Source organism: Escherichia sp. MOD1-EC6021 (assembly GCF_002965245.1).
Lineage (GTDB): Bacteria > Pseudomonadota > Gammaproteobacteria > Enterobacterales > Enterobacteriaceae > Escherichia > Escherichia coli_F.
In genome coordinates, this window is the sequence record NZ_PTRU01000009.1 from 114891 (window position 1) to 172561 (window position 57671).

General features: G+C 52.2%; 56 protein-coding genes (2 of these 56 cut by a window edge). 23 read left to right on the top strand and 33 right to left on the bottom strand.

From position 1 onward, the window contains the following. Positions 1-1651 carry the 5' portion of a gamma-glutamyltransferase gene (gene ggt / locus BEB54_RS12670; RefSeq protein ID WP_000595123.1) on the bottom strand. Its footprint begins 95 nt before the window's first position, so only the first 1651 of its 1746 coding nucleotides appear in the window; its start codon is at positions 1649-1651; its stop codon lies beyond the left edge, outside the window. 119 nt (positions 1652-1770) lie between these two features. On the opposite strand from ggt, the gene BEB54_RS12675 reads away from it, so the two are divergent. Continuing rightward, entirely contained in the window at positions 1771-2211 is a 441-nt protein-coding gene (locus BEB54_RS12675) for a DUF2756 family protein (protein WP_000826138.1), read from the top strand. Here the strand turns inward: BEB54_RS12675 and ugpQ are convergent. The 11 genes from ugpQ to livK form a co-directional block, all read right to left on the bottom strand. Next, positions 2198-2941 (bottom strand): glycerophosphodiester phosphodiesterase, encoded by a 744-nt coding sequence (gene ugpQ, locus BEB54_RS12680; RefSeq protein ID WP_105277438.1) that lies wholly within the window; start codon positions 2939-2941, stop codon positions 2198-2200. The two genes, BEB54_RS12675 and ugpQ, sit on opposite strands and share 14 nt — an antisense overlap. Beyond that, on the bottom strand, positions 2938-4008 hold the full coding sequence (gene ugpC, locus BEB54_RS12685; RefSeq protein ID WP_000907803.1) for a sn-glycerol 3-phosphate ABC transporter ATP binding protein UgpC: 1071 nt from the start codon (positions 4006-4008) through the stop codon (positions 2938-2940). Before ugpC ends, ugpQ begins: the two co-directional genes overlap by 4 nt. A gap of 1 nt (position 4009) precedes the next feature. Continuing rightward, positions 4010-4855 carry a sn-glycerol-3-phosphate ABC transporter permease UgpE gene (gene ugpE / locus BEB54_RS12690; protein ID WP_105277437.1) on the bottom strand — a complete coding sequence of 282 codons (846 nt, stop codon included), beginning with the start codon at positions 4853-4855 and terminating at the stop codon, positions 4010-4012. Further along, positions 4852-5739, bottom strand: coding sequence for a sn-glycerol-3-phosphate ABC transporter permease UgpA (gene ugpA / locus BEB54_RS12695; protein ID WP_000099289.1), 888 nt, complete (start codon positions 5737-5739; stop codon positions 4852-4854). The genes ugpE and ugpA overlap by 4 nt, the downstream gene beginning before the upstream one ends. A gap of 97 nt (positions 5740-5836) precedes the next feature. After that, complete coding sequence (gene ugpB, locus BEB54_RS12700; RefSeq protein WP_000803190.1) at positions 5837-7153, bottom strand: sn-glycerol-3-phosphate ABC transporter substrate-binding protein UgpB; 1317 nt, start codon at positions 7151-7153, stop codon at positions 5837-5839. Between the two features lie 359 nt (positions 7154-7512). Next, the gene (locus BEB54_RS12705; protein WP_105277436.1) at positions 7513-8259 is read right to left on the bottom strand and encodes a tetratricopeptide repeat protein; all 747 of its coding nucleotides are present in this window, start codon (positions 8257-8259) and stop codon (positions 7513-7515) included. A gap of 118 nt (positions 8260-8377) precedes the next feature. Further along, positions 8378-9091 (bottom strand): high-affinity branched-chain amino acid ABC transporter ATP-binding protein LivF, encoded by a 714-nt coding sequence (gene livF, locus BEB54_RS12710; RefSeq protein WP_000416895.1) that lies wholly within the window; start codon positions 9089-9091, stop codon positions 8378-8380. Position 9092: 1 nt separating this feature from the next. Further along, on the bottom strand, positions 9093-9860 hold the full coding sequence (livG, locus tag BEB54_RS12715) for a high-affinity branched-chain amino acid ABC transporter ATP-binding protein LivG (protein WP_105277435.1): 768 nt from the start codon (positions 9858-9860) through the stop codon (positions 9093-9095). Then, positions 9857-11134, bottom strand: coding sequence for a branched chain amino acid ABC transporter permease LivM (gene livM, locus BEB54_RS12720; protein ID WP_001539986.1), 1278 nt, complete (start codon positions 11132-11134; stop codon positions 9857-9859). Before livM ends, livG begins: the two co-directional genes overlap by 4 nt. Continuing rightward, a complete protein-coding gene (gene livH, locus BEB54_RS12725) occupies positions 11131-12057 on the bottom strand; it encodes a high-affinity branched-chain amino acid ABC transporter permease LivH (RefSeq protein WP_001295097.1) in 927 nt (308 codons plus the stop codon). Before livH ends, livM begins: the two co-directional genes overlap by 4 nt. A gap of 47 nt (positions 12058-12104) precedes the next feature. Continuing rightward, positions 12105-13214, bottom strand: coding sequence for a high-affinity branched-chain amino acid ABC transporter substrate-binding protein LivK (livK, locus tag BEB54_RS12730; RefSeq protein ID WP_088542095.1), 1110 nt, complete (start codon positions 13212-13214; stop codon positions 12105-12107). 423 nt (positions 13215-13637) lie between these two features. Between livK and panM the strand changes: the two genes are divergently transcribed. Further along, on the top strand, positions 13638-14021 hold the full coding sequence (gene panM, locus BEB54_RS12735) for an aspartate 1-decarboxylase autocleavage activator PanM (protein ID WP_000778764.1): 384 nt from the start codon (positions 13638-13640) through the stop codon (positions 14019-14021). Positions 14022-14221: 200 nt separating this feature from the next. Here panM and livJ read toward each other — a convergent pair whose 3' ends face one another. The 5 genes from livJ to ftsY all read right to left on the bottom strand — a co-directional run bounded on the left by livJ (position 14222) and on the right by ftsY (position 19956). After that, positions 14222-15325 carry a branched chain amino acid ABC transporter substrate-binding protein LivJ gene (gene livJ / locus BEB54_RS12740; protein WP_001021996.1) on the bottom strand — a complete coding sequence of 368 codons (1104 nt, stop codon included), beginning with the start codon at positions 15323-15325 and terminating at the stop codon, positions 14222-14224. Positions 15326-15596: 271 nt separating this feature from the next. Continuing rightward, positions 15597-16451, bottom strand: coding sequence for an RNA polymerase sigma factor RpoH (gene rpoH / locus BEB54_RS12750; protein ID WP_000130217.1), 855 nt, complete (start codon positions 16449-16451; stop codon positions 15597-15599). A 244-nt stretch (positions 16452-16695) separates the two neighbouring features. Further along, entirely contained in the window at positions 16696-17754 is a 1059-nt protein-coding gene (gene ftsX / locus BEB54_RS12755; RefSeq protein ID WP_001042007.1) for a permease-like cell division protein FtsX, read from the bottom strand. After that, a complete protein-coding gene (gene ftsE / locus BEB54_RS12760; RefSeq protein ID WP_000617723.1) occupies positions 17747-18415 on the bottom strand; it encodes a cell division ATP-binding protein FtsE in 669 nt (222 codons plus the stop codon). Before ftsE ends, ftsX begins: the two co-directional genes overlap by 8 nt. 2 nt (positions 18416-18417) lie before the next feature. Next, complete coding sequence (ftsY, locus tag BEB54_RS12765; RefSeq protein ID WP_001040621.1) at positions 18418-19956, bottom strand: signal recognition particle-docking protein FtsY; 1539 nt, start codon at positions 19954-19956, stop codon at positions 18418-18420. A 149-nt stretch (positions 19957-20105) separates the two neighbouring features. Here ftsY and rsmD point away from each other — a divergent pair, with 149 nt between their 5' ends. Next, positions 20106-20702 (top strand): 16S rRNA (guanine(966)-N(2))-methyltransferase, encoded by a 597-nt coding sequence (rsmD, locus tag BEB54_RS12770; RefSeq protein WP_000743195.1) that lies wholly within the window; start codon positions 20106-20108, stop codon positions 20700-20702. Further along, positions 20692-20961 carry a DUF1145 family protein gene (locus BEB54_RS12775; protein WP_001353621.1) on the top strand — a complete coding sequence of 90 codons (270 nt, stop codon included), beginning with the start codon at positions 20692-20694 and terminating at the stop codon, positions 20959-20961. The genes rsmD and BEB54_RS12775 overlap by 11 nt, the downstream gene beginning before the upstream one ends. A 2-nt stretch (positions 20962-20963) precedes the next feature. Here the strand turns inward: BEB54_RS12775 and BEB54_RS12780 are convergent, their stop codons facing one another. Continuing rightward, entirely contained in the window at positions 20964-21323 is a 360-nt protein-coding gene (locus tag BEB54_RS12780) for a DUF2500 domain-containing protein (protein ID WP_000042869.1), read from the bottom strand. A 140-nt stretch (positions 21324-21463) separates the two neighbouring features. Here BEB54_RS12780 and BEB54_RS12785 point away from each other — a divergent pair, with 140 nt between their 5' ends. Together BEB54_RS12785 and zntA are read left to right on the top strand one after the other, a co-directional pair. Then, positions 21464-22090 carry a lysoplasmalogenase gene (locus BEB54_RS12785; protein WP_000964718.1) on the top strand — a complete coding sequence of 209 codons (627 nt, stop codon included), beginning with the start codon at positions 21464-21466 and terminating at the stop codon, positions 22088-22090. A 73-nt stretch (positions 22091-22163) separates the two neighbouring features. Continuing rightward, complete coding sequence (zntA, locus tag BEB54_RS12790; RefSeq protein ID WP_105282206.1) at positions 22164-24362, top strand: Zn(II)/Cd(II)/Pb(II) translocating P-type ATPase ZntA; 2199 nt, start codon at positions 22164-22166, stop codon at positions 24360-24362. Between the two features lie 32 nt (positions 24363-24394). Here zntA and BEB54_RS12795 read toward each other — a convergent pair whose 3' ends face one another. Both BEB54_RS12795 and tusA read right to left on the bottom strand, forming a co-directional pair. Further along, on the bottom strand, positions 24395-24703 hold the full coding sequence (locus BEB54_RS12795) for a hypothetical protein (protein ID WP_000385055.1): 309 nt from the start codon (positions 24701-24703) through the stop codon (positions 24395-24397). 314 nt (positions 24704-25017) lie between these two features. After that, positions 25018-25263, bottom strand: a complete 246-nt coding sequence (gene tusA, locus BEB54_RS12800) for a sulfurtransferase TusA (RefSeq protein ID WP_000130623.1) — start codon at positions 25261-25263, stop codon at positions 25018-25020. 220 nt (positions 25264-25483) lie between these two features. Between tusA and BEB54_RS12805 the strand changes: the two genes are divergently transcribed. Then, entirely contained in the window at positions 25484-26149 is a 666-nt protein-coding gene (locus tag BEB54_RS12805; protein ID WP_001100467.1) for a 7-cyano-7-deazaguanine/7-aminomethyl-7-deazaguanine transporter, read from the top strand. 72 nt (positions 26150-26221) lie between these two features. After that, entirely contained in the window at positions 26222-26779 is a 558-nt protein-coding gene (gene dcrB / locus BEB54_RS12810) for a phage sensitivity protein DcrB (RefSeq protein WP_001245295.1), read from the top strand. A 3-nt stretch (positions 26780-26782) separates the two neighbouring features. Here the strand turns inward: dcrB and BEB54_RS12815 are convergent, their stop codons facing one another. Further along, complete coding sequence (locus tag BEB54_RS12815) at positions 26783-28033, bottom strand: MFS transporter (protein WP_123057336.1); 1251 nt, start codon at positions 28031-28033, stop codon at positions 26783-26785. A gap of 98 nt (positions 28034-28131) precedes the next feature. Between BEB54_RS12815 and BEB54_RS12820 the strand changes: the two genes are divergently transcribed. The 8 genes from BEB54_RS12820 (at position 28132) to nikR (ending at position 35255) form a co-directional block, all read left to right on the top strand. Further along, positions 28132-29181 carry an AI-2E family transporter gene (locus BEB54_RS12820; RefSeq protein ID WP_001353619.1) on the top strand — a complete coding sequence of 350 codons (1050 nt, stop codon included), beginning with the start codon at positions 28132-28134 and terminating at the stop codon, positions 29179-29181. A gap of 54 nt (positions 29182-29235) precedes the next feature. Further along, positions 29236-29823, top strand: coding sequence for a 4'-phosphopantetheinyl transferase AcpT (gene acpT / locus BEB54_RS12825; protein ID WP_032185350.1), 588 nt, complete (start codon positions 29236-29238; stop codon positions 29821-29823). Positions 29824-29933: 110 nt separating this feature from the next. Then, positions 29934-31508 carry a nickel ABC transporter substrate-binding protein gene (nikA, locus tag BEB54_RS12830; RefSeq protein WP_105277432.1) on the top strand — a complete coding sequence of 525 codons (1575 nt, stop codon included), beginning with the start codon at positions 29934-29936 and terminating at the stop codon, positions 31506-31508. Then, positions 31508-32452, top strand: a complete 945-nt coding sequence (gene nikB, locus BEB54_RS12835; RefSeq protein WP_000947080.1) for a nickel ABC transporter permease subunit NikB — start codon at positions 31508-31510, stop codon at positions 32450-32452. The genes nikA and nikB overlap by 1 nt, the downstream gene beginning before the upstream one ends. Beyond that, positions 32449-33282: a nickel ABC transporter permease subunit NikC gene (gene nikC / locus BEB54_RS12840; protein ID WP_001008971.1), complete on the top strand. Its 834-nt coding sequence runs from the start codon at positions 32449-32451 to the stop codon at positions 33280-33282. The genes nikB and nikC overlap by 4 nt, the downstream gene beginning before the upstream one ends. Next, entirely contained in the window at positions 33282-34046 is a 765-nt protein-coding gene (gene nikD / locus BEB54_RS12845; RefSeq protein WP_103253587.1) for a nickel import ATP-binding protein NikD, read from the top strand. Before nikC ends, nikD begins: the two co-directional genes overlap by 1 nt. Then, positions 34043-34849: a nickel import ATP-binding protein NikE gene (gene nikE, locus BEB54_RS12850; protein WP_032303969.1), complete on the top strand. Its 807-nt coding sequence runs from the start codon at positions 34043-34045 to the stop codon at positions 34847-34849. The genes nikD and nikE overlap by 4 nt, the downstream gene beginning before the upstream one ends. 4 nt (positions 34850-34853) lie before the next feature. Then, entirely contained in the window at positions 34854-35255 is a 402-nt protein-coding gene (gene nikR, locus BEB54_RS12855) for a nickel-responsive transcriptional regulator NikR (RefSeq protein ID WP_001190062.1), read from the top strand. Between the two features lie 8 nt (positions 35256-35263). Here the strand turns inward: nikR and BEB54_RS12860 are convergent, their stop codons facing one another. From BEB54_RS12860 to BEB54_RS12880, 6 genes are all read right to left on the bottom strand, one after another. After that, positions 35264-36388, bottom strand: a complete 1125-nt coding sequence (locus BEB54_RS12860; protein ID WP_105277431.1) for an ABC transporter permease — start codon at positions 36386-36388, stop codon at positions 35264-35266. Beyond that, positions 36388-39123 (bottom strand): ribosome-associated ATPase/putative transporter RbbA, encoded by a 2736-nt coding sequence (gene rbbA / locus BEB54_RS12865; protein WP_105277430.1) that lies wholly within the window; start codon positions 39121-39123, stop codon positions 36388-36390. The genes BEB54_RS12860 and rbbA overlap by 1 nt, the downstream gene beginning before the upstream one ends. Next, positions 39120-40187, bottom strand: a complete 1068-nt coding sequence (locus BEB54_RS12870; protein ID WP_032303972.1) for an HlyD family secretion protein — start codon at positions 40185-40187, stop codon at positions 39120-39122. The genes rbbA and BEB54_RS12870 overlap by 4 nt, the downstream gene beginning before the upstream one ends. Before the next feature lie 71 nt (positions 40188-40258). Next, on the bottom strand, positions 40259-40363 hold the full coding sequence (yhiY, locus tag BEB54_RS29315; RefSeq protein ID WP_213089463.1) for a protein YhiY: 105 nt from the start codon (positions 40361-40363) through the stop codon (positions 40259-40261). Between the two features lie 189 nt (positions 40364-40552). Then, positions 40553-42175: a DUF4049 domain-containing protein gene (locus BEB54_RS12875; protein WP_105282207.1), complete on the bottom strand. Its 1623-nt coding sequence runs from the start codon at positions 42173-42175 to the stop codon at positions 40553-40555. Positions 42176-42436: 261 nt separating this feature from the next. Further along, positions 42437-44044 carry a DUF4049 domain-containing protein gene (locus BEB54_RS12880; protein WP_105277428.1) on the bottom strand — a complete coding sequence of 536 codons (1608 nt, stop codon included), beginning with the start codon at positions 44042-44044 and terminating at the stop codon, positions 42437-42439. A gap of 382 nt (positions 44045-44426) precedes the next feature. On the opposite strand from BEB54_RS12880, the gene BEB54_RS12890 reads away from it, so the two are divergent. Then, entirely contained in the window at positions 44427-45479 is a 1053-nt protein-coding gene (locus tag BEB54_RS12890) for a DUF2776 domain-containing protein (RefSeq protein ID WP_105282208.1), read from the top strand. 311 nt (positions 45480-45790) lie between these two features. Here the strand turns inward: BEB54_RS12890 and BEB54_RS12895 are convergent, their stop codons facing one another. Continuing rightward, positions 45791-46993: an NAD(P)/FAD-dependent oxidoreductase gene (locus tag BEB54_RS12895; RefSeq protein ID WP_000439186.1), complete on the bottom strand. Its 1203-nt coding sequence runs from the start codon at positions 46991-46993 to the stop codon at positions 45791-45793. A gap of 231 nt (positions 46994-47224) precedes the next feature. Here BEB54_RS12895 and pitA point away from each other — a divergent pair, with 231 nt between their 5' ends. Then, on the top strand, positions 47225-48724 hold the full coding sequence (gene pitA, locus BEB54_RS12900; protein WP_000902780.1) for an inorganic phosphate transporter PitA: 1500 nt from the start codon (positions 47225-47227) through the stop codon (positions 48722-48724). 244 nt (positions 48725-48968) lie between these two features. On the opposite strand, the gene uspB is transcribed toward pitA, so the two are convergent. Next, positions 48969-49304 (bottom strand): universal stress protein UspB, encoded by a 336-nt coding sequence (uspB, locus tag BEB54_RS12905; RefSeq protein ID WP_000626187.1) that lies wholly within the window; start codon positions 49302-49304, stop codon positions 48969-48971. Between the two features lie 390 nt (positions 49305-49694). Here uspB and uspA point away from each other — a divergent pair, with 390 nt between their 5' ends. Then, positions 49695-50129, top strand: a complete 435-nt coding sequence (gene uspA, locus BEB54_RS12910; protein WP_000323571.1) for a universal stress protein UspA — start codon at positions 49695-49697, stop codon at positions 50127-50129. A 98-nt stretch (positions 50130-50227) separates the two neighbouring features. On the opposite strand, the gene BEB54_RS29320 is transcribed toward uspA, so the two are convergent. Beyond that, positions 50228-50281 carry a hypothetical protein gene (locus BEB54_RS29320; RefSeq protein WP_212591402.1) on the bottom strand — a complete coding sequence of 18 codons (54 nt, stop codon included), beginning with the start codon at positions 50279-50281 and terminating at the stop codon, positions 50228-50230. Positions 50282-50446: 165 nt separating this feature from the next. Between BEB54_RS29320 and dtpB the strand changes: the two genes are divergently transcribed. Next, positions 50447-51916 (top strand): dipeptide/tripeptide permease DtpB, encoded by a 1470-nt coding sequence (dtpB, locus tag BEB54_RS12920; protein ID WP_105277426.1) that lies wholly within the window; start codon positions 50447-50449, stop codon positions 51914-51916. A gap of 48 nt (positions 51917-51964) precedes the next feature. Here dtpB and rsmJ read toward each other — a convergent pair whose 3' ends face one another. Continuing rightward, a complete protein-coding gene (gene rsmJ / locus BEB54_RS12925; RefSeq protein WP_032303981.1) occupies positions 51965-52717 on the bottom strand; it encodes a 16S rRNA (guanine(1516)-N(2))-methyltransferase RsmJ in 753 nt (250 codons plus the stop codon). Between the two features lie 7 nt (positions 52718-52724). Then, complete coding sequence (prlC, locus tag BEB54_RS12930) at positions 52725-54767, bottom strand: oligopeptidase A (RefSeq protein ID WP_032185368.1); 2043 nt, start codon at positions 54765-54767, stop codon at positions 52725-52727. 202 nt (positions 54768-54969) lie between these two features. On the opposite strand from prlC, the gene rlmJ reads away from it, so the two are divergent. Beyond that, entirely contained in the window at positions 54970-55812 is an 843-nt protein-coding gene (rlmJ, locus tag BEB54_RS12935; RefSeq protein WP_001353598.1) for a 23S rRNA (adenine(2030)-N(6))-methyltransferase, read from the top strand. A 71-nt stretch (positions 55813-55883) separates the two neighbouring features. Then, positions 55884-57236, top strand: coding sequence for a glutathione-disulfide reductase (gene gorA / locus BEB54_RS12940; RefSeq protein ID WP_000160799.1), 1353 nt, complete (start codon positions 55884-55886; stop codon positions 57234-57236). A 53-nt stretch (positions 57237-57289) separates the two neighbouring features. On the opposite strand, the gene dinQ is transcribed toward gorA, so the two are convergent. Next, entirely contained in the window at positions 57290-57373 is an 84-nt protein-coding gene (gene dinQ, locus BEB54_RS12945) for a damage-inducible type I toxin DinQ (protein ID WP_001295215.1), read from the bottom strand. A 157-nt stretch (positions 57374-57530) separates the two neighbouring features. Here dinQ and BEB54_RS28840 point away from each other — a divergent pair, with 157 nt between their 5' ends. Then, a protein-coding gene (locus BEB54_RS28840) for a hypothetical protein (protein WP_162754263.1) crosses the window boundary here: on the top strand, positions 57531-57671 show its 5' end (the start). 198 nt of this gene lie beyond the right edge of the window; only the first 141 of its 339 coding nucleotides appear in the window; the start codon lies at positions 57531-57533; the stop codon falls past the right edge of the window.

Genomic DNA, 57671 nt, shown 5'->3' on the forward strand with positions numbered 1-57671 from the left:
TCGCCTCTTTTAGCGCCACTTTCTGACCTTTTGCTTCCAGCAGCTTGAGCGTATCCGGGCTAAATCCTTTCTCGACACGCAGCTCGTCCGGCAACCACTGATGGTGGAAACGCGGCGCATTGGTCGCTTCGGCGACATTCATGCCATAATCGATGCTGTTCACCACCATTTGCAGCACAGTGGTGATAATCCGGCTACCGCCTGGGCTTCCGGTGACCAGCCAGGTTTTACCATCCTTGACCACAATGGTTGGTGACATCGACGACAGCGGGCGTTTATTCGGCCCGACGGCGTTGGCATCGCCGCCCACCAGCCCGTAAACGTTCGGTACGCCCGGTTTTGCGGAGAAATCATCCATCTGATTATTAAGCAGAATACCGCTCTCGCCCGCGACAATACCCGTACCGAAGGTGGTGTTCAGCGTATAGGTCACCGCCACCGCGTTACCGTCTTTATCCACTACAGAGTAATGGGTAGTTTGATTACTCTCATAAGGCGCAAGCTTGCCGGGGCGAATTTCGCTGGATGGCTTCGCTTTATTGATATCGATTTGATCGGCAATAGATTTGGCATAGGCTTTATTGGTCAGCGCCTGCCACGGTACTTTGACAAAATCCGGGTCGCCAAGATATTCCGAGCGATCGGCGTAGGCATGTTTCTCCGCTTCTGCCATGATTTGCATCGCGTCGGCGCTGCCAAAGCCGTATTTCTGCATATCGAAGTTTTCCAGAATATTGAGGATCTGTACGATATGGATCCCGCCGGAGGATGGCGGTGGCATGGAGTAAACCTGATACCCGCGATAATCGCCACTTATTGGTGTACGTTCGACCGCTTTATAGGCCGCTAAATCTTCTTTAGTGATCAAGCCACCGTTTTTCTGCATCTCCAGGGCGATCTGTTCCGCTATCGTGCCTTTGTAGAATTCATCCGGGCCGTTTTCGGCAATCATCTCCAGGCTCTTTGCCAGATTCGTCTGTACCAGCTTGTCGCCCTTTTTCAGCGGTTCGCCCTCTTTCCAGAAGATAGCTTTGCTGTTTTCGTGATTTGGTAGCACTTCACTGCCGTAGGTTTTGAGATCGTCTGCCAGCGCATCGTTAACGATAAAACCATCGCGTGCCAGTTTAAACGCAGGCTGCACAACTTTGTTCAGCGGCATGGTGCCGTATTTCTCCAGCGCCAACGAGAAGCCCGCTACCGTACCGGGTGTGCCAGAAGCAAGATGCGAAGTGAGAGATTTTTTGCTGTCCGGGTTGCCCTGATCATCAAGGAACATATCGCGGGTCGCTTTGGCGGGTGCCATTTCGCGGAAATCGATGGCGGTGGTATTGCCATCTTTAGTGCGGATCAGCATAAAACCGCCGCCGCCCAGATTCCCTGCCTGCGGATGCGTTACCGCCAGCGCGTAGCCCACTGCCACGGCAGCATCAACGGCATTCCCGCCCTGCTTAAGGATATCTACCCCCACCTGAGTGGCAGTGGCGTCCACAGATGCTACCATCCCCTGCTTCGCGCGTACCGGATGGAAGACATCCTCCTCCACGCCATACGAGACTGGCGGCGGCGCAGGTGGCGCGGCGACAGCACTAAAACAACTTCCTGTGAGCAGAGCAGCAATAGCCACCCGGCGTAAAAACGTCGGTTTTATCATCGTTATACTCCAGAGATTAAGGGGCAACCCCAGCTAAGCCTGGTATATAACTCTGAATTAATCCTGATGATTGCAGGAAAGGAGTAAACTTAAAGAATATCTTCAGAGGAGGATACGCGATGAAACGACTTCTGCTTTTGACGGCACTCCTGCCGTTTGTCGGCTTTGCACAGCCCATTAATACTCTGAATAACCCCAACCAACCGGGATATCAGATCCCCAGCCAGCAGCGAATGCAAACTCAAATGCAAACGCAGCAAATCCAGCAAAAAGGGATGCTGAATCAGCAACTGAAAACGCAAACGCAGTTGCAACAGCAGCATTTAGAAAATCAGCTTAATAGCAACTCGCAGCGGGTATTGCAGTCACAGCCGGGGGAGCTAAATCCCGCCCGGCAGCAAATGCTGCCCAACACCAACGGCGGGATGTTAAACAGCAACCGTAATCCGGATAGTTCGTTGAATCAGCAGCATATGTTGCCGGAGAGGAGAAACGGCGACATGCTGAATCAGCCCAGCACGCCGCAGCCTGATATTCCGTTGAAAACTATTGGGCCGTAAAGTTCGGGCCAATAACATCAATCGCATCGGTACAGATGCAATCCACGCCCCAGCGCAGCAACTCTGCCGCGCGCTGGGGTTTGTTGACGGTATAAACCAGAATCCGTAATCCAGCGTCTTTCAACTGCATCACTCGCGCTTTATCGAGCAACTTATGATTGAGATGAATAGAGACGCAGCCCAGCCGCGTGGTCAGTTCGCGCCAGTCGTCGCGCCACTCATCCAGCAACAAACCGCGCGGCAGTTCCGGTGCAGCCTGTTGCGCGGCTTCTAAAGCATCAATCTCAAACGATGACAGCAGCGGCGGCGTCATACCAGCCCACAGTTCGCTTGCCGCCAGCGATACCATTTTACCCGTTAATGGACCAGTGCCAGTGGTGGGTTTGATTTCAATATTTGCCATCATCCCATGTTCACGGCAGCGTTCCGCCACCTGCGAAAGCAACGGCAGCGGCTCACCTTTAAACGCTTTGCTGTACCAACTGCCCGCATCCACGCGCAGTAAATCCTGCCAGTTCAGTTCGCCCGCGACGCCCCAACCATTGCTGGTACGCTCAAGATTGTCGTCATGCAGCAGGAAGATCTCGCCATCTTTCGATAACTTCGCGTCAAATTCGATCATCTTATGACCGTATTTTGCCCCAACGTCGATTGCCGCCAGGGTGTTTTCCGGGGCCAGCTTACCGCCGCCACGGTGGGCGACAATGCGGGGATAAGGCCAGTTACTCATACTCGTTGTCCTGTTTCACCATCAAAAAGATGTAGCTGATTTTCCGGCAGATGCAGCCACAGCGTGCTGCCTGCCGTCGGGCGCTCCTGATGCGCCAGTCGCACCACCAGCTTCTGTTCGCCCCAGCGTCCGTGCGCCAGGTTATCTGCGCCGAGGATCTCCAGCGTGTCCATCACCAGCGGTATGCCGCCTTCTGCCTGCGAGCTTAACGCAATATGTTCCGGGCGAATGCCAAGAGTCATTTTACGCCCGGCATACTGACGGTAGCCACCGTTTAGCGGTAGCGCGATACCGCCATCCAGTTCGAAATGCGTGCCTTCGTTATTCACGCGGCCTGTCAGCAGGTTCATCGCCGGACTGCCGATAAAACTCGCCACAAACAGAGTGGCGGGCTTTTCGTAGACTTCAACTGGCGTGCCAATCTGTTCGGCAACGCCGCCGTTCATCACCATAACCCGCTGAGCGAGCGTCATCGCCTCAACCTGATCGTGAGTAACGTAGAGTGAAGTCGTTTTCAGGCGACGGTGCAGTTGTTGCAGCTCAAGGCGCATCTGCACGCGCAGCTTGGCATCGAGGTTAGAGAGCGGCTCATCAAACAGGAACACCGCCGGATCGCGCACAATCGCGCGGCCCATCGCTACACGCTGACGCTGACCGCCAGAAAGCTCACGCGGACGACGCTTGAGCAGGCCATCCAGCTCCAGAATACGCGCCGCTTCTTTAACACGTTCGGCAATTTGTTGCTTGCCCATGCCGCGAATTTTCAGCCCCCACGCCATGTTTTCTTCGACACTCATATGCGGATAAAGAGCGTAGTTCTGGAACACCATCGCAATCCCGCGATCTTTCGGCTCCATTTCGGTCACGCGTTGGTCGTTAATCCAGATATCGCCTTCGGTGACCCGCTCCAGCCCGGCAACCATGCGCAGCAGCGTGGATTTCCCGCAGCCAGACGGCCCGACCATCACTATAAATTCGCCATCCGCCACATCAAGGGTCAGCGGTTTAATGACCTGGGTTTTGCCATCCCAGCTTTTGGTTACTGCCTGTAATTTCAGTCCTGCCATCTTATTTCTCACTATCGACCAGGCCACGCACGAAGGCACGCTGCATCACTAAAACAATCACTACTGGTGGGATCAGGGTTAACAACATCGCCGCCATCACCGAGTTCCATTCCGTTGTGCCTTCGCCTGTGGCGATCATCCCTTTAATCCCTGCCACGGTGGTGCCGAGATCAACATCGGTAATAATCAACAACGGCCACAAATACTGGTTCCAGCCGTAAATAAAGGTGATCACAAACAGCGCCGCCAGATTAGTTTTGGACAGCGGAAAAACGATGTCGCAAAAGAAACGCATTGGCGACGCGCCGTCGATCCGCGCGGCTTCCACCAGTTCATCCGGTAGGGTCATAAAGAACTGGCGAAACAGAAACGTGGCGGTCGCCGAGGCCATCAGCGGCAGCGTTAAACCTGCGTAGCTGTCGAACATGTTCAGGTTGGCGATGACTTCTACCGTCGGGAAGATACGCACTTCAACCGGCAGCATCAGGGTGATAAAAATCATCCAGAAGAAGAGGTTACGCAGCGGAAAACGAAACCAGACAATGGCAAAGGCCGAGAGCATCGAGACGGTAATTTTGCCGAGCGTAATGCTGAACGCCATCACAAAGCTGTTAAGCAACATCCGCCAGAACGGCGCGCTATTCGTGCCTACCCCGTTCACCCAGATGTTGTGGATGTTTTCCAGCAGATGCGTGCCGGGGATGAGCGTCATCGGCGCGGCGTAGACGGCTTGTTTATCCAGCGTCGCCGCGACAAACGCCACGTACAGCGGGAAGAGGATCACCGCGATCCCGAGGATCAGCATGGTATGGCTGAATATTGTCAGCCACGTACGGTTCTCAATCATTGGTAACGCACCTTGCTTTCAACATAGCGGAACTGCACCACCGTCAGCACGATGACGAGGAACATCAACACCACCGACTGCGCGGCAGACGAAGCCAGATCCAGCCCGGTAAAGCCTTCGCGGTAGATCTTATAAATCAGCGTCGTGGTGGCCTGTACTGGTCCGCCGGACGTGGCGGCGTCGATCACCGGGAAGGTATCGAAGAAGGCGTACACCAGGTTCACCACCAGCAGGAAGAAACTCACCGGCGCAATCAGCGGCAGCGCAATCTTAAAGAAGCGGCGAATCGGGCCTGCACCGTCGATGGCTGCGGCTTCAATCAACGAACGGGGAATGGATTGCAGCGCGGCATAGAAGAACAGAAAGTTGTAGCTGATTTGCTTCCATACTGAGGCAAACACCACCAGGAACATTGCCTGACCGCTGTTTTGCGCATGGTTCCAGTCATAGCCGAACTCAGCGAGAAAATGAGTGATCAGCCCGCGACCAGGGTTAAACAGGAAGATCCACAATACGGCGGCAACGGCGGGAGCCACGGCATACGGCAGCAGCATTAAGGTTTGATAGAAACGGCTGCCGCGCACGATGTACTCCACCAGCGCCGCGAAGAACAGCGACACCAGCAAACCGCTGACGGTGACAAAGGTGCTGAATTTTATCGTCGTCCAGAAGGAGTCGAGATAGTAGCTGTCATGAAACAGCGTGACGAAGTTATCCAGGCCGACAAACTGGCTGGAAAAGCCAAATGGATCGACGCTTTGTAGCGAGTACCACAACGCTTCGCCCGCAGGCCAGATAAAAAAGATAACGGTGATGATAAGCTGCGGCGCGACCAGCAAATAAGGCAGCCAGCGCGAGCGGAACACCGGACGGGATGATGACATTACAGTTAATTCCTGAACTGTGCCGGATGCGCTTCGCTTATCCGGCCTACACGCGATGCCAGGTCAGATAAGCGAAACGCATCCGACATTTCACTGATTAAGACTTCGTAGATTTCTCAAAGCGGCGCAGTAACTGGTTCCCACGCTCAACAGCGGTATCCAGCGCCTGCTGTGGCGTCTTCTTACCAGTCCACACGCTTTCCAGCTCTTCATCCACAATCACGCGGATCTGCGGCATATTGCCCAGACGCAGCCCTTTGGTGAACGGCAACGGCGGCTTGTTCAGCATCTGACGCGTCGCAGTATCCGCCCCTGGGTTTTTCTCATAAAAGCCCTGCTCACGGGTCAGGTCATACGCCGCTTTGGTAATTGGCAGATAACCGGTTTTCTGATGCCACTCGGCAGCGTTTTCTGGCTTCGCGAGGAAGTCGAGAAACTTCGCCACGCCGGTGTAAGTTTCTTTATCTTTGCCCTGCATCACCCACAGGCTGGCCCCGCCGATAATGGCGTTTTGTGGCGCATCTTTCGCATCGGCGTCGTACGGCATCATGCCTACGCCGTAGTTGAATTTGGCGTACTCGCGAATGTTGGCAAGAGAACCCGAAGAGGCGGTCGTCATCGCGCAATCACCGTTATAGAACTTCTCGGTGGATTCATCCTTACGCCCGACGTAACTGAAATCGCCCTTCTTGTTCATCTCTTCGAGCATGGCGATGTGTTTCACCTGCTCCGGCTTGTTGAACTCAAGCACCGCGTCCGTGCCGTCAAAGCCGTTGTTTTTGCTGGCAAACGGCAGACCGTTCCAGGCGCTAAAGTTTTCCAGTTGGATCCAGCCCTGCCAGCCGCTGGCGTAGCCGCACTTCATACCGGAGGCTTTCAGTTTCGCGGCATAGTCTGCCAGATCCTGCCAGGTTTTCGGCGGCTGTTCCGGGTCTAATCCCGCTTTCTTGAAGGCGTCTTTGTTGTAATAGAGAACGGGAGTCGAGCTGTTGAACGGCTGGGAGAGTAAGTGGCCGGTTTTGCTGTCGGAGTAGTAGCCTGAAACCGTCGGCACAAACTGCGACTCATCGAATTGAATCCCCGCCTCTTTAAACACGTCATATACCGGTTTAATGGCTTTCGACGCCATCATGGTGGCGGTGCCAACTTCATAAACCTGCAAAATAGCCGGCGCGTTGCCGGTACGAAATGCGGCAATCCCCGCACTTAAATTCTGTTCGTAGTTGCCTTTATAGGTCGGTACAATTTTGTAATCCGGGTTTTCGGCGTTAAAACGTTGAGCCAGAGAATCCACCTCTTTACCCAGTTCCCCTTCCATAGAATGCCAGAACGGAATGGTCGTCACTGCCTGTGCATTCCCCATTAACGCCAGTCCGAGCGCCAGTGCTGAAGCTGTATAATGTAACGGTTTCATCGTTTATCTCTCTTGTTGTACCGAATGCGCGAATTCACGCGTTTTATGCTCGCGGGGTAACATGACATGCTCGAATTACAGAAAAATAACTTTTTTGTTACATTTTTAAGATAGTAAGGTGTCAGAAAGATGACAAGGCAGTGACGGCGTGGGTGAGGGAAATTGGGAGATGGGGCACGGATATCCCGAGAATGCACTGAAAAGAGGCGATTAACGGCCAGCTAATCGCCAGAACCCCTTACCATGAAGAGCAAAAATGGCAGCAAATTCTGCGTCCAGTTTTGCTGCCCGATGAGAGCTACATTTTTCAATTTTAACAAAAGATTGCCGCGACACTGGTCTAACGGCAAAGAAGATTTTCATTGCACCACACTCTGCTTCAGCCGTTCATTGGCGGTCTTAATCCATTCCCGGTGGTGTTTTCTATAATGAGGTCTTGAGCGTTTAGCCGTATCAACTACAGCAACATACTGCTCGTTGGCTTCACGTAACCGACTCATTTTCGCCAACATTTCCGCATAGTAAATACGTGCCTGCGGGCCGGGGTAATAAGAAACAAGCACCTCAAACTCGCTTTCCGCATCAGCGTATTTTTCTTGTGCGGCTAACGCTCTGGCAAATAACAAATGCCCGTCTGCCGACTGAAAATCGGGGTTATAACGCATCACATCTTCCAGCGTCTGCTGACAGGCGGTGAACTCCTGAATAGCAAATTGCGCCTGCGCCAGGCTTAACATCATTACCGCTTCATGGGCGAAAATTCCGCTTAACGCCTGCTGATAATGGGGAACGGCTTCGTGATAACGCCCAAGGCGCGCCAGTTCGTTAGCTAACGCATAATGGTTTTGATTGGTCTCGGCAATCGCCAGCTCTTCGGTTAATTTGTGCAGGTGGCGTTCCGGGCTGATTTTGTCCTGCAGGCGCATCAGCAAAGTACGCCCGTGACGGTCAGCGCCCGTTTCAGGCAGCATAACCATGACGAAATACGCCACGCAGCCAATCACCGGAAAACAGAAGATAATAAAAATCCAGTATCGCTCTTGTCCGGAGCGATAAGCGTGAATACAGCAAAGCAGTTCAAGCATGACGACAACGGCATAATGCATGGGAGGGAACCTTTCCGTGGCAAATAAGTGGTCTGGTTTTAATCCTCCCGGTCAGTTGAAACAAGTCTGTATACGGACGAAGAACCCGGCAGAAGCTGGCTGCCGGGTATTCGATAATTTACCCGCCTAAATACGCACTTCTCACCGCTTCGTTTGCCAGCAGCGCATCGCCGGTATCGGAGAGCACCACATGACCGTTTTCCAGCACGTAGCCGCGATCAGCGAGCTTCAGCGCCTGGTTGGCGTTCTGCTCGACGAGGAAGATGGTCATCCCCTGCTCGCGCAGCTGCTCGATGGTGTCGAAAATTTGCTGGATGATAATCGGCGCAAGACCGAGCGATGGCTCATCAAGCAGTAGCAAACGCGGGTTACTCATCAAAGCGCGACCAATCGCCAGCATCTGCTGTTCACCGCCAGACATAGTGCCCGCTCGCTGAACACGGCGCTCATGCAGACGTGGAAACAGTTCATACACCCACTTTATGCGTTCCTGGAACTGGTCACGTTCAGCAAAAAAACCGCCCATCGCCAGGTTCTCTTCCACCGTCATCCGCGAGAAGACGCGGCGTCCTTCCGGGACAATCGCCACCGCTTCGCGCATGATTTTCGCCGTCTGCCAGTCGGTAATGTCTTTATCATCAAACACAATTCGCCCGCTGGTGGCACGCGGGTCGCCGCATAATGTGCCGAGCAAGGTGGTTTTCCCCGCCCCGTTAGCGCCAATGAGGGTGACAATCTCGCCCTGATTGATATGCAGGCTCACCTCATGCAGCGCCTGGATTTTGCCGTAGTGGGCGCTGACTTTGTCAAAGGACAACATGACTTTTTCCATCTTATGCCTCACCTAAATAGGCACGGATCACGTCCGGGTTATTACGGATTTGCTCCGGTGTACCGTTTGCCAGCGGCGTCCCCTGATTGACCACGTAAATTCTGTCTGAAATCCCCATCACCAGCTTCATATCGTGTTCAATCAACAAGATAGTGGTGTTGTGATGGTTACGCAGTTCGGCAATCAGCTCATCCAGCTCTTTCGTCTCTTTCGGGTTAAGACCTGCTGCCGGTTCGTCGAGCATTAAAATCTCCGGTTGCGTCACCATACAGCGGGCAATCTCCAGACGGCGCTGGTCACCATAGGCCAGGTTACTCGCCTGACGGTTGGCATGTTCCAACAAACCAATGCGCTCAAGCCAGGTAGCGGCGCGGTCGAGCGCTTCGCTCTGGGCGCGACGGAAAGAGGGTGTTTTCAACAGGCCGGAGAACAGCCCGGTTTTCAGTTGCTGATGCTGTGCCACCAGCAGGTTTTCAATCACCGTCATTTCACGGAACAGACGTACATGCTGGAAGGTGCGCACCACGCCCATGCGGGCGATATGCTGGCCGGGCAAACCTTCCAGATGCTGATCGCGCAGTAAAATAGTGCCGCCGGTGGGTTTGTAGAAACCGGTCAGGCAGTTAAAAACCGTGGTTTTTCCGGCACCGTTAGGGCCGATTAACGAGACGATCTCCTGCGGGTACAGTTCAAGATTGACGTTATTCACCGCCAGCAGGCCGCCGAAGCGCATCATCAGGCCGTTAACAGATAATAATGGCTGACTCATGCCTGCTCTCCTTTCGCTGCGCCGTTTTTCAGCTTGAGTTGCGGGCGCGTCATGGGCAGCAAGCCCTGCGGACGCCAGATCATCATCAGCACCATCAAACCACCGAGCATTAACATGCTGTATTCGTTGAAATCACGCATCAACTCGCGCGATACCACCAGCAAAACAGCCGCCAGAATCACTGCAAATTGCGAGCCCATACCGCCGAGCACCACTATCGCCAGCACAAACGCCGATTCGGCAAAGGTGAAAGATTCCGGGCTGACAAATCCCTGACGCGCCGCGAACAGCGTTCCGGCAAAACCGGCAAACGCGGCACTGATGGTAAAAGCGGTCAGCTTGATACGACGCGGACTTAAGCCCAGCGAACGACAGGCGATTTCATCTTCACGCAACGCTTCCCACGCGCGGCCCAGCGGCATTCGCAGTAAGCGGTTAATGACAAACAGGCTTAACACCACCAACAGTAATGCCACCAGGTAGAGGAAGATGACGCGATCGGACGGGTCGTATTTCAGGCCAAAGAAATTGCTGAACGTATCCCAGCCGCCTTCGCGGGCGGTGCGACTGAACTCGAGTCCGAAGAGAGTCGGTTTCGGGATCTGACTGATTCCGTTCGGACCGCCGGTGATTTCCGTGTTATTGAGCAGCAATATGCGCACAATTTCGCCGAAACCGAGAGTAACGATCGCCAGATAGTCGCCACGTAAACGCAACACCGGGAAGCCGAGCAGGAAGCCCGCCGCCGCCGCCATCAACCCGGCAATCGGCAGACAGGTCCAGAAGCCCAGACCGTAATAGTGATTGAGCAGCGCAAAAGTGTAAGCGCCGATGGCGTAAAAGCCGCCGTATCCCAGCACCAGCAGACCAGAAAGACCAACAACCACGTTCAGCCCGAGACCGAGAATAATGTAGATCATGGTCAGAGTGGCGATATCCACCGTCCCACGCGACACCATAAACGGCCACGCCACCGCAAGCACCAGCAGCGCCACGAGGAACAGTTTCTGCTTCACCGTGGAGCCATCAATCGCGGGCAGAATAAACTTCGGCCCGGAAACGCTTTTTAGCCCTTTCTGAAACGCAGGTCGCACAAGCTGGAAGAAAAAGACCACCGCAGTGCCAATAAACACCCACTGCCATCGGATGTCTGAAGCCGTATCGACCACCAGTTTGGTGCCGTCCAGCTCCAGTTGCACACCCATAAAGACGCCCGCGAGAACAAAGAACATGGCGGCAGAGAGCAGCGCCATTGCAATATGCATCGGTTTCATACTTTCTCTACCTCCGGGCGACCCAGAATACCGGTCGGCATCACCAGCAGAACCAGAATCAGCAGGGCAAATGAAACCACATCCTTATATTCCGTACTCAGATAGGCAGAAGAGAGCGCTTCCGCAATCCCCAGGATCAGGCCGCCAATCATCGCTCCAGGAATACTGCCAATCCCACCGAGTACCGCAGCGGTAAAGGCTTTCATCCCGGCCATAAAGCCGATGTAGGGGTTAATTACGCCATAGAACTGACCGAGCAACACGCCGGCCACCGCCGCCATCGCCGCGCCAATCACAAAGGTCAGCGCAATCACCCGGTCAGTGTTGATGCCAAGCAGGCTCGCCATTTTCAGATCTTCCGCGCAAGCACGACAGGCGCGCCCCATGCGGGAATAGCGGATGAAAATTGTCAGCGCCAACATGGCGAGGAAGGTAACAATCCAGATCACCGCCTGCATGGTGGTAATAGAGGCAGAGAAGTTTTCACTATGGCCCACAACCCACTGACCGTTAAACAGGCTGGGTAGCGCCACGTCGCGCGAACCTTCGGTCAGGCTGACGTAGTTTTGCAGGAAGATAGACATGCCGATTGCCGAGATGAGCGCAATCAGGCGCTTAGAGTTACGCACCGGGCGGTAAGCCACACGTTCGATACTCCAGCCATAGGCGCTGGCAATGACGATTGCGCCGACGAATCCCGCCGCCACCAGCAGCCAGCCGGTATCAATGCCCAGCATCATCAGTGCGGCGATGATCATAAAGGAGACGTAGCTGCCGATCATATAAACCTCGCCGTGGGCGAAGTTGATCATGCCGATAATGCCGTAAACCATGGTGTAGCCGATGGCTATCAGCGCGTAGGTACTGCCCAGCGTGACGCCGTTAAACATCTGCTGCAAGAAATACAAAAACTGCTCAGACATAAGGTAACCTTTCTAAAACCGCCCGCATTTCACGGGCGGTGGGATGATCACTTGGCTGCCGTCGATGAACCGTCGGCGTGCCACTGGAAGACACCAAAATCAAATCCCTTAAGATCGCCTTTTTCATCCCAGTTCAGCGGCCCAATCACGGTGTTTGCACCGTTAGCTTTTAAATCTTTCACCAGCGCCAGCGGCTCATCGCTGCCGGTACGCTCAAGGGCAGTCGCCAGAGATTGCACCGCCGCGTAGGTGATCCAGACATATGGCCCGGACGGATCTTTCTTGTCTCCTTTCAGCGCATCAACGATGCCTTTGTTTGCCGGGTCCTGGTCATAGCGTTTTGGCATAGTGACCAACATACCTTCGGCGGCATCACCAGCAATGTTCGACAGCGACGCATTACCCACCCCTTCCGGCCCCATAAACTGAGTTTTCAGGCCAACGGAACGGGCCTGGCGCAGCATCTGCCCCATTTCCGGGTAGTAACCGCCGTAGTAAACGAAGTCGATGTTTTCTTTTTTCAGGCGGGCGATCAGCGCGGAGAAATCTTTCTCACCAGCGGTAATACCGTCGAAGAAGACGACGTTGGCATTGGCTGCTTTCAATCCGTCCTGCACCGAACGCGCCAGCCCTTCGCCATACTGTTGTTTGTCGTGAATGATAGCGATGCGCTGGGGCTTCACCGTCTCAAGAATGTATTTTGCCGCTGTTGGCCCCTGGGAAGAGTCCAGCCCGGCAGTACGCATGATGTGTTGATAACCGCGTTGAGTCAGCTCCGGGTTGGTCGCCCCCGGCGAGATCATCAAAATACCTTCATCTTCGTAGATATCTGATGCAGGTTGGGTAGAAGAAGAACACAGATGACCAATAACGTATTTAATGCCGTCGTTAACGATTTTGTTGGCGACCGCAACGGCTTGTTTCGGGTCGCAGGCGTCGTCATATTCCACGCCCACCAGCTTATCGCCTTTAATTCCCCCTTTGGCATTAATGTCTTTAATCGCCTGACGCGCGCCGTTAAATTCCATATCGCCCCACTGGGCAATCGGACCGGACATCGCGCCGACAACGGCAACTTTAATATCGTCGGCCATAGCGGTGTGTGAAATTGTCAGTGCAATCATCCCTGCGATGATAGTTTTCGCATTCCGTTTCATAGTCAAAAATCCCCATTCGTGATGTTGTGTTGCTTTGTTTTTATGTGTTAACAAATCAGACTGTACTTTTTTTATACTGCACTGTTTTTGCCTGTCTGATTAAGGGTTTAGCGCAGTATTTTGTGATAATAGCGATTAAAATCCCTATTTTTCAGTCGATTAAGAACAGATAATATTCTGAATTTATTGATAGATAAACAGAAAAAAGCGCCGTTGTCAGCATAAAATAACGGTACAAAGGGCGGAATAATTCACTACCATTCAGGGGATTATGCTGGACATTTTTCATTCTCTAATGTTTTTAATTTGTAATTATTGCTGTTAAAAAATTAATCACCTGCCAAAAGAAATAAAAAAGAGAAAGCCTCCGATTAAATTATTTCGCTACACTGGTTCCACTTTTGTGATTTACACGGGTTCCCCATGAAGCTGACCATCATTCGATTAGAACACTTTAGCGACCAGGACCGGATTGATCTGCAAAAGATCTGGCCGGAGTACTCCCCTTCCTCTTTACAGGTTGACGATAACCACCGCATCTACGCCGCGCGTTTTAACGAGCGCCTGCTCGCGGCCGTGCGGGTAACCTTAAACGGCACCGAGGGGGCACTGGATTCCCTGCGCGTGCGGGAAGTCACCCGCCGTCGCGGTGTGGGGCAATATCTGCTGGAAGAGGTTTTGCGTAACAATCCTGGCGTTTCAGGCTGGTGGATGGCAGATGCAGGCGTGGAAGATCGCGGCGTGATGACGGCGTTTATGCAGGCGCTGGGGTTTACGGCACAACAGGGCGGCTGGGAGAAGCGTTAATCGTCAAGTTTGATTTCAAAAGTGATGACCAACGAGAAATGGCCTGATGCGCTACGCTTATCAGGCCTACAATGTGTGCTGCAATTTACTGATTTCTTTGGATCTTGTAGGCCGGATAAGGCGTTTACGCCGCATCCGGCATGAAGCATGCGTACTCGATATTAGCAATTTGGCGGCAACCCAAAGTTGCCGATTAATGATTACTTCGCATCGGTCGCCGTGCCGTTGGCGTGCCAGTCAAATACGCCGAACTCAAAGCCTTTCAGATCACCTTTCTCATCCCAGGTCAGCGGCCCCATCACGGTATCCACGGAGTTCGCTTTCAGGTATTTGGCGATTTCAGCCGGATCGTCAGACTGATTCAGGCCCGCCTGCAAAGATTGCAGCGCGGCGTAGGTGGTCCAGACGAACGCGCCGCTTGGGTCCTGTTTTTTCGCTTTGATCGCGTCAACAATTGGTTTGTTCGCCGGAACCTGATCGTAGTTCTTCGGCTTGGTTACCAGCAACCCTTCAGCTGACTCGCCCGCAATGTTAGACAGCGAGACGTTAGCCACGCCTTCCGGCCCCATAAACTGAGTTTTCAGCCCTGCCGCGCGTGCCTGACGCAGGATCTGCCCCATTTCCGGGTGGTAACCACCGTAGTAAACGAAGTCGATATTCTCTTTCTTCAAACGCGCCACCAGCGTTGAGAAATCTTTTTCCCCGGCGGTGATGCCGTCAAAGAACACCACGTTAGCATTGCCTTTCTTCAGGCCGTCCTGCACCGCACGCGCCAGACCTTCGCCGTACTGCTGTTTGTCGTGAACGATAGCAATACGCTGCGGTTTCACTTTCTCAAGAATATATTTCGCCGCCGTCGGCCCCTGGTCGGAATCCAGGCCGGTGGTGCGCAGGATCAGCTGATAGCCACGGGCGGTCAGCTCTGGTGCGGTTGCTGCTGGGGTGATCATTAAAATGCCTTCGTCTTCGTAGATGTCAGACGCTGGCTGCGTTGATGAAGAACAGAGGTGGCCAATGACATATTTAATGCCGTCGTTAACGACTTTGTTCGCCACCGCGACCGCCTGTTTCGGGTCACAGGCATCGTCATATTTTACGATTTGCAGTTTGTTGCCTTTGATACCGCCTTTAGCGTTAATATCCGCAACTGCCTGCTCTGCGCCAGTAAACTCCTGGTCGCCGTACTGGGCCACCGGACCGGACATTGCGCCCACAACCGCGACTTTAATATCTTCTGCCAGAGCCATATTGCTGAATGCCAGCGCGATACATCCTGCCAGTAACGCTTTACCCTTTATATTCATCCTGAGAATCCCCATTCATCTGGTTATTACGTGTGTTGTGATGTTGTTGTTCAGCACTTTATTTCGTTTTATGCATGACTACCCGTGCTTTAGCAGCATACTCTGCTAAAACATACCCGATTTTTATGATATTGGAATAGCTATTTTGACAGTTTATTAACAATCTGCGTGGGGATTGGCGTTTTGTCGGAGGGGGTAATTGATTATTGCAGAGGTCCAAAAAACAAAAACCCCGGACTCTCATCCAGGGTTCTCTGATTAATAGTGGAAATTACGCTTCAATAGCAGCGCGAAGTTTTTTCATCGCGTTCTTTTCCAGCTGGCGCACACGCTCAGCGGAAACACCGTAACGGTCAGCCAGTTCCTGCAACGTGGACTTGTTGTCTTCGTCCAACCAGCGTGCGCGGATAATGTCCTGGCTACGCTCATCCAGGCCCTGCATCGCGTCGGTCAGACGGTTTGCCGCCTGCTCTTCCCAGTTATCATCTTCAATGCCGTCGGCAAAGTTGGACGATTTATCCTGCAGATAAAGCACCGGAGCCATCGGCTGGCTGTCGGAATCGTCATCGGAAGACAGGTCAAAGGTCATGTCCTGTGCCGCCATACGCGATTCCATCTCACGTACGTCTTTGCTGGTTACGCCCAGTTCACGGGCCACCATTTCGACTTCATCCTGATTAAACCAGCCCAGACGCTGCTTGGTTTTACGCAGGTTGAAGAACAGTTTGCGCTGCGCTTTGGTGGTCGCAACTTTGACGATACGCCAGTTGCGCAGAACGTATTCGTGGATCTCTGCTTTGATCCAGTGAACGGCGAAGGAGACCAGGCGCACACCCACTTCCGGGTTAAAACGGCGCACTGCTTTCATCAGGCCGATGTTACCTTCCTGAATCAAATCCGCCTGTGGCAGGCCATAGCCCGCATAATTACGAGCAATATGAACAACAAACCGCAGGTGAGACAGGATCAGCGTTTTTGCTGCTTCCAGATCGCCATGGTAATGCAGCTTTTCAGCCAGCGCCCGCTCCTCGTCAGCCGACAACATCGGCCACGCGTTAGCTGCCCGGATGTAGGAATCCAGGTTGCCAACTGGGGCTAAAGCTAAACTTTGCATTTTGTCAGTCATTCAAATCCTCTCAATCGATATCTTCTGGCGCTTCAGTGGTAGCAACAACTGTGCCAGAGCTTAAGAGCAACGAGGTTATCATTCACTGTTTTATCAGACCGTGATTTTATCCACAAGTTCAATGCAACGCTGTGAATAAATTACGCACAAAATGTGACATAGAGATGAAATACCGGGAAGAGACAACGGGGTCTCTTTCCCTGCTACGGAACCCATTGCAGGGAAAGAGTATAACACGCTTTTATTATTCAGGCGTAAAGTGGCGTAAATGTTGTACCGTGGCAAGCCAGGCTGCCACCCAGCCAATCATCGAACACACCAGCAGCAAAAGCAGACATTCATCGAAAGATAAGCCATTGATATCAAACCTCGTTCCGAAAACCTGTGCCACTTCCGCAACCGCCGAAGACAAACGCAGTACCAGAATCTCTGACAAAATTAATGACAACAATGCGCCAGAAAATCCCAGCAATGCGCCACCGTACAGGAACGGGCGCAGGATGAAACCATCTGTCGCACCAATCAGTTTCTGTACGTTAATGGAGTCACGGCGAGCAAAGATGCTCAGACGCACACTGTTACCGATGACGAGGAACACTGCCGCCACCATCAATACGCCGATCATTGCCGAAACGCGCCCGACCAGCCCGGTCAACGCCGCCAGACGGGCAAACCAGCTGTCATCCATTCGCACTTCGTCAATGCCGTTGATCTGGGTGATACGATCGCGCAAGGTATTCAGTGACTCGGTCCCCTGAAAATCGAGTTTCGGGATTACCACCGCCACTGCCGGAAGCGGGTTTTCCTCCAGCATATCCAGCGCACCACCAAAACCAGACCAGTTACGGAACTCGCCCAGTGCGTCTTCACGAGAAAGATAGTTTACTTTCTCTACGCCTTGCTCGGCCTGCAACTGTGCCACCACACCCGCAGCGGCGTCATCATCCAGCGTTTTTTGCAGATAAACAGTGATTTGCGGTGACGGATAATACTGCGTCGCCGCCTGGTTAACGTTTTTGTACACCATATAACAGACGCTGGGCAGCGTCAGGGAGATGGCGATAACCATCACCGTTAAAAACGTGGCGAACGGTTTACTTTTCAGATCCTGCAATGCGCCGTGGAAGGCATAGCGCACCTGTTCGTTGAAAACGTTGGTTTTGCGATTTACCGGTTTTGGCGAGGATTTCGCCCGTTTTGGCGCGTTACGACCGCCGTCGCCAGAGCCGCCGACCGATTTACGGAAGCGATCCAGACGCCCGCCAAACTGCCGGATATGATTGATTGCATCGCGCTTATTCATGGCCCACGCCTCCATGCAAGTGACCATCGCTCAGGGTGAGCATGCGATAGGAACGCCGCGAAATCAGGTTGATGTCGTGCGTTGCCATCAATACGGTTACCCCAACGCGGTTAAATTCTTCAAACAGACGTAGAATTCCTTCTGACAACGCGTCGTCAAGGTTACCGGTCGGTTCATCCGCCAGCAGTACCGCGGGCTTGTTCACCACCGCGCGGGCAATGCCAACACGCTGTTGTTCACCGCCGGAAAGCTGAATAGGGAAGTTCTTCGCTTTGTCCAGTAGCCCGACTTTATCCAGCGCCGCCGATACACGACGACGAATATCGTCACCGCTGGCACCGGCGATAATCAGGGGTATCGCCACGTTATCGTAGACAGTACGGTCCATCAGTAGATGGTGATCCTGGAAAATCATGCCAATCTGGCGGCGCAGAAACGGAACTTCACGGTTTTTCAGACGCGTGATGTCATGGCCGCTAAACCAGATTTTCCCGGCGCTGGGCCGCTCAATCCCACAGATCAGCTTCAGGAGGGTACTTTTCCCTGCGCCGGAATGACCGGTCAGAAACGCCATCTCACCCGGCTGCATATGGAACGTAACGCCCTGCAGCGCCTGTCTCCCACCGAGATAAGCCTTGCTGACATGTTCAAAGCGAATCATTGTTAATCCTCTCGGGCAAAAAGTGCCTCTATAAAGTCGTCCGCTTTAAACGGACGCAAATCCTCAATACGTTCGCCGACACCAATGTAGCGGATAGGGATACCAAACTGGTCAGCCACCGAGAAAATTACCCCGCCTTTCGCCGTGCCGTCCAGTTTCGTTAGCGTGATGCCGGTTAAGCCAACGGCTTCGTGGAACAGTTTGGCCTGGCTTACTGCATTCTGCCCGGTACTGGCGTCGATAGTCAGCATAACTTCATGCGGAGCTTCAACGTCGAGTTTCTTCATCACGCGGACGATTTTCTTCAACTCTTCCATCAAGTGCGATTTGTTCTGCAGGCGTCCGGCGGTATCGGCAATCAGAACGTCGATGTTACGCGCTTTAGCGGCCTGAATGGCGTCGAAGATAACAGAAGCAGAATCCGCACCGGTATGCTGGGCAATCACCGGAATATTATTACGCTGACCCCAGACCTGAAGCTGTTCAACCGCTGCTGCACGGAAAGTATCGCCCGCCGCCAGCATCACTGATTTACCCTGCTGCTCAAACTGACGCGCCAGCTTACCAATCGTCGTGGTTTTACCCACACCGTTGACGCCCACCATCAGGATCACGAACGGCGTTTTACCTTCAACGTTCAGCGGTTCATCGACTTTCGCCAGAATCTCGCCCATCTCTTCTTTCAGAAGGCCATAGAGCGCCTCGGCATCACGAAGCTGCTTGCGGGTCGCACCTTCTGTCAGATTGGTGATAATTTTACGCGTGGTTTCCACGCCCACATCGGCGATGAGCAATTGCTCTTCCAATTCTTCAAACAGATCATCGTCGATTTTTTTACCGCGGAACAGGCTGATAAATCCGGAACCGAGGTTTTCTTTGGTTTTTAACAGGCTGCGTTTCAGGCGCGCGAAGAAACCTTCTTTGGTCGGTTTTTCCTGCTCCTGAGCGATTTCTTCCACCGGCTGCTCTTCTTCTGCCGGAGGAACCACCATCACCGCCTCTTCTGCCGCTTCGGCAGCCAGCGCCTGTGCTTCCAGCTCTTCGTCGGTGATTTCGTCTTTAGCCGCTTCTTCTTCCGCCGCTTCGACAATCTCTACGGTTTCCGCTTCGGCCTGCCACTCTTCTGGCGAAACCTCTTCGGCTTTGACGTCTTCCGGCAACGGCAGCTCTTCACGCTCGATAGCCACAGGCTCTGGCGTAACTTCAGGTTCAATGACTGACGCTGGCGTTTCTTCAACTATCGTTTCCGGCTCAGTAATAACTTCCGGTTCAGCAACAGCTTCAGGCTGCGCTTTTTCACTTTCAGCAACCTGTTCAGTAACTTCCACAACGTCGGCAGCAAAAGTTTCCGCCTCGGCTTCAGTATGCGCCTGCGGCTGCTCTTCAACGGCTTGTTCAGAAGCCTTCGCAGGCTCTTGCGCCGGAACGATTTCTTCTACAACCGGTTGTTCGTTCTGGACTTCTGTCTCTTTTTCCGGGGTCTGCTCTTTTTGACCAAAGCCCAGCCAGGAAAAAAAGCCACGTTTTTTTTCTTTCGCCATTTGCGACTACACTCCTCGCTGTTGCTTCATGGCACAGCGTTAACGCTATGTACATAGCAGCTAAAAAAATGATGAAATAGTCTATCACTTAACTTAATTCACATCACCGCCTGCAAGTATGTGTTATCTGGCGGATTGAGCAATTTATCATGAAAAAACCGAATCATTCCGGCAGCGGCCAAATCCGCATTATTGGCGGGCAGTGGCGAGGCCGTAAACTCCCGGTTCCTGATAGCCCAGGCCTGCGCCCCACCACCGACCGCGTACGCGAAACGTTGTTTAACTGGCTGGCTCCGGTCATTGTTGACGCCCAATGTCTGGATTGCTTCGCCGGGAGCGGCGCGCTGGGGCTGGAAGCGTTATCGCGCTACGCTGCGGGGGCCACGTTGATTGAGATGGATCGCGCGGTTTCTCAACAGTTAATTAAGAATCTGGCGACACTAAAAGCAGGTAATGCACGCGTGGTGAACAGCAACGCGATGTCATTCCTGGCGCAAAAAGGCACACCGCATAATATCGTTTTTGTCGATCCACCGTTCCGCCGTGGCTTGTTAGAAGAGACGATAAATTTACTGGAAGATAACGGCTGGCTGGCTGACGAAGCCCTGATTTATGTCGAAAGCGAAGTCGAAAACGGGCTCCCCACCGTTCCGGCGAACTGGTCATTACATCGGGAAAAAGTGGCAGGTCAGGTGGCTTACCGCCTGTATCAACGCGAAGCACAAGGAGAAAGTGATGTTGATTAATATTGGACGTTTGTTAATGCTCTGCGTTTGGGGATTTTTAATCCTCAACCTGGTGCATCCCTTCCCGCGTCCGCTGAATATTTTCGTTAACGTGGCGCTGATTTTTACCGTGCTGATGCATGGTATGCAGCTGGCGCTGTTGAAATCCACTTTACCGAAAGATGGCCCGCAGATGACCACCGCCGAAAAGGTGCGGATTTTCCTTTTCGGCGTGTTTGAACTGCTGGTCTGGCAGAAGAAATTTAACGTTAAAAAATAACCTTATTGTTCGCCAACAAAGCTGACAAAGCGCGTTCCTTTATAGCTCAGCGTACCTTTATCGCCCACTGTCAGGGCATGGTACTGCTGGGCGTCGAGGCGAAAGGTCTGTTCCATTCCTCCGCTTTGCGGTTTGAAGCTCGCCTCATAGCGCATGCTGGTACCAGCCGGTGTCACTTCCTGCTGGCGCGAACGGCGATCGTTAATCGGTTTTTCCCGCTTATTGCTCACCACCACCAACTTTTGCTGGAGTGGCGCTATATCATTATCAGCTTTTTCCCGTCGTTGTTGCATAAAACGAAACGATGCGGCGACGATGATTAAGCCAATGATAACAATAAAGAAAAGAGGTGGTTTGCTCATCTTAATCCCTCATCGGAAAATGCGGAAATAAGCATACCCTGCCAGTTATGGTGTTGTCATCCGTCCACCCTCGCCACTAAACTGGAAGCAAGACCGTAGGCATTCCGCTTACGAAAAAATAACGAATTCAAGGAACTAAGATGCTTTGGTCGTTTATCGCTGTCTGTCTTTCCGCATGGCTATCTGTGGATGCATCGTATCGTGGGCCAACCTGGCAACGCTGGGTATTTAAACCATTAACCCTTCTTCTCCTGCTGTTGCTGGCCTGGCAAGCGCCGATGTTCGACGCCATTAGCTATCTGGTGCTGGCGGGGCTGTGCGCCTCACTGCTGGGCGATGCGCTAACCCTGTTGCCACGTCAACGTCTGATGTACGCCATCGGCGCGTTTTTCCTCTCGCACCTGCTTTACACCATCTATTTCGCCAGTCAGATGACGCTCTCTTTCTTCTGGCCTCTGCCACTGGTATTGCTGGTTCTGGGCGCGCTGTTACTGGCGATTATCTGGACGCGTCTGGAAGAGTATCGTTGGCCTATCTGCACGTTTATCGGCATGACGCTGGTGATGGTATGGCTGGCAGGTGAACTGTGGTTCTTCCGTCCAACCGCTCCGGCACTTTCTGCATTTGTCGGCGCTTCGTTGCTGTTTATCAGTAACTTTGTCTGGCTGGGTAGCCACTATCGCCGACGCTTCCGTGCGGATAACGCGATTGCCGCCGCTTGTTATTTTGCCGGACATTTCCTCATCGTCCGCTCGCTGTATCTCTGATAAAACTTGACTCTGGAGTCGACTCCAGAGTGTATCCTTCGGTTAATGAGAAAAAACTTAACCGGAGGATGCCATGTCGACTCCTGACAATCACGGCAAGAAAGCCCCTCAATTTTCTGCGTTCAAACCGCTAACCACGGTACAGAACGTCAACGACTGTTGCTGCGACGGCGCATGTTCCAGCACGCCAACGCTCTCTGAAAACGTCTCCGGCACCCGCTATAGCTGGAAAGTCAGCGGCATGGACTGCGCCGCCTGCGCGCGCAAGGTAGAAAATGCCGTGCGCCAGCTTGCAGGCGTGAATCAGGTGCAGGTGCTGTTCGCCACCGAAAAACTGGTGGTTGATGCCGACAATGACATCCGTGCACAAGTTGAATCTGCGGTGCAAAAAGCGGGCTATTCCCTGCGCGATGAACAGTCCGCCGACGAACAACAAGAATCACGCCTGAAAGAGAATCTGCCGCTGATTACGCTAATCGTGTTGATGGCAATCAGCTGGGGTCTGGAGCAGTTTAATCATCCGTTCGGTCAACTGGCGTTTATCGCGACCACGCTGGTTGGGCTGTACCCGATTGCTCGTCAGGCATTACGGCTGATCAAATCCGGCAGCTACTTCGCTATTGAAACCTTAATGAGCGTAGCCGCTATTGGTGCGCTGTTTATTGGCGCAACGGCTGAAGCTGCGATGGTGTTGCTGCTGTTTTTGATTGGTGAACGACTGGAAGGCTGGGCCGCCAGCCGCGCGCGTCAAGGGGTCAGCGCGTTAATGGCGCTGAAACCGGAAACCGCCACGCGCCTGCGTAATGGCAAGCGTGAAGAGGTAGCAATTAACAGCCTGCGTCCGGGCGATGTTATCGAAGTTGCGGCAGGTGGGCGTTTACCTGCCGACGGTAAACTGCTCTCGCCCTTTGCCAGTTTTGATGAAAGCGCCCTGACCGGCGAATCCATTCCGGTGGAACGCGCGACGGGTGATAAAGTTCCTGCAGGCGCCACCAGCGTAGACCGTCTGGTAACGCTGGAAGTGCTGTCAGAACCGGGTGCCAGCGCCATTGACCGGATTCTGAAACTGATCGAAGAAGCTGAAGAGCGCCGCGCACCGATTGAGCGGTTTATCGACCGTTTCAGCCGTATTTACACGCCAGCGATTATGGCCGTCGCCCTGCTGGTGACGCTGGTGCCGCCGCTGCTGTTTGCCGCAAGCTGGCAGGAGTGGATTTATAAAGGGCTGACGCTGCTGCTGATTGGCTGCCCGTGTGCGCTGGTGATCTCAACACCTGCGGCGATCACCTCCGGGCTGGCAGCCGCAGCGCGTCGTGGGGCGTTGATTAAAGGCGGTGCGGCGCTGGAACAACTAGGTCGTGTTACCCAGGTGGCGTTTGATAAAACCGGTACGCTGACCGTCGGTAAACCGCGCGTTACCGCGATTCATCCGGCAACGGGTATTAGTGAATCTGAACTGCTGACACTGGCAGCGGCGGTCGAGCAAGGCGCGACGCATCCATTGGCGCAAGCCATCGTACGCGAAGCACAGGTTGCTGAACTCGCCATTCCCGCCGCCGAATCACAGCGGGCGCTGGTCGGGTCTGGTATTGAAGCACTGATTAACGGCGAGCGCGTGTTGATATGCGCTGCCGGAAAACATCCGGCTGTTGCATTTGCTGGTTTAATTAACGAACTGGAAAGCGCCGGGCAAACGGTAGTACTGGTGGTGCGTAACGATGACGTGCTTGGCGTAATTGCATTGCAGGATACCCTGCGCGCCGACGCCGCAACTGCCATCAGCGAACTGAGCGCCCTGGGTGTCAAAGGGGTGATCCTCACTGGCGATAATCCACGCGCAGCGGCGGCAATCGCCGGTGAACTGGGGCTGGAATTTAAAGCGGGCCTATTACCAGAAGATAAAGTCAAAGCGGTGACCGAGCTGAATCAACATGCGCCTCTGGCGATGGTCGGTGACGGTATTAACGACGCGCCCGCCATGAAAGCTGCCGCCATAGGAATTGCAATGGGCAGTGGCACAGATGTGGCGCTGGAAACCGCCGACGCAGCATTAACCCATAACCACCTGCGCGGCCTGGCGCAGATGATTGAACTGGCACGCGCCACTCACGCCAACATCCGCCAGAACATCACCATTGCGCTGGGGCTGAAAGGGATCTTCCTCGTCACAACGCTGTTAGGGATGACCGGACTATGGCTGGCGGTGCTGGCAGATACGGGTGCGACGGTGCTGGTAACAGCGAATGCGTTAAGATTGTTGCGCAGGAAGTAAAAGTGTTGCCTGATAGCCTCTGGCTATCAGGCTTAGTGCTGAGGCGGGAACGGCGGCATAGTCAGGAAAGCATAATAAAGCGCTAACATCAGAATGACGGAGATAACACAGCATGCAGCAACCAGGCGGGATGCTATGGATGGCCTTTTGAACATCAACCACAGGGCATAAGCAAGCCCGACACCGTTAAGTAAAGGTAAAAAAATCATTAGCCAGAGCCAACCCCAGGCAAGTACCCCCAGCCATCCCCCCACGACGATAAAAACAGGGATCAGCCAATTGGGGGTGAAGATCGCGAGCAATCCCAGCAATGCCAGACAAACTGGAATTAAATAATCCATTTGTGCATTCCATTACGTTTGCGTGCCGGATGCGGCGTAAACGCCTTATCTGGCCTACACAGGGCATTGAACTCGTAGGCATGATAAGACGCGACAGCGTCGCATCAGGCATCCACACACAACCGCCGGATGCGGCGTGAACGCCTTATCCGTCCTACACAGAGCATAGAACTCGTAGGCATGATAAGACGCGACAGCGTCGCATCAGGCATTGTGCACCGTATCGCCAGATGCAGCTTGAACGCCTTATCCGTCCTACAAACCGGTTTCAAGCCGCAAAATTGAGCGCGATCGGTCCGCTAGCCTGATCCACCTTACCCCGATTTGCGAATCAAATAACGATAAGGCAGTCCATCGGTCTCTTTCGCAACCAGTTCGTGTTCCATAAAGGTACAAAACCCAGGAATATCGCGTGTCGTCGCCGGATCGTCAGCAATAATCAGCAACGTTTCACCTGGCTGCATATTGCGCACAGTTTTGCGCACCATCATTACTGGTTCCGGGCAGCGCAGGCCAAGTGCGTCGAGTGTGTGGTCAGGGCTGGAAAAGAGATCGGTCATTTTCTTCTCATCACATAAAAAAACGGCGCTAGTTTACGCCCTGTGAGTCCGTAAGCAAACCAGGTTAACGATTGCGTGAAAATTAACCATTGCATTGTCAACGTAAAGCAGTATCATGCGGCGGCTCGAAAAAAGGGTCAGCACGTTATTATGTTAAGGTAACAGACGTGTCGTACGTATTGGGTTCCCTCACCCCAATGGTTAATCAAAAAGGTACAATATGAACGTTTTCTCGCAAACTCAACGCTATAAGGCGTTGTTCTGGTTATCGTTATTTCATCTGTTGGTGATCACCTCCAGTAACTATCTGGTTCAGCTTCCCGTATCCATTTTTGGTTTCCATACCACCTGGGGCGCGTTTAGCTTTCCGTTTATTTTCCTTGCTACCGACCTGACTGTGCGTATTTTTGGCGCGCCGCTGGCTCGTCGCATCATCTTTGCGGTGATGATCCCCGCATTGCTGATCTCCTACGTCATCTCGTCGCTGTTCTATATGGGTTCATGGCAGGGGTTCGGCGCGCTCGCCCACTTCAACCTGTTTGTCGCCCGTATCGCCACCGCCAGTTTCATGGCCTACGCGCTGGGGCAAATCCTCGACGTGCACGTTTTTAACCGCCTGCGTCAGAGTCGTCGCTGGTGGCTGGCACCGACGGCTTCCACCCTGTTTGGGAACGTCAGCGACACGCTGGCCTTCTTCTTCATTGCCTTCTGGCGCAGCCCAGATGCCTTTATGGCTGAACACTGGATGGAAATCGCGCTGGTCGATTACTGTTTCAAAGTGTTAATCAGTATCGTTTTCTTCCTGCCAATGTATGGCGTATTACTCAATATGCTGTTGAAAAGACTGGCAGATAAATCCGAAATCAACGCTTTGCAGGCGAGTTAAAGGTTCGTTATCAGAGTTGTGATAAGATGGATGAATGAGCCGTTATGGCCGTTTATCGAAAGGAAGAAGTCAATGCGCAATCTGGTTAAATATGTCGGAATTGGCCTGCTGGTTATGGGGCTTGCGGCCTGTGATGATAAAGACACTAACGCTACGGCGCAGGGTTCGGTCGCGGAAAGTAACGCTACCGGGAATCCCGTCAACCTGCTTGATGGCAAGTTAAGTTTCTCGCTGCCAGCGGATATGACCGACCAGAGCGGTAAGCTGGGAACGCAGGCTAATAACATGCATGTCTGGTCCGACGCCACCGGGCAAAAAGCAGTCATCGTCATCATGGGCGATGATCCGAAAGAAGATCTGGCGGTGCTGGCGAAGCGCCTGGAAGATCAGCAACGTAGCCGCGATCCGCAGCTGCAAGTGGTAACCAATAAAGCCATTGAGCTGAAAGGTCACAAAATGCAGCAGTTAGACAGCATTATCTCCGCGAAAGGCCAGACGGCGTACTCTTCCGTTATTCTGGGTAACGTGGGTAATCAACTGCTGACCATGCAAATTACGCTGCCAGCTGACGATCAGCAAAAAGCACAGACCACCGCAGAAAACATCATTAATACGCTGGTTATTCAGTAAGTTTTAAGATGATGAGATGGCCTCAGGTACTTCCACCGGAGGCCGTTTTTTTAATCGCCACGTCAGTAATAACGCGATTGCGACCAGTCCCGCCGCCGCCAGATAAATCACCGGGACGCCCGCCCAACTCATCACCAGCCCAGCCAGTGGTCCGGTCACGCCAAGCGATAAATCCATAAATACGGTGTAAGTTGCCAGCGCCGCCCCCTGATTCTGCTGCGGCACTGCTTTGACCGCCACCACACCAAGCGCCGGGAACACCAGCGAAAACCCCGCCCCTGCCAGTAAGACGCCAATTTTCGCCATCCACGGCATGGTCGCCACGCCGACCAACAGCAGGCCAATAATCTCAACGCTAAAGCAGAGCATCGCCACATTTAAGCCGCCGATACGGTTAATGCCGTTAGGAAATAACAAACGCGTACCGACAAACGCACAGCTAAACAGCGTCAGCGCAAAAGCCGCACCGTCCCAGCCTTTAGCGTCATAAAACAATGTGATAAAGGTGGCGATAACGCCAAATCCGGCAGAAGCCAACGCCAGCGCCATGCCGTATAACCAGACACGCCCAAGCACCGCGCGAAACGGCAGCGGTTTGCCTTTGCTGGCTTTTACCGTCGGACGCGGGATCGCTAACAAAATGGCCACCAGCGCCACACCCATAATGATTAACGCTAACGCCTGCAAGCCGCCCCAGTGATAAAACACCACACCTAACGGCGCGCCCATTGCCATCGCCCCGTAAGTGACAATGCCGTTCCACGAAATCACCCGCCCGATATGCAGCGAACCAACCACGCCAACGCCCCATAGGGTCGATCCCGTTCCGGCAAAACTTTGCCCAATCCCAAGGATCACGCGCCCCAGGCACAGTAATAACAGGCTGATGACGGGCAGACTGGCGGTTAACCCTGCCGTCAGATACCCCAAACCGCTCAAAAAGCAGCCGCATAAACCGAAGACGACAATCTTTTTGGGTCCCAGCAAATCGGCGTAACGTCCGGCATGAGGGCGGCTCAGCAAGGTGGCGAAATATTGCAGGCTGATAACCAATCCTGCCCAGAAAGCGCTAAAGCCCATCACATCATGGACATAGCCCGGTAATACAGCGAGCGGCAACCCGATGGTGAGGTAGCTGGCGAAGTTAAACATGACAATGGAGACAATGCGCAAATTTAGGCGCAATCCGTTTAGCGCGGGTTCGGCTACGGGTTCGGGCATGAGGATCACCACATTTTTACAACAGTGTTTCATTTTTACCACGTGCTGACGTGAAAATCAGCAGGAAGAATCAGAATATTGCTGGCGTGACTCCCGCTACACTTAATACAAAAAGTCACAAGGAAGCCCCAATGGAAACCCCTCAACCCGATAAAACGGGCATGCACATTCTGCTCAAGCTGGCCTCGCTGGTAGTGATCCTCGCGGGAATTCACGCAGCGGCAGATATCATTGTGCAACTGTTACTGGCGCTGTTTTTTGCCATCGTCCTCAACCCGCTCGTCACCTGGTTTATTCGTCGCGGAGTACAACGCCCCGTTGCAATTACGATTGTGGTGGTGGTGATGCTGATCGCACTAACCGCGCTGGTCGGTGTACTGGCAGCTTCGTTTAACGAATTCATCTCTATGCTGCCGAAGTTTAATAAGGAGCTGACGCGCAAACTTTTTAAATTGCAGGAGATGTTGCCTTTTCTTAATTTGCATATGTCGCCGGAGCGAATGCTGCAGCGGATGGACTCGGAAAAAGTGGTTACCTTCACCACGGCGCTAATGACCGGGCTTTCCGGGGCAATGGCGAGCGTGCTTTTGCTGGTGATGACCGTAGTTTTCATGCTGTTTGAAGTGCGCCACGTCCCTTACAAAATGCGTTTTGCGTTGAATAATCCACAGATTCACATCGCCGGACTACACCGCGCCTTAAAAGGTGTTTCGCACTATCTTGCATTGAAGACACTGCTAAGTTTATGGACAGGCATTATCGTCTGGCTGGGGCTGGAACTTATGGGCGTACAGTTTGCGCTGATGTGGGCAGTACTGGCGTTTTTGCTCAACTACGTGCCCAATATCGGCGCGGTAATTTCCGCCGTACCGCCAATGATTCAGGTGCTGCTGTTTAATGGCGTTTACGAATGTATTCTGGTCGGCGCATTGTTTTTAGTTGTCCATATGGTCATCGGCAATATTTTAGAACCGCGAATGATGGGCCATCGCCTGGGGATGTCCACCATGGTGGTATTTCTTTCATTATTGATTTGGGGATGGCTGCTCGGCCCGGTAGGTATGTTGCTTTCGGTGCCATTAACTAGCGTGTGTAAAATCTGGATGGAAACCACCAAAGGCGGCAGCAAACTGGCGATCTTACTGGGGCCGGGCAGACCGAAAAGTCGGTTACCGGGATGAGGCGACAAGTGATACGATACGCACTTTCATTTTCCATTAAACGTTGGCCCTGATATGTATCGGATAGTTCTGGGGAAAGTTTCGACCTTAAGCGCAGCTCCACTGCCACCGGCTTTACGCGATAAAGCACCGCAAGGTCCACGGCGCGAACGCTGGCTGGCGGGGCGTGCATTGCTTTCACACACGCTTTCCCCGCTACCTGAGATCATCTACGGCGAACAAGGCAAACCCGCATTCGCATCGGAAACGCCGCTATGGTTCAACTTAAGCCATAGCGGTGACGATATTGCCCTACTGTTGAGCGATGAGGGCGAAGTCGGCTGCGATATCGAAGTGATTCGCCCGCGTGCCAACTGGCGCTGGCTGGCGAACGCGGTGTTCAGCCTCGGAGAACATGCCGAGATGGACGCCGTGCATCCAGATCAGCAACTGGAAATGTTCTGGCGCATCTGGACACGCAAAGAAGCCATCGTTAAACAACGTGGCGGCAGCGCCTGGCAAATCGTCAGCGTAGACAGCACCTATCAGTCCTCGCTGTCAGTCAGCCATTGTCAGCTTGAAAATTTAAGTCTGGCGATCTGCACCCCTACTCCCTTTACGCTCACCGCCGACAGTGTGCAATGGATCGATTCAGTTAACTGATCAGCCCATCCGACTGCCCATCTATTGATCCAGAACAGGTTATCAGTATGACGAATACTTAAAATCGTCATACTTATTTCCGCCATCTATTTTAATCCATTGGGGTTACAATGCTCTCCACACTACGCCGCACTCTATTTGCGCTGCTGGCTTGTGCGTCTTTTATCGTCCATGCCGCTGCACCAGATGAAATCACCACCGCCTGGCCGGTGAATGTCGGGCCACTAAACCCGCACCTTTACACACCCAACCAGATGTTCGCCCAGAGCATGGTTTATGAACCACTGGTGAAATATCAGGCAGACGGTTCGGTGATCCCGTGGCTGGCAAAAAGCTGGACCCATTCAGAAGATGGCAAAACCTGGACCTTCACCCTGCGTGATGATGTGAAATTCTCTAACGGTGAACCGTTTGATGCAGAGGCCGCGGCAGAAAACTTCCGCGCTGTGCTCGACAACCGTCAACGTCACGCCTGGCTGGAGCTGGCAAACCAGATTGTTGATGTCAAAGCTCTCAGTAAAACCGAGCTGCAAATCACCCTGAAAAGCGCCTACTACCCTTTCCTGCAAGAACTGGCCCTGCCCCGTCCTTTCCGCTTTATCGCCCCTTCGCAGTTTAAAAACCATGAAACCATGAATGGGATTAAAGCGCCGATTGGCACCGGGCCGTGGGTTTTGCAGGAATCGAAACTGAATCAGTACGATGTCTTCGTCCGTAACGAAAACTACTGGGGCGAAAAGCCGGCGATTAAGAAGATCACTTTTAACGTCATCCCAGACCCGACTACCCGCGCAGTAGCGTTTGAAACCGGCGATATCGATCTACTATACGGTAATGAAGGGCTATTACCGCTCGATACCTTCGCCCGCTTTAGCCAGAACCCGGCTTACCACACCCAACTGTCACAGCCGATCGAAACCGTGATGCTGGCGCTCAATACTGCCAAAGCCCCCACCAACGAGCTGGCCGTACGTGAAGCGCTCAATTACGCGGTAAACAAAAAATCGCTGATCGATAACGCGTTGTATGGCACCCAGCAGGTCGCCGACACCCTGTTTGCCCCTTCCGTGCCCTATGCCAATCTCGGCCTGAAACCGCGCCAGTACGATCCGCAGAAAGCGAAAGCGTTGCTGGAACAAGCAGGCTGGACGCTGCCCGCAGGCAAAGACATCCGCGAGAAAAATGGTCAGCCGCTGCGCATTGAACTGTCGTTCATCGGCACCGATGCGTTAAGCAAATCAATGGCCGAAATCATTCAGGCTGATATGCGCCAGATTGGCGCGGATGTCACGCTGATCGGCGAAGAAGAGAGCAGTATCTATGCTCGTCAGCGCGACGGTCGTTTTGGCATGATTTTCCACCGTACCTGGGGCGCGCCATACGATCCACACGCCTTCCTGAGTTCAATGCGCGTACCGTCGCACGCTGACTTCCAGGCACAGCAAGGTTTAGCCGACAAGCCACTGATTGATAAAGAGATTGGCGAAGTGCTGGCGACACACGACGAAACCCAACGTCAGGCACTGTATCGCGACATTCTGACCCGTCTGCATGACGAGGCGGTTTATCTGCCCATCAGCTATATCTCAATGATGGTGGTTTCAAAACCGGAACTGGGTAACATCCCCTACGCGCCGATCGCCACCGAAATCCCGTTCGAACAGATTAAACCGGTGAAACCTTAATGTTGCGTTATGTATTACGCCGCTTTCTGCTGCTGATCCCGATGGTGCTCGCCGCCTCGGTGATCATTTTTCTGATGCTGCGCCTCGGCACCGGCGACCCGGCGCTCGATTATCTGCGTCTGTCTAACCTACCGCCGACGCCGGAAATGCTGGCTTCTACCCGCACCATGCTGGGGCTGGATCAGCCGTTGTACGTGCAGTACGGAACCTGGTTGTGGAAAGCGCTGCATCTTGACTTTGGTATCTCATTCGCCAGCCAACGCCCGGTGCTGGACGATATGCTGACCTTCCTGCCCGCCACGCTGGAACTGGCGGGCGCGGCGCTGGTATTAATTCTGCTCACTTCCGTGCCGCTCGGCATCTGGGCGGCGCGCCATCGCGACCGCCTGCCGGATTTCGCCGTGCGTTTTATCGCGTTTCTTGGCGTTTCAATGCCCAACTTCTGGTTGGCGTTTTTACTGGTGATGGCATTTTCAGTGTATCTGCAATGGCTGCCCGCGATGGGTTACGGCGGCTGGCAGCACATCATTTTGCCTGCGGTTTCCATCGCCTTTATGTCGCTGGCGATTAACGCGCGTCTGCTGCGCGCCAGCATGCTGGACGTCGCCGGTCAGCGTCATGTGACCTGGGCGCGACTGCGCGGCCTGAACGACAAACAGACCGAACGCCGCCATATCCTGCGCAATGCCTCGCTGCCGATGATCACCGCCGTGGGGATGCACATTGGCGAACTGATTGGCGGGACGATGATTATCGAAAACATCTTTGCCTGGCCGGGCGTCGGGCGCTATGCGGTGTCGGCGATTTTTAACCGTGACTATCCGGTGATCCAATGCTTTACGCTGATGATGGTGGTGGTTTTTGTGGTCTGTAATTTGATTGTCGATTTGCTCAACGCCGCGCTGGACCCGCGCATTCGTCGTCATGAAGGAGCGCACGCGTGAACTTTTTCCTCTCTTCTCGCTGGTCGGTACGCCTGGCGCTCATCATTATCGCCCTGCTGGCACTGATTGCGCTCACCAGCCAGTGGTGGCTGCCATACGATCCCCAGGTCATTGATTTGCCGTCGCGTCTGCTTTCTCCGGATGCACAGCACTGGCTGGGCACCGATCACTTAGGACGCGATATTTTCTCACGGCTGATGGCGGCGACCCGTGTGTCGCTTGGCTCGGTAATGGCCTGCCTGCTGTTGGTGCTGGCGTTAGGGCTGATTATTGGCGGCAGCGCCGGGCTGATTGGCGGGCGCGTTGATCAGGCCACCATGCGCGTGGCGGATATGTTTATGACCTTCCCGACGTCGATTCTGTCGTTCTTTATGGTCGGCGTGCTCGGCACCGGGTTGACCAATGTGATTATCGCCATCGCCCTGTCGCACTGGGCGTGGTACGCGCGCATGGTGCGCAGTCTGGTGATTTCACTGCGCCAGCGCGAGTTTGTGCTGGCATCACGGCTTTCTGGCGCAGGCCATGTGCGGGTGTTTATCGATCATCTGGCGGGCGCGGTGATCCCTTCACTGCTGGTGCTGGCGACGCTGGATATCGGCCATATGATGCTACACGTCGCGGGGATGTCCTTCCTCGGTCTCGGCGTGACCGCCCCGACCGCCGAATGGGGCGTGATGATTAACGATGCACGTCAGTATATCTGGACCCAGCCGCTGCAAATGTTCTGGCCGGGACTGGCGCTGTTTATCAGCGTGATGGCCTTTAACCTGGTGGGTGACGCACTGCGCGATCATCTGGACCCTCATCTGGTGACGGAGCACGCACACTAATGCCGCAACAGATTGAATTACGTAATATCGCGCTACAGGCCGCGCAACCGCTGGTACACGGCGTATCGTTAACCCTGCAACGCGGACGCGTGCTGGCGTTAGTCGGCGGTAGTGGCAGCGGGAAGTCGCTGACCTGTGCCGCGACGCTGGGCATTCTGCCCGCTGGCGTTCGCCAGACGGCGGGGGAAATTTTGGCCGATGGCAAACCGGTTTCTCCCTGCGCCCTGCGCGGTATCAAAATTGCCACTATCATGCAGAACCCGCGCAGTGCCTTTAATCCGCTGCACACCATGCACACGCACGCGCGGGAAACTTGCCAGGCACTGGGGAAACCCGCCGATGACGCCACGCTTATTGCCGCTATAGAAGCGGTAGGGCTGGAAAACGCCGCACGCGTGCTGAAGCTGTACCCGTTCGAGATGAGCGGCGGCATGTTGCAGCGCATGATGATTGCGATGGCAGTGCTATGTGAATCACCGTTTATCATCGCCGATGAACCGACCACCGATCTTGATGTAGTAGCGCAAGCACGCATTCTGGATCTGCTGGAAAGCATTATGCAAAAACAAGCGCCGGGAATGCTGCTGGTTACCCATGATATGGGCGTGGTAGCGCGTCTGGCAGACGATGTGGCGGTGATGTCTCACGGTAAGATTGTTGAGCAGGGCGATGTCGAAACGCTGTTTAACGCCCCCAAACATGCGGTAACGCGCAGCCTGGTTTCTGCTCACCTCGCGCTTTATGGTATGGAGCTGGCATCATGACTTTACTTAACGTCTCCGACCTTTCACACCAGTACGCACACGGTGGATTCAGCGGTAAGCACCAGCATCAGGCAGTGCTCAATAACGTTTCGCTGACCCTGAAAAGCGGTGAAACCGTCGCCCTGCTGGGACGCAGCGGCTGCGGAAAAAGTACCCTCGCGCGGCTGCTGGTCGGGTTAGAGTCGCCCTCACAGGGAAATATTAGCTGGCGCGGCGAACCGTTGGCGAAGCTCAATCGCGCGCAACGTAAAGCGTTCCGCCGTGATATTCAAATGGTGTTTCAGGACTCCATCAGCGCCGTGAATCCGCGCAAAACCGTGCGCGAGATCCTGCGTGAACCGATGCGCCACCTGCTGGCGCTGAAAAAATCGGAACAACTGGCGCGCGCCAGCGAAATGCTGAAGGCGGTCGATCTTGACGATAGCGTGCTCGACAAACGCCCACCGCAGTTAAGCGGCGGTCAGCTCCAGCGCGTCTGCCTGGCACGTGCGCTGGCGGTCGAACCGAAACTGCTGATTCTGGATGAAGCCGTTTCCAACCTTGATCTCGTGTTACAGGCGGGCGTCATTCGCCTGCTGAAAAAGCTGCAACAGCAGTTTGGCACCGCCTGCCTGTTTATCACCCACGACTTACGTCTGGTGGAGCGCTTCTGTCAGCGGGTGATGGTGATGGATAACGGGCAAATTGTCGAAACCCAGGTGGTGGGAGATAAATTAACCTTTTCCTCTGACGCCGGACGTGTGCTACAAAACGCGGTATTACCCGCATTCCCAGTGCGCCGTCGCGCCACAGAAAAGGTTTAAGTCAATGCAACGAGTCACCATCACCCTTGATGACGATTTACTGGAGACGCTGGACAGCCTGAGCCAGCGTCGTGGTTATAACAACCGTTCCGAGGCGATCCGCGATATTTTGCGTAGCGCTCTGGCGCAGGAGGCCACCCAGCAGCACGGCACACAAGGTTTCGCGGTGCTGTCGTATGTGTATGAACACGAAAAACGCGACTTAGCCAGCCGTATTGTCTCCACGCAGCACCATCACCACGATCTCTCGGTTGCTACTCTGCATGTGCACATTAATCACGACGACTGTCTGGAAATCGCCGTGCTGAAAGGTGACATGGGCGACGTGCAGCATTTTGCCGATGACGTTATCGCCCAGCGCGGCGTGCGGCACGGGCATTTGCAGTGCTTGCCGAAGGAAGATTAAGCCCGTAATTACGCCATTGTCCCAATCGTCTTCCTGAATCGCAGCAGCGCGATGGTGAAAAACGCGCCGCCAATTGCCATTAGCGTCAGGAACTGCGGCCAGACGATTTCGAATCCGGCACCCCGGTAGAGGATGGCCTGCGCGAGGCTGACAAAGTGTGTCGTCGGCATGGTCAGCATAATGTCCTGCACCATCTGCGGCATACTTTCGCGCGGCGTGGAGCCACCGGAAAGCATTTGCAGCGGCAGTAGCACCAGAATCACCAGCAGCCCCAGTTGCGGCATTGAACGCGCTATCGTCCCCATAAAAATGCCGATTGACGTGGTGGCAAACAGACTGAGCGCCACGCCAAGCATAAACAGCGGGATCGAGCCTTCTATCGGTACGCCCAGCACGCCTTTTACCATCAGCACCAGCGATAATCCCGATACCACCAGCACCACCAGCCCCATCGACCAGACCTTCGCCATCATGATCTCAAACGGCGTTATCGGCATCACCAGTAAGTGTTCCACCGTGCCGTGTTCACGCTCGCGGATCAGCGCCGATCCGGTCAACACAATCGCCAGCATGGTAATGTTGTTGATGATCGCCATCACCCCGCCAAACCATGCGGGATCGAGGTTCGGATTAAAGCGCATGCGGGTTTCCAGCGATACCAACGGTTCGCTGTTATCACGGTAACGCGCGACAAAGCTGTTCACTTCACCGTTGATAATATTCTGGATATAACCGTTGCCAGTGAATGCCTGGCTCATGCGCGTGGCATCGACGTTCACCTGAATATCCGGCTGGCGTCCTGCGAGGACATCACGCTGAAAATTAGGCGGAATATTTATCGCGAAGGTATAGCGCCCAGCGTCCAGCCCGGCATCCATCTCATCGGAGGTGATCATCTCCGGGGGCAAAAACCACGGGCGGTAGAAGCTGTTAACGATCCGGTTCGATAACTGCGATTGATCCATATCGGCAATAGCGATCGGTGCCAGGTTCAACGATCCTGGCGTGACGGTCGCTGATGAATAAACCGACACCGTAAACGAGAAAATAATCAGCGTCAGCATCGCTTTATCACCAAGCAGACTGCGCAACTCTTTGATACCCAGATTAAAAATATTGCGTAAATGGCGCATCATCCCTCCTGTTTTTTCAGCAGCAGGATGCTTAAGCCCATCACCAGTGGAATGGCTATCAGCAACGGGATAAAAAGTTGCCATAAATCCGTCAGATCCAGCGCCTTCGAGAACGTCCCGCGGGCGATAGTCAGAAAATGACTGGTCGGGTAAACCTCGCCGATCCAACGTCCTGGACCTTCCAGCGAAGCTACCGGATCGATCATCCCGGAAAACTGCGTCGCCGGAATCAACGTGATAATCGCCGTACCGAAAATGGCGGCAATCTGGCTTTTCATAAAAGTAGAGATCAGCAGCCCCATTCCGGTGGCGATGATGATATACAGCAGCGCCGCCAGGGTGAGCGTCAGGAAACTGCCTTTATGCGGTACGCCAAACACAAACACCGACAGGCCGCAGAGCAGGAAAAAGTTCAGCATACCCAGCCCGATGTACGGCAGCTGTTTGCCAAGCAAAAATTCGCTGCGGGTGGTGGGGGTAACGTAAAGGTTGATAATCGACCCCAACTCTTTTTCCCGTACCACGCTAAGGGCGCTTAACATCGACGGAATCATCATCAGCAACAGCGGGATCACCGCCGGAACAATCGCTGGCAGGCTTTTTACGTCCGGGTTATAGCGATAGCGTGTCTCAATATTCATCAGCCCGCTTTGGCTCGCGGGCGTGGATTGCCGACTCGCCACATCCTGTAGCCAGCTCTGGTGCATGGCCTGCACGTAACCTTTTACCGTTTCGGCACGACTGGGCATCGCACCGTCGATCCAGACACCGAGTTCCACAGGCGTACCACGCGCGATATCGCGCCCGAAATTGGGTGGAATCTCAATCGCCACCGTGATATCGCCCGCACGCATCCGACGATCAAGCTCGTCATAACTGGTGAGCGGCGGCTGCTCGATAAAGTAACGGGAACCGGAGAGATTGAGCGTCCACGCCTGGCTACTGACGGTCTGGTCGCGGTCGAGCACCGCAAAGCGCAGATTTTCCACATCCATACTGATGCCATAACCCATTATCAGCATCAGGATCACCGTTCCCATCAGCGCCAGCGTCGAACGTACCGGATCGCGGCGCAGTTCCAGTGCTTCGCGACGGCTGTAGCTAAACAGACGTCGCAGGCTAAATCCCTGACGCGGCGCGTGGGTGGTGTCATGTACCACAGGCGGCGCTTCGGCTTCGTTGCTCTGCCCTGCCGCTTCCTGCAAATAGGCGATAAATGCCTCTTCCAGACTGGCGGCTCCGCGTTTCTCAACCAGTTCCTGCGGTGTACCGCTGGCAAGCACTTTTCCGGCGTGCATTAGTGAGATGCGGTCGCAGCGTTCCGCTTCGTTCATAAAGTGGGTGGAGATGAAAATGGTCACTTTGTCCTGGCGCGAAAGATCGACCATTAACTGCCAGAACATATCCCTCGCCACTGGATCGACGCCAGAAGTAGGCTCATCGAGGATTAACATCTCCGGGCGATGAATCACCGCCACCGCCAGCGAAAGCCGCTGGCGAATGCCGAGCGGCAATGACTCCGGCAGAACATCTTCAACGTCGTTGAGCTTAAAACGCTCGCTCATTTCAGCCACTCGCGCGGGAATTTCCGCTTCCGGAATGTGAAACAAACGGGCATGTAACTCCAGGTTTTGCCGCACGGTGAGTTCGTTATAGAGCGAAAACGCCTGCGACATATAGCCCACCCGACGGCGAGTATCGATATCTTTTGGATCAACCGGTTGCCCGAACAGCCACGCCTCACCTTCGCTGGCAGGCAGCAGTCCGGTAAGCATTTTCATGGTGGTGGATTTACCGCAGCCGTTCGAACCGAGGAAGCCAAAAATCTCCCCGCGTGGAATGCGGAAATTGACGTGATCAACGGCAACGAAGGAACCAAAACGCATGGTCAGATCGCGCGCTTCGATGGCAATCTCTGCGTTTTCAGGTTGATACGGTGGGATCACTACCGCCTGATGCGCCTGGCGTTGCGCTTGCGGTAACAGATTTATAAATGCTTCTTCCAGCGTGGCGCTTTGCGTTTGCTGCCGCAGTTCTTCGGCGCTGCCAGTCGCCAGTACTTCTCCGGCATTCATCGCTACCAGCCAGTCGAAGCGTTCCGCCTCTTCCATATAGGCGGTGGCAACCAGCACGCTCATATTGCTCTGCCGCTGGCGAATACTGTCGATCAGATCCCAGAACTGGGCGCGAGAGAGCGGGTCAACCCCCGTTGTTGGCTCATCAAGAATCAATAATTCCGGGTCGTGGATTAAAGCACAGCACAGCCCCAGCTTTTGCTTCATCCCGCCGGAGAGTTTACCTGCCGGACGATCGCGAAACGGTGCTAACCCGGTGCTGGTCAGCAGCTCATTAATTCGGACTTCCCGCTCCGCTTTGTCGTGACCGAACAGGCGGGCGAAAAAATCGACGTTTTCATACACCGACAAGGTGTGGTAGAGGTTTTTGCCCAGTCCCTGCGGCATCCAGGCAATGCGCGGGCAGACGTCACGGCGATGCCTCGGGTCGCGCATATCGCCGCCCAGCACGATCACGTTGCCCTGCTCAATGACGCGGGCACCGGAAATCAGTGACAACAAACTAGACTTCCCGACGCCGTCCGGGCCAATCAGCCCGATCATACAGCGGGCCGGAATGTCGAGAGTGATATTGTTCAGCGCAACAGTTTTTCCATAATGCTGACTCACGCCCGCCAGTTGCGCGACAGGCGGGACGGGAACCAGTTCCAGATGCGTCATTGCGGCAACCTCACCACCAGGTCGTCAGGCCACGGAAGTTCTTCATTCACCCGCACCCACGCTACGCCCGGCAATCCGGTTTTGACATATTCCAGATGTTGCTGGAGTAATTCCGGTGGGATACGCGCTTTGACGCGGAACATCAGTTTCAGCCGCTCATCGCTGGTTTCGACGGTTTTTGGCGTGAACTGGGCGACGCTGGCGACAAAGCTGATGGACGCAGGAATACGCAGATCTGGCGCGGCATCGAGGATCAGTCGGGCTTCGCCGCCCAGTTTCAGCGTGCCCGCCTGTTCGGTTGGCAGGAAGAAGGTCATATAGACGTCGCTGAGATCGACCATATTTAGCACCCGACCGCCTGCTGCCAGCACTTCCCCTGGTTCAGCAACCCGATACTGCACGCGTCCGTCACGCGGGGCTTTCAGTTCACTGTCATCGATATCTGCGGCAATGCGCCGCTCAGTGGCTTGTGCCGCTTCGACGCGCGTTTGCGCCTGAATGATATTGGTACGTGCCGCTTCTATAGCCGCTTTAGAAGCCGAAACCTGGGCTTTTGCCGATTCCAGCGCAGCACGGGCGCTTTCAGCAGCGGCGCGGTCGTCGTCCAGCTGTTGCGCAGAAATAGCCCCACGTTGGGCGAGCGAGCGGGAACGCGTATGACGTTTCGCTACAGAGTCCAGTTCGGCCTGGCGTTGATTAACCAGTGACTGCGCGGCACGAGTTTCACTTTGCCGTTGCTCCAGCAAAGCCTGCGCGGCGGCAACGGCACTTTGTGCCTCTTTGATTTGCGCGATGGCTTCCAGTCGCTGTTCCTGCAACACGCGAGTATCCATCTTCGCCAGCACTTCGCCTTCGCGAACAAACTGGCCTTCTTTCACCAGAATGGTATCGATACGCCCGGCAATTTTGCTGGCGATATCCACTTCCGTCGCTTCAATGCGCCCATTGCTGACGGCAAAGCCTTCCGGCACACCTGCCGGGCGCAACAGCCACCACGCCACGACGGTAGCCACCGCCAGTAACCCGACAACCCACCACGCCAGATGGCGCTTACTCTTATCCATAATCGACCCGCCATAATCCCTGTAAGCAAACGACACGTGTTACAACTGCCGCCGAACGACGTTCAGCGGATTCATCCATCCGGGATAAGAAGGAAACGGCAAATACGACCAGCGCGCAGAGCATTGAGCGCCAATGGGGAAGGCTTAGTGAAAACGGGTAGTAATGTTGTCATCATCAGCATTCCTGGCCGTAAATGAAACACGCATACTCATAAGTGTGATCTATAAAACTGGCTGATAAAACGGTATCCATCCTGTTGGATAGCGTTTCACGCCTGTTCAGTTGCAGGAACAGAGCATTCCTTTTTACGTTTTATCAACAGTCTCAACCAGATAGTAACATTAATATTCATGTTGTCTATGGTTCAAAGCTGTAACAGCGTGCGCCTTCTACTCAAAGGCATAAGTTCATTTCTTTTTTTTTCATGCTGGTAAGACGTCCAGGGAGCGGTTACCTCAGGCCCTGCACCAGGATTAATTTGGCAATTATGCATACTGTACATTCTTCCGGCATGTTTACTGTCACGGGCGTTCAGACCTAAAACAGCCCCCATTTCACCTATGAGTTCTCTTCCACCATTACCGTTATGTGCAACAACTTGATTTATACCTAACATTTGTGAGCATGCTAATAGTGCTTCAAGTTTTGGCCTGTAATCTGTCGAGATGGAAAAATAACGATTAAAAGATTGACAAGAGATGGCCCGGCTAATTTTAAATTTTTTACCATTAATTATGGTATGATGCTTTTTATTAATGATTGCCGCTAATTCGACCGGATCGAGAACATTGGTCATTTCATCTTTAGAGACTGTTATCGGACCTAAAATGTAACGTTCGCGTTGTATGTCGAAAGTTATCCCATGATGATTTGCCATTATTTTATATTTGGGGTCATAGAAACATACAGGATAATCTTTTATCCCAGCGTAGGTATCTTCATTAAGTGGTTTCATGCGCGTGAAGTTCTGCATATAGTTACCATTGCAATTTGTTTCATGATTTCCAGCTAATACATGAACATTTTCATTGATACTCATTATGCGTTTTAACAAATCGATGATAAATTGATCGCCACAGATATTACTAAACCGATCGCCGGTTTGGTCACCCAGAAACGTACATGGCGTCACTGCGCCTTTATTAATAACCAAATAAGGCTGAAGACTTTCTAAAACAATATCCCTTCTGTTCAGAATACTGATAATTGTATTGACATTAGTGTCTAGTTCTTCATTAAAGTTATTCTTTAACAATACGTTGAGAACTTCATCTTCTATATTAAGCAACTGACTAAGGAAATTTTCTCCTTCAGCCATAATACCCAAATGACCTGTTGCAGTAAGCGCATACAAAACAGCACCGACTGAGCCATCGGTATCACCGAAATAGGTCGGTCTGGTACTTGTGGGATCAACGGGTGAGCAATTTGAGAAATAGACTCTATTAGAAAAATGGGCCTTTATTACTGTTTCGAATTTAATATCAAATATATTGTATTGCGAAGTTTTCCAGTCCCAGAGGGGTTTGTACGACTCAGTAACTACAATATCATTCATATTACCATCTTCTGTCATGGCATTAAGAAAACAAACAATGCTGCGCCAATTTATTTCTATGTTATCAAGAGGGCAACCGTAATTTTTTCCATTAATTGTCACAATAAACTGATAACTATTATTCCTGCGTAGGATATGCACACGCATGCCCGATAGCATACTATATTTTTCTGATTGATACGTCTGTATGGAAAATGAAATCTTGTCATCTTGAAAAGATTGTTGGAAACGTTCTATTTGCCAGTCATCTATTTTTTCCACAACTTCACCGAGCATTGTCCTGGCAATACTTGATATGTCATCACCTAAGCCATTTGCTATATACCCAAACAGTTCTTTAGTGAAGTTGGTAACATGATCTTGCATAATGTCATTTGCGGGGATTGTCATAGTACTGTCGTGAGTACCGGTCACAGCTCCAATTTTCATTTTTTACCTCATGCTATTCACCGCGAGGAATACGTAGTTAATATTTAATCTTATGACATACACCTCATGTTCGATGGAAAAACAATTATATTTTGCACAAATCATTCAGCCTTAAGGCATAATATGAAATTTCTTATCTCAAAGTAGACAAAATCCCTAGAGATTGTAGAGGCGTTATCAGAACATACCTCTACAATCGATTAAGAAAACCTATGAAATACTTTCAGGATTAATAAGACATACCACAGTATTCATGGAGTTTTAATGAGATTGAAAACAACTAAGCCCTGATGAATAAATTATTTTATTATTTTTATCACGTACTTCCTTCCGGGAATTTAGACCCATAATACCATTATCAAATTGTTGATTCTGATCTACCCCGAGCCCATGATGGCCATATTTTTGTCTAATGTATTTGCTGTGGTCTTCACATTTGAGTTTCTCTCCACATTTAAAGATATCTTCAGGTTTTGGTCTGAAATCAGTAGTGTTATTAAAATAATTGTCATATACAGGTGTGGATGCTATAGCATTGCTTCTAATTAGATGGATAAGACGATCATCCATGTGTTGTTTATGTTTTTTATTAAATATATTTGCTAATTCCTCAGGATCAATTGGGTCTTTCATCTGATTAAATGGAACCTGCAAAGCACCTAGACAATAACATTCATTTTCTTCATTTCTTATTATTCCGTGATGACTGGTTAAAACTTTCGTTTCTGAGTCATAATTACAAACATCGAGCGTTTTAATTAAATTATATGTATCACCGGAAGAGAGTTTATGATTTGCTAGTCGTGCACTATAGTTACCATTAAAATTGATTTCATGATTTCCAGCCAGAACGACGACATTTTTATTTATACGACTATCTTTATTACCCTCCATATTTCGCATAGAATTTAGCAAAGTAAGGATATATTTATCACCAAAAATAGTACTAAATCTATCGCCTGTATGATCCCCAAGAAAGATACAAGGGGTAATCGCATCGCCTTTTAAAAAAACATGTTGATGCAACTCATTCAAGATCATGTCTCTCGTATCTAATAAAGTAAAGAGTTTTTTCAATTTTTTATTTTCATATGCGAATGAAGCCATGTCTTCGTGTTTTAATAATTCACATAATAAACTCCACCCCTTTTCCCTGATGCCTATATGCCCTGAAACGAGCAATGCATAAAGTACAGCGCCCACTCTTCCATCTGTATCGCCAAAATAAGCCGTGTTGGGATTTTGTGGGTTAATTACACCACACTGTTTATAAAAATCTATTTTTGAAAACACAGAATTAACATAGCTAGCAAACTTATCCTTAGAAAACGTCTCTTTAGAGACATCCCAACGCCAGTCAGCTTTAAAATTACCGCTAAGAAGAGTAAAGAAATTTTCAGGTATGATAGAAAGCCCATTAACTTTATAAATTATGTCTGATTTATCTCCGGAGAAATTAATAAAATAATAACCGTCCTTACGCTCAATCGTAACGGTAATGGGAGACGATAATTTTATCACATGGTTATTGTCTGGTATAATTGTAAAGATAAACGTGTCAGTAGTATTGTCGGCGAAACTATTATATTCTTGAATATCTATAGATGGCTCACTGTTGTAAAACCATATTTTTTCTATCTGAGGACTATGTTCAGTTACCTTCCAGCAGCCATGTTGCAGGAAATAGATGATATGCAGGCCAAAATCGTTATCTATTTGAGAATGTTTATCCAGATTATCAATTTCAACTATCTTTGAACGATGTTTTTTATCAACCTTGCCATGGTGTTGATGACTGTTAACTTTATCTGAATACTTATCTTGATGGTTTGAAGAGATGTGCTTAAATATATTGTGAAATACTTTCATAAATAACCCGTGATATTTTTGACTTGTTAGTAACAAAATAAATGACACATGTCTGAAAGACATATTTACGATGATACAAAGCAATAATACTTATATGTTCGATGATTTTAAGAACCGATACCATCCGGTCTTTTACCAAATAATGAAAAAGAATCCCTCCCTGGAAGATAATTGAAAAAAACAAGAGAATAAGAATTAATCTTAGGATAAATATTTATTTACCATGGCCTTTTGAACGCTGAAAAGTAGCGCTCTGCAAAGTAAACCCCGCTATAGTTATGCTATGCATTTGTCTTTAATGATATCTCGTCATTGTATTAACAGGCTGAAATTATCATTAATGCACGTTTCAATATTAGCAGGGATACCTGAGGAGTTTAAAGTGAACATATATATCGGGTGGCTTTTCAAATTAATCCCTTTAATTATGGGCTTGATTTGTATCGCGTTAGGTGGCTTTGTGCTGGAAAGTTCAGGGCAAAGCGAATATTTCGTCGCGGGTCATGTGCTCATTTCTCTGGCAGCCATATGCCTGGCATTATTCACTACCGCATTTATTATCATTTCGCAGCTCACGCGCGGCGTTAATACGTTTTACAATACATTGTTCCCCATTATTGGCTATGCGGGGTCAATTATCACCATGATATGGGGTTGGGCACTGTTAGCAGGCAATGATGTGATGGCAGACGAGTTTGTCGCCGGTCATGTGATTTTCGGCGTTGGTATGATTGCCGCCTGTGTATCGACGGTGGCAGCGTCATCCGGTCACTTTCTGCTCATTCCTAAAAACGCAGCGGGGAGTAAGAGCGACGGAACACCGGTACAGGCTTATTCTTCATTAATCGGTAATTGCCTCATTGCCGTTCCCGTGTTACTCACCCTGCTCGGTTTCATTTGGTCGATAACGCTGTTACGCAGTGCCGACATAACCCCACATTATGTCGCCGGTCACGTATTGCTTGGGTTAACCGCAATCTGTGCCTGTCTCATTGGCCTTGTTGCCACAATCGTCCATCAAACACGTAATACGTTCTCATCTAAAGAGCACTGGCTGTGGTGTTATTGGGTTATTTTCCTCGGCTCAATCACAGTGCTGCAGGGCATATACGTCTTAGTCAGTTCCGATGCAAGCGCTCGGCTGGCTCCCGGCATTATTCTCATTTGCCTCGGAATGATCTGTTACAGCATATTCTCAAAAGTCTGGCTACTGGCACTGGTCTGGAGACGTACCTGTTCGTTAGCCAAAAGAATTCCGATGATTCCCGTCTTCACCTGCCTGTTTTGCCTTTTCCTGGCATCGTTTCTTGCGGAAATGGCGCAGACCGACATGGGATATTTTATTCCTTCGCGGGTTCTGGTCGGTTTGGGAGCGGTATGCTTTACGTTGTTCTCAATCGTTTCAATATTAGAAGCGGGTTCTGCTAAAAAATAATTGCAACGTACCGGATAAAACCAGCGTTGACCATTTGCGTAACGCTGGTTTTTCTTAGGTAGAATGAAATAACGCAGCATTAATGCATAGTGGTTAAGTATAAAAAACAGCAAAGTTACTGTTTTTTCAACCTGTTCATATTTTATAAAGATCAGCCCACTGGGTGAGTTTTCAATCACCTTTCCCTCCACCTTATATTAAGCATGGGGGTTCAGTTCACGGGCTCATTAGAAAATAATCACAAGATAGCCACTATCAAAATTAGCTCATTTTTAATGCGGCTCTAATAATTTTCATCTTTAGGTAATAGGTCAGGACGACTTCGCTGCAATCAAATCCTGCGCACAAGCCCACGCACTCGACCACGCCCACTGGAAGTTATAGCCCCCCAGCCAGCCGGTAACGTCCATCACTTCGCCGATAAAGTACAGCCCAGGCACTTTGCGCGCTTCCATCGTCCGTGAAGAGAGTTCGTTGGTGTCCACGCCGCCGAGCGTCACTTCGGCAGTGCGATAGCCTTCAGTGCCGTTGGGTTGTACGCGCCAGTCGGTCAATGTGCTAATCAGTGCCTGTTGGTCACGCACGTTGAGCTGTTTTAGCGAAACATCCGGGATTTGCCCAAGTTGCTGTAAGCGTTCAACCAACCGCTTCGGTAGATGAACCGCCAGTGTGTTTTTCAGGCTCTGATTCGGATGTGCGTTACGCTGCTCATTCAGGAAGGTTTCGAGGTCTACATCCGGTAGCAGATTGATGCTGACAAATTCCCCCGGTTGCCAGTAGCTGGAAATCTGCAACACCGCCGGTCCAGATAAGCCGCGGTGGGTGAAGAGTAAGTTCTCACGGAAAACGGTGCCGTTTTCAGCGGTAATCACGGAAGGCACCGCCACGCCTGCCAGCACCTGTAACTCTTCGAGCAACGGTTTATGCAGAGTGAATGGCACCAGACCCGCGCGGGTCGGCAGCACGTTGAGGCCAAATTGTTCGGCAATCTTATAACCAAACGGCGACGCGCCCAGCCCTGGCATTGACAGTCCACCGGTCGCGATGACCAGCTTTTCGCAACCGACGGTCATGCCATTCAGTTCAAGCGTGAAGCCTGTTTCATCCTTCGCCACACTCAGCACTTCGCTTCGCAATCTGAAGGTCACATTGCCCTTCTCGCACTCATCCACCAGCATGTCGACAATCTGCTGCGCGGAGTCATCGCAGAAGAGTTGCCCTAACGTTTTCTCGTGCCAGGCAATGCCGTGTTTATTGACCAGATCAATGAAATCCCACTGGGTAAAACGCGCGAGTGCAGACTTACAAAAATGCGGATTCTGGCTCAGATAAGCGCCCGGTTCGACATAAAGGTTGGTAAAGTTGCAGCGCCCACCGCCAGACATGAGGATTTTGCGCCCTGGTTTTTTACCATTATCGATCAGCAGAACCCGGCGTCCTGCCTGACCTGCCAGCGCAGAACAGAACATACCCGCCGCACCAGCGCCTATAATAATGGCATCAAACCTTTCCACGTTGCGCTCCTCTAAGAAAAAACGGGCGTGAATTGTAAAGATTCCTCAGTGGTCGCACCAGCATCAATATTACTAAAAGGAAGTATTTGCCTGAATTATATAAGATAATTATTTTTTGAGTGCAATCTATACAGGAGGCAAATCAAAAAAAGTCTATATTTCACTTTGCCCGCGCCGCGAAAGTCACTGATAATGCGCCGCGTTCATGTCCTCAAAATGGCGTAACGTCCTATGCTACATTTGTTTGCTGGCCTGGATTTGCATACCGGGCTGTTATTATTGCTTGCACTGGCTTTTGTGCTGTTCTACGAAGCCATCAATGGTTTCCATGACACAGCCAACGCCGTGGCAACCGTTATCTATACCCGCGCGATGCGTTCTCAGCTCGCCGTGGTTATGGCGGCGGTGTTCAACTTTCTGGGTGTTTTGCTGGGTGGTCTGAGTGTTGCCTATGCCATTGTGCATATGCTGCCGACGGATCTGCTGCTTAATATGGGATCGTCTCATGGCCTTGCCATGGTGTTCTCTATGTTATTAGCGGCGATTATCTGGAACCTGGGTACCTGGTACTTTGGTTTACCTGCATCCAGCTCTCATACGCTGATTGGCGCGATCATCGGGATTGGTTTAACCAATGCGTTGATGACCGGGACGTCAGTGGTGGATGCACTCAATATCCCGAAAGTATTAAGTATTTTCGGTTCTCTGATCGTTTCCCCTATTGTCGGCCTGGTGTTTGCTGGCGGTCTGATTTTCTTGCTGCGTCGCTACTGGAGCGGCACCAAGAAACGCGCCCGTATCCACCTGACCCCAGCGGAGCGTGAAAAGAAAGACGGCAAGAAAAAGCCGCCGTTCTGGACGCGTATCGCGCTGATCCTTTCCGCTATCGGTGTGGCGTTTTCTCACGGCGCAAATGATGGTCAGAAAGGCATTGGTCTGGTTATGTTGGTACTGATTGGCGTCGCGCCAGCAGGCTTCGTGGTGAATATGAATGCCACTGGCTACGAAATCACCCGTACCCGTGATGCCATCAACAACGTGGAAGCTTACTTTGAGCAGCACCCTGCGCTGCTGAAACAGGCTACCGGTGCTGATCAGTTAGTACCGGCTCCGGAAGCTGGCGCAACGCAACCTGCGGAGTTCCATTGCCATCCATCGAATACCATTAACGCGCTCAACCGCCTGAAAGGCATGTTGACTACCGATGTGGAAAGCTACGACAAGCTGTCGCTTGATCAACGTAGCCAGATGCGCCGCATTATGCTGTGCGTTTCTGACACTATCGACAAAGTGGTGAAGATGCCTGGCGTGAGTGCAGACGATCAGCGCCTGTTGAAGAAACTGAAGTCCGACATGCTTAGCACCATCGAGTATGCGCCGGTGTGGATCATCATGGCGGTCGCGCTGGCGTTAGGTATCGGTACGATGATTGGCTGGCGTCGTGTGGCAACGACTATCGGTGAGAAAATCGGTAAGAAAGGCATGACCTACGCTCAGGGGATGTCTGCCCAGATGACTGCGGCAGTGTCTATCGGCCTGGCGAGTTATACCGGGATGCCGGTTTCCACTACCCACGTACTCTCCTCTTCTGTCGCGGGGACGATGGTGGTAGATGGCGGCGGCTTACAGCGTAAAACCGTGACCAGTATTCTGATGGCCTGGGTGTTTACCCTTCCGGCTGCGGTACTGCTTTCCGGCGGGCTTTACTGGCTCTCCTTGCAGTTCCTGTAATCGCACGCACCAAAACGAGCGGGTCAGCTGGCCCGCTTCAGATTGTTGACATAGTGCGCTTTGTTCATGCCGGATGCGGCGTGAACGCCTTATCCAGCCTACAAAAACATGCAAATTCAATAGATTGCAGAGATTATGTAGGCCTGATAAGCGTAGCGCATCAGGCAATTTTGCGTTTGTAATCAGTCTCGAGCGGGTCAGTTTGCTGGCCCGCTTTTTTTATGCGTTATTTTTTCTGAAGTGCTTAATGCCAAATCATCAATGCAATCAGACTGACCACCACCAGACCACACAATGCGCTGGTCAGAATAAACTGCCGACGCACCCGCTCACAGCGGCGAATAAACTCATCATCGTGATGATCGCGATAACGTTGGGCATAGATATACCAAACGAGACGCACCTGTTTGTTGGGTTGGCCATGTGAGGTAAAAAAGCCCCCTCCATCAACATATTGATAGAGCAATGGATCGCAGTTACGCAGTACCACTAACAACGCGCGTAGTGATGAGAAATAGCGCGCCATGTTAACAATGCAAACGACACATAAAGCCCAAAATAATGCGACGGTGCTTATCATACCTCCTCCCCGGCGACCTGCCCGCGGAGTTCCACCCCGGGGCTACCGCTCCCGATACGCTGCCAATCAGTTAACACCAGGTCCTGGAGAAACCGCTTTTGTGGTGACCAACATCCGAGCGGCTCTATAGATAGTGTAGGAGATCAGGTTGTTTTTTTTCCAGAAGGTTAACCACTATCAATATATTCATGCCGAAAATTTGTTTATCTAACGGGTAAGCAAGGCGGATTGACGGATCATCCGGGTCGCTATAAGGTAAGGATGGTCTTAACACTGAATCTTTACGGCTGGGTTAGCCCCGCGCACGTAGTTCGCAGGACGCGGGTGACGTAACGGCACAAGAAACGCTAGCTGGCCAGTCATCGACAACTTTATGGAAGGAGTAACACTATGGCTTATAAACACATTCTCATCGCGGTCGATCTCTCCCCGGAAAGCAAAGTTCTGGTAGAGAAAGCAGTCTCTATGGCTCGCCCCTACAATGCGAAAGTTTCTCTGATCCACGTAGATGTAAACTACTCTGACCTATACACCGGGCTTATTGATGTGAATCTGGGTGATATGCAGAAACGCATCTCTGAAGAGACACATCATGCGCTGACCGAGCTTTCTACTAATGCAGGCTACCCAATCACTGAAACCCTGAGCGGCAGCGGCGATCTGGGCCAGGTTCTGGTCGATGCAATCAAGAAATACGATATGGATCTGGTGGTTTGTGGTCACCACCAGGACTTCTGGAGCAAACTGATGTCTTCCGCACGTCAGCTGATCAACACCGTTCACGTTGATATGCTGATTGTTCCGCTGCGCGACGAAGAAGAATAATCTTCCCTCCACGACGTGTGCCTGAACGCCCGCATATGCGGGCGTTTTGCTTTTTGGCGCGCCTTGTTACCTGATGCAGCGTATACGCCTTATCTGGCCTACGATCTGCGTACGCAATCAAAATCCCCAGCCAATACAACATTTAACACCATCATATTTTCCATCATTAGTGTGATCAGCTGGTTATTTTCTGTTGTAATAGTGTATTAATCTATTCACCGCATCAATATTAAGAATCTCTGACAGATGTAAACTTTTTCGCGCGTTATCCCTTACGCGTTCATACTTTTCAGGATGGTATTGGAAGGTTAATAAATATGAATACAACAACACCCATGGGGATGCTGCAGCAACCTCGCCCATTTTTCATGATCTTTTTTGTCGAGTTATGGGAGCGATTCGGCTACTACGGCGTGCAGGGCGTACTGGCGGTTTTCTTCGTTAAACAGCTTGGATTCTCGCAAGAGCAGGCTTTTGTCACTTTTGGTGCGTTTGCTGCGCTGGTCTATGGCCTCATTTCCATTGGCGGCTATGTCGGCGACCACCTGCTGGGGACCAAACGCACCATTGTTCTCGGAGCGCTTGTGCTGGCGATTGGCTACTTCATGACCGGGATGTCGCTACTTAAGCCTGACCTGATTTTCATCGCCCTGGGCACTATCGCTGTCGGTAACGGCCTGTTTAAAGCTAACCCTGCCAGCTTGCTTTCGAAGTGCTATCCACCGAAAGATCCGCGGCTTGATGGCGCATTCACCCTGTTCTATATGTCGATCAACATCGGCTCGTTGATAGCGTTATCGCTGGCCCCCGTGATCGCTGATAGATTCGGTTATTCTGTTACCTACAACCTGTGCGGTGCGGGGTTAATTATCGCGCTACTGGTTTACATCGCCTGTCGTGGAATGGTGAAAGACATTGGTTCTGAACCCGACTTCCGCCCGATGAGCTTCAGTAAACTGTTGTACGTATTACTTGGCAGCGTGGTGATGATCTTCGTCTGTGCATGGCTGATGCACAACGTAGAAGTCGCCAATCTGGTGCTGATTGTTCTCTCCATCGTCGTCACCATCATCTTCTTTCGTCAGGCATTCAAGCTGGATAAAACCGGGCGCAATAAAATGTTTGTTGCCTTTGTCCTGATGCTCGAAGCGGTGGTGTTTTACATTCTCTACGCCCAGATGCCAACGTCGCTGAACTTCTTTGCCATCAACAACGTGCATCATGAAATTCTCGGCTTTTCCATCAACCCGGTCAGCTTCCAGGCGCTTAACCCGTTCTGGGTGGTACTCGCCAGCCCAATACTGGCAGGTATCTACACGCATTTGGGTAACAAAGGCAAAGACCTCTCGATGCCGATGAAATTTACTCTCGGTATGTTTATGTGCTCGCTGGGCTTTTTGACGGCTGCAGCTGCGGGAATGTGGTTTGCTGATGCACAAGGGCTGACATCACCATGGTTTATCGTGCTGGTTTACTTATTCCAGAGTTTAGGTGAACTGTTTATTAGTGCCCTTGGCCTGGCGATGATTGCTGCCCTGGTGCCGCAGCATTTGATGGGCTTTATTCTCGGGATGTGGTTCCTGACGCAAGCTGCCGCGTTCTTGCTTGGCGGCTATGTGGCAACATTTACCGCAGTACCAGACAACATTACCGATCCGCTTGAGACGTTGCCCGTCTATACCAGCGTGTTTGGTAAAATTGGCCTGGTTACGCTGGGCGTTGCAGTAGTGATGCTGTTGATGGTGCCGTGGCTGAAACGCATGATTGAGACGCCGGAAAGCCATTAATTATTCTTGCAGAACACAGGGTAGCAATAACACTACCCTGCTTTACTTTCACACCGGCGTACCTGCATAAATATCAAAGCGATGCCCTTTGGTGACAACCGCGTTTGGCGTGGCGACATTCGCCAGCGGTGGCGCGTAGTCCGGGCGCTTTACCACCACGCGTTTGGTCGCCAGCAAGCGTGCAGGCTCCAGCAATCCATCAGCGTCGAGATCCGGCCCCACCAGCGACTGGAACACGCGCATCTCTTTTTTCACCAGCGCGCTTTTCTGCTTATGCGGGAACATCGGGTCGAGATAGACCACCTGCGGGCGGGGGGTAATATCAGTCAGCGCCGTCAGGCTGGAGGCGTGAATTAATTGCAAACGCTCCTGCAACCAGCCGCCGATTTCCGCATCCGCATAACCACGCGCCAGGCCGTCGTCGAGCAATGCAGCAACCACCGGATTACGCTCCAGCATCCGCACGCGGCAGCCGACTGAAGCCAGCACAAAGGCATCGCGACCTAAGCCTGCGGTAGCGTCTACTACGTCCGGCAAATAATCGCCTTTAATGCCCACCGCTTTTGCCACCGCCTCACCGCGACCACCGCCGAATTTGCGACGGTGCGCCATCGCTCCGCCAACAAAATCAACAAAGATGCCACCAAGCTTCGGCTCATCACGCTTGCGCAGTTCCAGATGCTCCGGTGTTAACACCAGCGCCATCAGGTTGTCTTCATCGTGCTCCAGCCCCCAGCGGGACGCCAGAACAGATAAGGCGCCGTCTCCGGCGCCTGTTTCATCAATTAAACAGATTTTCACTGAATGATCAGCCCTTAATGCCGTAGTGCTCCAGCATCGCATCCAGTTGCGGTTCACGCCCACGGAAGCGTTTGAACAGATCCATCGGCTCTTCTGAACCGCCACGGCTCAGAATGTTGTCGAGGAACGACTGCCCGGTTTCACGGTTGAAAATACCCTCTTCCTCAAAGCGTGAGAAGGCATCCGCTGCCAGCACATCGGCCCACAGGTAGCTGTAGTAACCTGCAGCATAACCACCGGCGAAAATATGGCTGAAAGCGTGCGGGAAACGGCCCCATGACGGAGACGGTACCACGGCAACCAGTTTCTTGATTTCTGCCAGAGTTTCGAGGATTTTCGCCCCCTGATCCGGACGGAATTCTGCATGTAGACGGAAATCGAACAGGCCGAACTCCAGCTGACGCAGAATAAACAGCGCCGCCTGGTAGTTCTTCGCCGCCAGCATTTTATCCAGCAGTTCTTTCGGCAGCGGTTCGCCAGTCTCATAGTGACCGGAGATAAACGCCAGCGCCTCCGGCTCCCAGCACCAGTTTTCCATAAACTGGCTCGGCAGTTCGACCGCATCCCACGGCACCCCGCTGATCCCGGATACACCGGCGGTTTCAATGCGGGTCAGCATATGGTGCAGACCATGACCGAACTCGTGGAACAGGGTGATTACTTCGTCATGCGTAAACAGCGCTGGTTTACCATTCACCGGGCGGTTGAAGTTACAGGTCAGGTACGCGACCGGTTTTTGCAGCGAACCGTCGGCTTTACGCATCTGGCCTACGCAGTCATCCATCCACGCCCCGCCGCGCTTGTTTTCACGGGCATACAGGTCGAGGTAGAAGCTGCCGCGCAGTTCGTTGTTCTCGTCATACAGTTCGAAGAAACGGACATCCGGATGCCAGACATCAACATCTTTACGCTCTTTAGCGGTGATGCCGTAAATACGTTTCACCACTTCAAACAAGCCGTTAACCGCTTTGTTTTCCGGGAAGTACGGACGCAGCTGTTCGTCGCTGATGCTGTAGAGGTGCTGTTTCTGTTTTTCGCTGTAGTATGCGATATCCCACGGCTGCAACTCATCGACGTCAAATTCGGCTTTGGCGAAAGTGCGCAGTTGCGCCAGCTCTTTTTCGCCCTGCGGACGGGCGCGTTTTGCCAGATCGGTTAAGAAATCAAGCACCTGCTGCGGGTTCTCCGCCATTTTGGTAGCCAGAGATTTAAAGGCGTAGTTTTCAAAGCCCAGCAGTTGCGCCAGTTCGTGACGCAGAGCGAGGATCTCTTCCATCACCTTGCTATTGTCCCACTTACCGGCGTTCGGGCCTTGATCGGAAGCGCGGGTGCTGTAAGCGCGATACATCTCTTCACGCAAGGCCTGGTTGTCGCAGTAGGTCATTACCGGCAAATAGCTTGGGATATCCAGCGTCAGCAAGTAGCCTTCCAGTTCTTTCGCTTCGGCCTGGGCTTTTGCCGCCGCCAGCGCGCTTTCTGGCATACCCGCCAGTTCCGCTTCGTCGGTAACGAGTTTGGTCCAGCCCATTGTCGCATCAAGGACGTTGTTGCTGTACTGGTTGCCCAACTCGGAAAGACGGGTAGCAATTTCGCCGTAGCGTTGCTGTTTCTCTTTCGGCAGACCGATGCCAGAGAGTTCAAAATCACGCAGGGCGTTATCAACCGCTTTCTTCTGCGCCGTATTCAGCGTGGCGTAATGATCGCCATCGCGCAGGTCGCGGTACGCTTTATACAGCCCCTCATGTTGCCCTACCCAGGTGCTGTATTCCGACAGCAGCGGCAGGGTTTGTTCGTACGCTTCACGCAGTTCCGGGCTATTTTTCACCGAGTTCAGGTGGCTGACCGGGGAGAAGATACGCCCCAACACATCGTCCACTTCCGCCAGCGGCTGGCAGAGATTTTCCCAGGTGTACGGTGCCCCTTGCGCTACTACGCGCTCCACATTTTCGCGGCAGTCATTCAATGCCTTCGTCACGGCTGGAACGACATGTTCCGGGAGAATTTTAGAAAACGGAGGCAATTCAAAGGGAGTCAGTAACGGATTCGTCATTAGCGCAGTCCTGGTTAAAGAGGTTAAGGAAGCGCTCAACAGGCGCTTTACATAATGTGTGTAGCATGGGGTTAAGTGTAGTGAATTTCAATGAGAAACGTTACGCTTTCGCGGCGACGGCCTCTTTTCGGTATACTGTCCTGATAGGCTTTTGTGCGCCCCGAATACGGGCCGATTTTTACTTACCGGAACACCTTTACCCATGCTCAGTTATCGCCACAGCTTTCACGCTGGCAACCACGCCGACGTCCTTAAACATACCGTTCAGAGCCTGATCATCGAGTCACTGAAAGAGAAAGATAAACCGTTTCTCTATCTGGATACCCACGCGGGTGCGGGGCGTTATCAGTTAGGCAGTGAACATGCCGAGCGTACCGGCGAATATCTCGAAGGTATCGCCCGTATCTGGCAGCAGGACGATCTGCCTGCGGAGCTGGAGGCGTACATCAATGTGGTAAAACACTTCAACCGTAGCGGTCAGTTGCGTTACTACCCCGGTTCACCGTTGATTGCCCGTCAGTTACTGCGTGAACAGGACAGTCTGCAACTGACCGAGCTGCACCCGAGCGATTTCCCGTTGCTGCGTGCTGAATTTCAGAAAGACAGCCGTGCGCGCGTGGAAAAAGCCGACGGTTTCCAGCAGCTTAAAGCCAAGCTGCCGCCGGTTTCTCGCCGTGGTTTAATCCTTATCGACCCGCCGTATGAAATGAAAACCGACTATCAGGCGGTGGTCAGCGGCATTAACGAGGGGTATAAACGTTTTGCCACAGGCGTCTACGCGCTGTGGTATCCAGTGGTGCTGCGTCAGCAAATCAAGCGCATGATCCACGATCTGGAAGCGACCGGTATTCGCAAGATTATGCAAATTGAACTGGCGGTACTGCCAGACAGCGATCGCCGTGGCATGACCGCTTCCGGCATGATTGTGATTAACCCGCCGTGGAAGCTGGAACAGCAGATGAATAACGTGTTGCCGTGGTTGCACAGCAAACTGGTTCCGGCTGGCACCGGGCATGCCACCGTAAGCTGGATCGTGCCAGAGTAATTGCAGCCATCGCTGGCACCTATTACGTCTCGCGCTACAATCGCGGTAATCAACGATAAGGACAATATGTCATGACTAAACACTATGATTACATCGCCATCGGCGGCGGCAGCGGCGGTATCGCCTCCATCAACCGCGCGGCTATGTACGGTCAGAAATGCGCGCTGATTGAAGCCAAAGAACTGGGCGGCACCTGCGTGAATGTTGGCTGCGTGCCGAAAAAAGTGATGTGGCACGCGGCGCAAATCCGTGAAGCGATCCACATGTACGGCCCGGATTATGGTTTCGATACCACCATCAATAAGTTCAACTGGGAAACGTTGATCGCCAGCCGTACCGCCTATATCGACCGTATTCATACCTCCTATGAAAACGTGCTCGGTAAAAATAACGTTGATGTAATCAAAGGCTTTGCCCGCTTCGTTGATGCCAAAACAATTGAAGTAAACGGCGAAACCATCACGGCCGATCATATCCTGATCGCCACCGGCGGTCGCCCGAGCCACCCGGATATTCCGGGCGTGGAATACGGTATTGATTCCGATGGCTTCTTCGCCCTGCCTGCTTTGCCAGAGCGCGTGGCGGTTGTTGGCGCAGGTTACATTGCCGTTGAACTGGCGGGCGTGATTAACGGCCTCGGCGCGAAAACGCATCTGTTTGTTCGTAAACATGCGCCGCTGCGCAGCTTCGACCCGATGCTCTCTGAAACGCTGGTCGAAGTGATGAACGCCGAAGGTCCGCAGTTGCACACCAACGCCATCCCGAAAGCGGTAGTGAAAAATGCCGATGGCAGCCTGACGCTGGAGCTGGAAGATGGTCGCAGTGAAACGGTGGATTGCCTGATTTGGGCGATTGGTCGCGAACCTGCCAATGACAACATCAACCTGGAAGCCGCTGGCGTTAAAACTAACGAAAAAGGCTATATCGTCGTCGATAAATATCAAAATACCAACGTTGAAGGTATTTACGCGGTGGGCGATAACACGGGCGCAGTGGAACTGACACCGGTGGCAGTTGCAGCAGGCCGCCGCCTCTCTGAACGCCTGTTTAATAACAAGCCGGATGAGCATCTGGATTACAGCAACATTCCGACCGTGGTCTTCAGTCATCCGCCGATTGGTACTGTTGGTTTAACAGAGCCGCAGGCGCGCGAGCAGTACGGCGACGATCAGGTGAAAGTGTATAAATCCTCTTTCACCGCGATGTATACCGCCGTCACCACGCACCGCCAGCCGTGCCGCATGAAGCTGGTGTGCGTTGGACCAGAAGAGAAGATTGTCGGTATTCACGGCATTGGTTTTGGTATGGACGAAATGTTGCAGGGCTTCGCAGTGGCGCTGAAGATGGGCGCAACCAAAAAAGACTTCGACAATACCGTCGCCATTCACCCAACGGCGGCAGAAGAGTTCGTTACCATGCGTTAAATGTTAAAGGGCAAAGAGTGGTGTGCTCTTTGCCCTTAGTTACGTTTCCGCTATCAGTTCAGAAGCTGAAGCAGGAAGCGGATCAGTTCCAGCAGCGCAATTAACGCCCCAAGAACGATGATTGCTTTATCAATCACCCGTTTTCTCCATGCGATGGAGTGAGAATGCATCCGCTTACTCATCCACTGCCTGTCACGGCGCATGCCTCATTGTTAGATGTGGGCAATCTCACTCCTGCCAGAGCATCAGTTAACGGCACCACCCGTACCACTGATCAGGACTTTGAAAGCGTTTATGCGCATTGCCAGAGTGAAAATGCCTCAGAGCCAACTGGATAATCATACAGTACTTGCGGGTTATAAAACCAGCATGTCCTTGCAATGGTTTCAGTATGGTATTAGCATTGATGTGTTAGATGATGGCTATCTCACTCCA

What these genes read in the sequence shown, in the direction of transcription:
- BEB54_RS12675 (WP_000826138.1), top strand. Translation starts at nt 1,771, where the DNA reads ATGAAACGACTTCTGCTTTTGACGGCACTCCTGCCGTTTGTCGGCTTT.
- ugpQ (WP_105277438.1), bottom strand. Translation starts at nt 2,941, where the DNA reads ATGAGTAACTGGCCTTATCCCCGCATTGTCGCCCACCGTGGCGGCGGT.
- ugpC (WP_000907803.1), bottom strand. Translation starts at nt 4,008, where the DNA reads ATGGCAGGACTGAAATTACAGGCAGTAACCAAAAGCTGGGATGGCAAA.
- ugpE (WP_105277437.1), bottom strand. Translation starts at nt 4,855, where the DNA reads ATGATTGAGAACCGTACGTGGCTGACAATATTCAGCCATACCATGCTG.
- ugpA (WP_000099289.1), bottom strand. Translation starts at nt 5,739, where the DNA reads ATGTCATCATCCCGTCCGGTGTTCCGCTCGCGCTGGCTGCCTTATTTG.
- ugpB (WP_000803190.1), bottom strand. Translation starts at nt 7,153, where the DNA reads ATGAAACCGTTACATTATACAGCTTCAGCACTGGCGCTCGGACTGGCG.
- BEB54_RS12705 (WP_105277436.1), bottom strand. Translation starts at nt 8,259, where the DNA reads ATGCATTATGCCGTTGTCGTCATGCTTGAACTGCTTTGCTGTATTCAC.
- livF (WP_000416895.1), bottom strand. Translation starts at nt 9,091, where the DNA reads ATGGAAAAAGTCATGTTGTCCTTTGACAAAGTCAGCGCCCACTACGGC.
- livG (WP_105277435.1), bottom strand. Translation starts at nt 9,860, where the DNA reads ATGAGTCAGCCATTATTATCTGTTAACGGCCTGATGATGCGCTTCGGC.
- livM (WP_001539986.1), bottom strand. Translation starts at nt 11,134, where the DNA reads ATGAAACCGATGCATATTGCAATGGCGCTGCTCTCTGCCGCCATGTTC.
- livH (WP_001295097.1), bottom strand. Translation starts at nt 12,057, where the DNA reads ATGTCTGAGCAGTTTTTGTATTTCTTGCAGCAGATGTTTAACGGCGTC.
- livK (WP_088542095.1), bottom strand. Translation starts at nt 13,214, where the DNA reads ATGAAACGGAATGCGAAAACTATCATCGCAGGGATGATTGCACTGACA.
- panM (WP_000778764.1), top strand. Translation starts at nt 13,638, where the DNA reads ATGAAGCTGACCATCATTCGATTAGAACACTTTAGCGACCAGGACCGG.
- livJ (WP_001021996.1), bottom strand. Translation starts at nt 15,325, where the DNA reads ATGAATATAAAGGGTAAAGCGTTACTGGCAGGATGTATCGCGCTGGCA.
- rpoH (WP_000130217.1), bottom strand. Translation starts at nt 16,451, where the DNA reads ATGACTGACAAAATGCAAAGTTTAGCTTTAGCCCCAGTTGGCAACCTG.
- ftsX (WP_001042007.1), bottom strand. Translation starts at nt 17,754, where the DNA reads ATGAATAAGCGCGATGCAATCAATCATATCCGGCAGTTTGGCGGGCGT.
- ftsE (WP_000617723.1), bottom strand. Translation starts at nt 18,415, where the DNA reads ATGATTCGCTTTGAACATGTCAGCAAGGCTTATCTCGGTGGGAGACAG.
- ftsY (WP_001040621.1), bottom strand. Translation starts at nt 19,956, where the DNA reads ATGGCGAAAGAAAAAAAACGTGGCTTTTTTTCCTGGCTGGGCTTTGGT.
- rsmD (WP_000743195.1), top strand. Translation starts at nt 20,106, where the DNA reads ATGAAAAAACCGAATCATTCCGGCAGCGGCCAAATCCGCATTATTGGC.
- BEB54_RS12775 (WP_001353621.1), top strand. Translation starts at nt 20,692, where the DNA reads ATGTTGATTAATATTGGACGTTTGTTAATGCTCTGCGTTTGGGGATTT.
- BEB54_RS12780 (WP_000042869.1), bottom strand. Translation starts at nt 21,323, where the DNA reads ATGAGCAAACCACCTCTTTTCTTTATTGTTATCATTGGCTTAATCATC.
- BEB54_RS12785 (WP_000964718.1), top strand. Translation starts at nt 21,464, where the DNA reads ATGCTTTGGTCGTTTATCGCTGTCTGTCTTTCCGCATGGCTATCTGTG.
- zntA (WP_105282206.1), top strand. Translation starts at nt 22,164, where the DNA reads ATGTCGACTCCTGACAATCACGGCAAGAAAGCCCCTCAATTTTCTGCG.
- BEB54_RS12795 (WP_000385055.1), bottom strand. Translation starts at nt 24,703, where the DNA reads ATGGATTATTTAATTCCAGTTTGTCTGGCATTGCTGGGATTGCTCGCG.
- tusA (WP_000130623.1), bottom strand. Translation starts at nt 25,263, where the DNA reads ATGACCGATCTCTTTTCCAGCCCTGACCACACACTCGACGCACTTGGC.
- BEB54_RS12805 (WP_001100467.1), top strand. Translation starts at nt 25,484, where the DNA reads ATGAACGTTTTCTCGCAAACTCAACGCTATAAGGCGTTGTTCTGGTTA.
- dcrB (WP_001245295.1), top strand. Translation starts at nt 26,222, where the DNA reads ATGCGCAATCTGGTTAAATATGTCGGAATTGGCCTGCTGGTTATGGGG.
- BEB54_RS12815 (WP_123057336.1), bottom strand. Translation starts at nt 28,033, where the DNA reads ATGAAACACTGTTGTAAAAATGTGGTGATCCTCATGCCCGAACCCGTA.
- BEB54_RS12820 (WP_001353619.1), top strand. Translation starts at nt 28,132, where the DNA reads ATGGAAACCCCTCAACCCGATAAAACGGGCATGCACATTCTGCTCAAG.
- acpT (WP_032185350.1), top strand. Translation starts at nt 29,236, where the DNA reads ATGTATCGGATAGTTCTGGGGAAAGTTTCGACCTTAAGCGCAGCTCCA.
- nikA (WP_105277432.1), top strand. Translation starts at nt 29,934, where the DNA reads ATGCTCTCCACACTACGCCGCACTCTATTTGCGCTGCTGGCTTGTGCG.
- nikB (WP_000947080.1), top strand. Translation starts at nt 31,508, where the DNA reads ATGTTGCGTTATGTATTACGCCGCTTTCTGCTGCTGATCCCGATGGTG.
- nikD (WP_103253587.1), top strand. Translation starts at nt 33,282, where the DNA reads ATGCCGCAACAGATTGAATTACGTAATATCGCGCTACAGGCCGCGCAA.
- nikE (WP_032303969.1), top strand. Translation starts at nt 34,043, where the DNA reads ATGACTTTACTTAACGTCTCCGACCTTTCACACCAGTACGCACACGGT.
- nikR (WP_001190062.1), top strand. Translation starts at nt 34,854, where the DNA reads ATGCAACGAGTCACCATCACCCTTGATGACGATTTACTGGAGACGCTG.
- BEB54_RS12860 (WP_105277431.1), bottom strand. Translation starts at nt 36,388, where the DNA reads ATGCGCCATTTACGCAATATTTTTAATCTGGGTATCAAAGAGTTGCGC.
- rbbA (WP_105277430.1), bottom strand. Translation starts at nt 39,123, where the DNA reads ATGACGCATCTGGAACTGGTTCCCGTCCCGCCTGTCGCGCAACTGGCG.
- BEB54_RS12870 (WP_032303972.1), bottom strand. Translation starts at nt 40,187, where the DNA reads ATGGATAAGAGTAAGCGCCATCTGGCGTGGTGGGTTGTCGGGTTACTG.
- yhiY (WP_213089463.1), bottom strand. Translation starts at nt 40,363, where the DNA reads ATGATGACAACATTACTACCCGTTTTCACTAAGCCTTCCCCATTGGCG.
- BEB54_RS12875 (WP_105282207.1), bottom strand. Translation starts at nt 42,175, where the DNA reads ATGAAAATTGGAGCTGTGACCGGTACTCACGACAGTACTATGACAATC.
- BEB54_RS12880 (WP_105277428.1), bottom strand. Translation starts at nt 44,044, where the DNA reads ATGAAAGTATTTCACAATATATTTAAGCACATCTCTTCAAACCATCAA.
- pitA (WP_000902780.1), top strand. Translation starts at nt 47,225, where the DNA reads ATGCTACATTTGTTTGCTGGCCTGGATTTGCATACCGGGCTGTTATTA.
- uspB (WP_000626187.1), bottom strand. Translation starts at nt 49,304, where the DNA reads ATGATAAGCACCGTCGCATTATTTTGGGCTTTATGTGTCGTTTGCATT.
- uspA (WP_000323571.1), top strand. Translation starts at nt 49,695, where the DNA reads ATGGCTTATAAACACATTCTCATCGCGGTCGATCTCTCCCCGGAAAGC.
- dtpB (WP_105277426.1), top strand. Translation starts at nt 50,447, where the DNA reads ATGAATACAACAACACCCATGGGGATGCTGCAGCAACCTCGCCCATTT.
- prlC (WP_032185368.1), bottom strand. Translation starts at nt 54,767, where the DNA reads ATGACGAATCCGTTACTGACTCCCTTTGAATTGCCTCCGTTTTCTAAA.
- rlmJ (WP_001353598.1), top strand. Translation starts at nt 54,970, where the DNA reads ATGCTCAGTTATCGCCACAGCTTTCACGCTGGCAACCACGCCGACGTC.
- gorA (WP_000160799.1), top strand. Translation starts at nt 55,884, where the DNA reads ATGACTAAACACTATGATTACATCGCCATCGGCGGCGGCAGCGGCGGT.